49 protein-coding genes (2 of these 49 only partly in view) are annotated in these 57,671 nt (G+C 42.4%); 22 read left to right on the forward strand and 27 right to left on the reverse strand.

Annotated features, from left to right (window positions below):
• Together ACSBL2_RS01225 and ACSBL2_RS01230 are read left to right on the forward strand one after the other, a co-directional pair.
• Positions 1-574, forward strand: partial view of a sensor histidine kinase gene (locus ACSBL2_RS01225; protein WP_442589858.1) — the 3' portion only. Its footprint begins 455 nt before the window's first position; only the last 574 of its 1,029 coding nucleotides appear in the window; its start codon lies beyond the left edge, outside the window; its stop codon occupies positions 572-574.
• Positions 571-1,323, forward strand: coding sequence for a LytR/AlgR family response regulator transcription factor (locus ACSBL2_RS01230; protein WP_442589859.1), 753 nt, complete (start codon positions 571-573; stop codon positions 1,321-1,323). The genes ACSBL2_RS01225 and ACSBL2_RS01230 overlap by 4 nt, the downstream gene beginning before the upstream one ends.
• Before the next feature lie 104 nt (positions 1,324-1,427).
• Here ACSBL2_RS01230 and ACSBL2_RS01235 read toward each other — a convergent pair whose 3' ends face one another.
• The 3 genes from ACSBL2_RS01235 to ACSBL2_RS01245 all read right to left on the reverse strand — a co-directional run bounded on the left by ACSBL2_RS01235 (position 1,428) and on the right by ACSBL2_RS01245 (position 5,342).
• Positions 1,428-2,180, reverse strand: coding sequence for a lysophospholipid acyltransferase family protein (locus tag ACSBL2_RS01235; protein WP_442589860.1), 753 nt, complete (start codon positions 2,178-2,180; stop codon positions 1,428-1,430).
• A 7-nt stretch (positions 2,181-2,187) separates the two neighbouring features.
• Complete coding sequence (locus ACSBL2_RS01240; RefSeq protein WP_442589861.1) at positions 2,188-2,742, reverse strand: NUDIX domain-containing protein; 555 nt, start codon at positions 2,740-2,742, stop codon at positions 2,188-2,190.
• Positions 2,743-2,840: 98 nt separating this feature from the next.
• Positions 2,841-5,342: an outer membrane beta-barrel protein gene (locus tag ACSBL2_RS01245; RefSeq protein WP_442589862.1), complete on the reverse strand. Its 2,502-nt coding sequence runs from the start codon at positions 5,340-5,342 to the stop codon at positions 2,841-2,843.
• A gap of 101 nt (positions 5,343-5,443) precedes the next feature.
• On the opposite strand from ACSBL2_RS01245, the gene ACSBL2_RS01250 reads away from it, so the two are divergent.
• Positions 5,444-6,052 (forward strand): thioredoxin family protein, encoded by a 609-nt coding sequence (locus ACSBL2_RS01250; RefSeq protein WP_442589863.1) that lies wholly within the window; start codon positions 5,444-5,446, stop codon positions 6,050-6,052.
• Positions 6,053-6,087: 35 nt separating this feature from the next.
• Here the strand turns inward: ACSBL2_RS01250 and ACSBL2_RS01255 are convergent, their stop codons facing one another.
• The 5 genes from ACSBL2_RS01255 to dcd all read right to left on the reverse strand — a co-directional run bounded on the left by ACSBL2_RS01255 (position 6,088) and on the right by dcd (position 11,446).
• Positions 6,088-6,369, reverse strand: a complete 282-nt coding sequence (locus ACSBL2_RS01255) for an ATP-dependent Clp protease adaptor ClpS (protein WP_442589864.1) — start codon at positions 6,367-6,369, stop codon at positions 6,088-6,090.
• A gap of 68 nt (positions 6,370-6,437) precedes the next feature.
• Positions 6,438-7,313 (reverse strand): SDR family oxidoreductase, encoded by an 876-nt coding sequence (locus ACSBL2_RS01260; RefSeq protein WP_442589865.1) that lies wholly within the window; start codon positions 7,311-7,313, stop codon positions 6,438-6,440.
• A 2-nt stretch (positions 7,314-7,315) separates the two neighbouring features.
• On the reverse strand, positions 7,316-8,077 hold the full coding sequence (locus ACSBL2_RS01265; protein WP_442589866.1) for an enoyl-CoA hydratase/isomerase family protein: 762 nt from the start codon (positions 8,075-8,077) through the stop codon (positions 7,316-7,318).
• A gap of 27 nt (positions 8,078-8,104) precedes the next feature.
• Positions 8,105-10,837, reverse strand: coding sequence for a TonB-dependent receptor plug domain-containing protein (locus tag ACSBL2_RS01270; protein WP_442589867.1), 2,733 nt, complete (start codon positions 10,835-10,837; stop codon positions 8,105-8,107).
• A gap of 72 nt (positions 10,838-10,909) precedes the next feature.
• A complete protein-coding gene (gene dcd / locus ACSBL2_RS01275; protein WP_442589868.1) occupies positions 10,910-11,446 on the reverse strand; it encodes a dCTP deaminase in 537 nt (178 codons plus the stop codon).
• Between the two features lie 65 nt (positions 11,447-11,511).
• On the opposite strand from dcd, the gene ACSBL2_RS01280 reads away from it, so the two are divergent.
• The 5 genes from ACSBL2_RS01280 to ACSBL2_RS01300 all read left to right on the forward strand — a co-directional run bounded on the left by ACSBL2_RS01280 (position 11,512) and on the right by ACSBL2_RS01300 (position 14,579).
• Positions 11,512-12,159 (forward strand): 4'-phosphopantetheinyl transferase family protein, encoded by a 648-nt coding sequence (locus ACSBL2_RS01280; RefSeq protein WP_442589869.1) that lies wholly within the window; start codon positions 11,512-11,514, stop codon positions 12,157-12,159.
• 29 nt (positions 12,160-12,188) lie between these two features.
• Complete coding sequence (gene lipB / locus ACSBL2_RS01285; RefSeq protein WP_442589870.1) at positions 12,189-12,884, forward strand: lipoyl(octanoyl) transferase LipB; 696 nt, start codon at positions 12,189-12,191, stop codon at positions 12,882-12,884.
• Between the two features lie 86 nt (positions 12,885-12,970).
• Positions 12,971-13,432, forward strand: a complete 462-nt coding sequence (locus tag ACSBL2_RS01290; RefSeq protein WP_442589871.1) for a DUF5684 domain-containing protein — start codon at positions 12,971-12,973, stop codon at positions 13,430-13,432.
• A gap of 7 nt (positions 13,433-13,439) precedes the next feature.
• Positions 13,440-13,790, forward strand: a complete 351-nt coding sequence (locus tag ACSBL2_RS01295) for a DUF2752 domain-containing protein (protein ID WP_442589872.1) — start codon at positions 13,440-13,442, stop codon at positions 13,788-13,790.
• Between the two features lie 105 nt (positions 13,791-13,895).
• A complete protein-coding gene (locus ACSBL2_RS01300) occupies positions 13,896-14,579 on the forward strand; it encodes an SGNH/GDSL hydrolase family protein (RefSeq protein ID WP_442589873.1) in 684 nt (227 codons plus the stop codon).
• Here ACSBL2_RS01300 and ACSBL2_RS01305 read toward each other — a convergent pair.
• The 11 genes from ACSBL2_RS01305 to miaB all read right to left on the reverse strand — a co-directional run bounded on the left by ACSBL2_RS01305 (position 14,576) and on the right by miaB (position 31,002).
• A complete protein-coding gene (locus tag ACSBL2_RS01305) occupies positions 14,576-16,003 on the reverse strand; it encodes an L-serine ammonia-lyase (RefSeq protein ID WP_442589874.1) in 1,428 nt (475 codons plus the stop codon). The two genes, ACSBL2_RS01300 and ACSBL2_RS01305, sit on opposite strands and share 4 nt — an antisense overlap.
• Before the next feature lie 43 nt (positions 16,004-16,046).
• Positions 16,047-16,727, reverse strand: a complete 681-nt coding sequence (locus ACSBL2_RS01310; protein ID WP_442589875.1) for an MgtC/SapB family protein — start codon at positions 16,725-16,727, stop codon at positions 16,047-16,049.
• A 101-nt stretch (positions 16,728-16,828) separates the two neighbouring features.
• A complete protein-coding gene (locus ACSBL2_RS01315) occupies positions 16,829-17,857 on the reverse strand; it encodes a PorP/SprF family type IX secretion system membrane protein (protein ID WP_442589876.1) in 1,029 nt (342 codons plus the stop codon).
• Between the two features lie 7 nt (positions 17,858-17,864).
• Positions 17,865-23,804: a PKD domain-containing protein gene (locus ACSBL2_RS01320; protein ID WP_442589877.1), complete on the reverse strand. Its 5,940-nt coding sequence runs from the start codon at positions 23,802-23,804 to the stop codon at positions 17,865-17,867.
• A 141-nt stretch (positions 23,805-23,945) separates the two neighbouring features.
• Positions 23,946-25,586: a chaperonin GroEL gene (gene groL / locus ACSBL2_RS01325; protein ID WP_442589878.1), complete on the reverse strand. Its 1,641-nt coding sequence runs from the start codon at positions 25,584-25,586 to the stop codon at positions 23,946-23,948.
• Between the two features lie 53 nt (positions 25,587-25,639).
• Positions 25,640-25,933, reverse strand: a complete 294-nt coding sequence (gene groES / locus ACSBL2_RS01330) for a co-chaperone GroES (protein WP_442589879.1) — start codon at positions 25,931-25,933, stop codon at positions 25,640-25,642.
• A 223-nt stretch (positions 25,934-26,156) separates the two neighbouring features.
• Positions 26,157-26,510: a preprotein translocase subunit SecG gene (gene secG / locus ACSBL2_RS01335; protein ID WP_442589880.1), complete on the reverse strand. Its 354-nt coding sequence runs from the start codon at positions 26,508-26,510 to the stop codon at positions 26,157-26,159.
• A 14-nt stretch (positions 26,511-26,524) separates the two neighbouring features.
• The gene (locus ACSBL2_RS01340) at positions 26,525-27,676 is read right to left on the reverse strand and encodes a hypothetical protein (protein WP_442589881.1); all 1,152 of its coding nucleotides are present in this window, start codon (positions 27,674-27,676) and stop codon (positions 26,525-26,527) included.
• A gap of 52 nt (positions 27,677-27,728) precedes the next feature.
• Positions 27,729-28,244: an LptE family protein gene (locus ACSBL2_RS01345; RefSeq protein WP_442589882.1), complete on the reverse strand. Its 516-nt coding sequence runs from the start codon at positions 28,242-28,244 to the stop codon at positions 27,729-27,731.
• A 2-nt stretch (positions 28,245-28,246) separates the two neighbouring features.
• Positions 28,247-29,479: a sigma-54 interaction domain-containing protein gene (locus ACSBL2_RS01350; protein WP_442589883.1), complete on the reverse strand. Its 1,233-nt coding sequence runs from the start codon at positions 29,477-29,479 to the stop codon at positions 28,247-28,249.
• 89 nt (positions 29,480-29,568) lie between these two features.
• Positions 29,569-31,002: a tRNA (N6-isopentenyl adenosine(37)-C2)-methylthiotransferase MiaB gene (gene miaB / locus ACSBL2_RS01355; RefSeq protein WP_442589884.1), complete on the reverse strand. Its 1,434-nt coding sequence runs from the start codon at positions 31,000-31,002 to the stop codon at positions 29,569-29,571.
• A gap of 269 nt (positions 31,003-31,271) precedes the next feature.
• On the opposite strand from miaB, the gene ACSBL2_RS01360 reads away from it, so the two are divergent.
• Positions 31,272-33,077 (forward strand): hypothetical protein, encoded by a 1,806-nt coding sequence (locus ACSBL2_RS01360; protein ID WP_442589885.1) that lies wholly within the window; start codon positions 31,272-31,274, stop codon positions 33,075-33,077.
• 112 nt (positions 33,078-33,189) lie between these two features.
• Positions 33,190-34,998, forward strand: coding sequence for a hypothetical protein (locus ACSBL2_RS01365; RefSeq protein ID WP_442589886.1), 1,809 nt, complete (start codon positions 33,190-33,192; stop codon positions 34,996-34,998).
• A 394-nt stretch (positions 34,999-35,392) separates the two neighbouring features.
• Here ACSBL2_RS01365 and ACSBL2_RS01370 read toward each other — a convergent pair whose 3' ends face one another.
• The 4 genes from ACSBL2_RS01370 to ACSBL2_RS01385 all read right to left on the reverse strand — a co-directional run bounded on the left by ACSBL2_RS01370 (position 35,393) and on the right by ACSBL2_RS01385 (position 39,874).
• Entirely contained in the window at positions 35,393-36,460 is a 1,068-nt protein-coding gene (locus ACSBL2_RS01370) for a branched-chain amino acid aminotransferase (protein ID WP_442589887.1), read from the reverse strand.
• Between the two features lie 189 nt (positions 36,461-36,649).
• Complete coding sequence (locus ACSBL2_RS01375) at positions 36,650-37,603, reverse strand: tryptophan 2,3-dioxygenase family protein (RefSeq protein ID WP_442589888.1); 954 nt, start codon at positions 37,601-37,603, stop codon at positions 36,650-36,652.
• Complete coding sequence (locus ACSBL2_RS01380; protein WP_442589889.1) at positions 37,603-38,901, reverse strand: HAD-IB family phosphatase; 1,299 nt, start codon at positions 38,899-38,901, stop codon at positions 37,603-37,605. Before ACSBL2_RS01380 ends, ACSBL2_RS01375 begins: the two co-directional genes overlap by 1 nt.
• A gap of 1 nt (position 38,902) precedes the next feature.
• Positions 38,903-39,874: an NAD-dependent epimerase/dehydratase family protein gene (locus tag ACSBL2_RS01385; protein ID WP_442589890.1), complete on the reverse strand. Its 972-nt coding sequence runs from the start codon at positions 39,872-39,874 to the stop codon at positions 38,903-38,905.
• Positions 39,875-39,947: 73 nt separating this feature from the next.
• On the opposite strand from ACSBL2_RS01385, the gene ACSBL2_RS01390 reads away from it, so the two are divergent.
• The 3 genes from ACSBL2_RS01390 (at position 39,948) to ACSBL2_RS01400 (ending at position 43,264) form a co-directional block, all read left to right on the forward strand.
• Positions 39,948-41,132 (forward strand): formimidoylglutamase, encoded by a 1,185-nt coding sequence (locus tag ACSBL2_RS01390; RefSeq protein ID WP_442589891.1) that lies wholly within the window; start codon positions 39,948-39,950, stop codon positions 41,130-41,132.
• A 59-nt stretch (positions 41,133-41,191) separates the two neighbouring features.
• Entirely contained in the window at positions 41,192-42,097 is a 906-nt protein-coding gene (locus ACSBL2_RS01395; RefSeq protein ID WP_442589892.1) for a hypothetical protein, read from the forward strand.
• 294 nt (positions 42,098-42,391) lie between these two features.
• The gene (locus ACSBL2_RS01400) at positions 42,392-43,264 is read left to right on the forward strand and encodes an ROK family protein (protein WP_442589893.1); all 873 of its coding nucleotides are present in this window, start codon (positions 42,392-42,394) and stop codon (positions 43,262-43,264) included.
• A gap of 73 nt (positions 43,265-43,337) precedes the next feature.
• Here ACSBL2_RS01400 and ACSBL2_RS01405 read toward each other — a convergent pair whose 3' ends face one another.
• The 3 genes from ACSBL2_RS01405 to ACSBL2_RS01415 form a co-directional block, all read right to left on the reverse strand.
• The gene (locus tag ACSBL2_RS01405) at positions 43,338-44,000 is read right to left on the reverse strand and encodes a DUF6266 family protein (RefSeq protein WP_442589894.1); all 663 of its coding nucleotides are present in this window, start codon (positions 43,998-44,000) and stop codon (positions 43,338-43,340) included.
• Between the two features lie 2 nt (positions 44,001-44,002).
• The gene (locus ACSBL2_RS01410) at positions 44,003-44,644 is read right to left on the reverse strand and encodes a DUF6266 family protein (RefSeq protein ID WP_442589895.1); all 642 of its coding nucleotides are present in this window, start codon (positions 44,642-44,644) and stop codon (positions 44,003-44,005) included.
• Between the two features lie 774 nt (positions 44,645-45,418).
• Complete coding sequence (locus ACSBL2_RS01415) at positions 45,419-45,703, reverse strand: SymE family type I addiction module toxin (protein WP_442589896.1); 285 nt, start codon at positions 45,701-45,703, stop codon at positions 45,419-45,421.
• 318 nt (positions 45,704-46,021) lie between these two features.
• Here ACSBL2_RS01415 and ACSBL2_RS01420 point away from each other — a divergent pair, with 318 nt between their 5' ends.
• From ACSBL2_RS01420 to ACSBL2_RS01455, 8 genes are all read left to right on the forward strand, one after another.
• Positions 46,022-46,255, forward strand: coding sequence for a hypothetical protein (locus ACSBL2_RS01420; protein ID WP_442589897.1), 234 nt, complete (start codon positions 46,022-46,024; stop codon positions 46,253-46,255).
• 139 nt (positions 46,256-46,394) lie between these two features.
• Positions 46,395-47,513 (forward strand): Fic family protein, encoded by a 1,119-nt coding sequence (locus ACSBL2_RS01425; protein ID WP_442589898.1) that lies wholly within the window; start codon positions 46,395-46,397, stop codon positions 47,511-47,513.
• 188 nt (positions 47,514-47,701) lie between these two features.
• The gene (locus tag ACSBL2_RS01430; RefSeq protein WP_442589899.1) at positions 47,702-48,001 is read left to right on the forward strand and encodes a hypothetical protein; all 300 of its coding nucleotides are present in this window, start codon (positions 47,702-47,704) and stop codon (positions 47,999-48,001) included.
• 5 nt (positions 48,002-48,006) lie between these two features.
• Positions 48,007-48,612, forward strand: coding sequence for a DUF4304 domain-containing protein (locus ACSBL2_RS01435; protein ID WP_442589900.1), 606 nt, complete (start codon positions 48,007-48,009; stop codon positions 48,610-48,612).
• Positions 48,613-49,785: 1,173 nt separating this feature from the next.
• Positions 49,786-50,811, forward strand: a complete 1,026-nt coding sequence (locus ACSBL2_RS01440) for a hypothetical protein (protein ID WP_442589901.1) — start codon at positions 49,786-49,788, stop codon at positions 50,809-50,811.
• Positions 50,812-51,480: 669 nt separating this feature from the next.
• The gene (locus ACSBL2_RS01445; protein WP_442589902.1) at positions 51,481-51,960 is read left to right on the forward strand and encodes a hypothetical protein; all 480 of its coding nucleotides are present in this window, start codon (positions 51,481-51,483) and stop codon (positions 51,958-51,960) included.
• A 443-nt stretch (positions 51,961-52,403) separates the two neighbouring features.
• Positions 52,404-52,826 carry a hypothetical protein gene (locus ACSBL2_RS01450; RefSeq protein ID WP_442589903.1) on the forward strand — a complete coding sequence of 141 codons (423 nt, stop codon included), beginning with the start codon at positions 52,404-52,406 and terminating at the stop codon, positions 52,824-52,826.
• 147 nt (positions 52,827-52,973) lie between these two features.
• A complete protein-coding gene (locus ACSBL2_RS01455; protein WP_442589904.1) occupies positions 52,974-53,513 on the forward strand; it encodes a hypothetical protein in 540 nt (179 codons plus the stop codon).
• A gap of 1,223 nt (positions 53,514-54,736) precedes the next feature.
• On the opposite strand, the gene purD is transcribed toward ACSBL2_RS01455, so the two are convergent.
• The gene (gene purD, locus ACSBL2_RS01460) at positions 54,737-56,008 is read right to left on the reverse strand and encodes a phosphoribosylamine--glycine ligase (protein ID WP_442589905.1); all 1,272 of its coding nucleotides are present in this window, start codon (positions 56,006-56,008) and stop codon (positions 54,737-54,739) included.
• 382 nt (positions 56,009-56,390) lie between these two features.
• On the opposite strand from purD, the gene secA reads away from it, so the two are divergent.
• Positions 56,391-57,671 carry the beginning of a preprotein translocase subunit SecA gene (gene secA / locus ACSBL2_RS01465; RefSeq protein ID WP_442589906.1) on the forward strand. 2,031 nt of this gene lie beyond the right edge of the window, so the window shows 1,281 of its 3,312 coding nt (coding positions 1-1,281); it begins with the start codon at positions 56,391-56,393; its stop codon lies off the right edge, out of view.

Here is a 57,671-nt window from a genome sequence, read left to right on the forward strand (position 1 = left end):
GGAGAAGAAAGATATGGAACTTCAGTTTCTGAAATCACAACTCAATCCACACTTCCTGTTCAATTCCCTAAACAATATCTATTCCCTGGCCTATCAGAAATCCGACAAAACGGCCGATGCAGTATTGAAGCTGTCGGATATCATGCGTTATATGATTTATGAGAGTAATGACAGCTGGGTATCGTTAAGCAAGGAAATAGAGTACCTGAAGAGTTATATTGAGCTGCAAAAGTTGAGGTTTAAGAATGGCGCATCAGTAGAAATGACGTTGAATGGTGAAATTGATGATCAGCAGATTATTCCGCTGATCCTGATAGCATTTGTGGAAAATGCCTTTAAACATGGAATAGCGAATGATCCGGAAGACCCGATCAGAATAAATATCATTGCCAATCAAAAGATTCTGCACTTCAGTATTACCAATAAAAAAAGCAATGCCAATAAAGATAATGTAGGTGGCGTAGGCTTAAACAATGTAGAACGGAGATTACAGTTACTTTATCCTGACAGGTATAAATTAAATATTGTAAATTCGGCTACCCACTACACCAGTGAATTAATGCTTGATATATGATGAAATTAAAATGTATTGCGGTAGACGATGAGCCTTTAGCGCTCGATATCATAGAGGACTATATCTCCAAGGTCCCCTTCCTGGAATTGGTGAAACGGACAGAAAATGCAATTGAAGGACTTCAAATGGTGCAGGCTGGTGGAATAGACCTGGTTTTCCTTGATATTCAGATGCCCGATTTAACAGGTATCCAGTTTCTTAAAATCGCCAATAATAAAGCCAGCTATATATTGACAACCGCTTACTCCCAATATGCGCTGGAAAGCTATGACCTCAATGTATCCGATTACCTGCTTAAACCTATCGCATTCGACCGCTTTTATAAAGCCGTAGAGAAGGTACATAACCTCCACAAGAAGAATGCTGAGGTAGTAGCCCCGGTAGCTCCTGCCCCGGTTGTACCTCCATCGGCTCCGGTTATACAGCCTGTTCAGGATTTTATCTTTGTGAAGACGGAACATAAGATCCAGAAAATTGAGCTGGATGATATTCTTTATATTGAAGGATTGAAAGATTATATCTCCATCTTTACCAAAGCAGAGCGGGTGATTACCCTGCAGAATATGAAAAAGATGGAAGAGACACTTCCTTCAGCTCAGTTTATCAGGGTACATAAGTCATATATCATTGCCCTGGATAAAATTGAGAGTATTGAAAGGAGCAGGATTACCATCTGTGGAAAGATCATCCCGATTGGAGATACCTACCGTGATGAGTTTTTCAAAAGGATTGAGAACAATAATATTTAGGGCCATTACCGGCTGCTGAGTTTCCTGATAATGAATAACTCAGCAGTTCTATCTTCTTCAGATTGAAGAGGAAAGAGGCAAAATAAGAAGTATGATTATTTGCGCTATGAAGTAATCTTAGGCGGCTGCTTTAAGAAAGTCCTGATCACATGCTCAGCCTCATTGGTCAGTTCCTCGGCATTTTTTTCTGCTGAGGATAAAGGCGGAAGTACCGTCCACTTCAGCTGTTCTCCCGTACTTAAGGGAAAACCTCCATATTGCACTGTTTTCCATGAGTTTTCTATGGCTATCGGGACAATAAGGGCATGAGGTACTGCTTTGAGTAAGGTTGCGATTCCACCTACCTGAAAAGGCTTCATTTGTCCGTCTTTTGCACGGGTACCTTCTGCGAAGATCATGGCCGACCAGTTGTTTTCTTTCATCCTGCGTCCCAGCTTGATGATTTCTGCCACGGCCTGTTTGCTGTCTTTGCGGTTGATATTTGCTCCGCCCCCGTATTTCAGGTTGAATGAAATGGAAGGTATACCTTTAGTCAGCTCAATTTTTGAAATGAACTTCACATGATATTTTCTTAAAAACCAGATGATCGCCGGAATATCGTACATACTCTGGTGATTGGCTACAAAAATGATCGGCTGATTTAAAGGCAGTTGCTGTTCATTGATGAAAGTGGTTGAATTGCCGGAAAAAATCTGGCAGTAGGTTAAAAAGAAGTTCAATAGATCTACCGATTTCTTATGTGCTTTATACCCGAAAAACCGGTAGCACCCCCATTGTACAGGTTGAAAAATAATCAGTGTCAGAAAAAAGAAAAAGTAAAATAAGGGAGTAAAAATATATCCCAGAAATTTGTTCATACTATTTTTATAATTTGCCTTCGAGTATCAATAGTTTGGTTTTTAACAGTGCCGCTACACTCATGCTGTCGGTGATGGTTCCATTGATGACCATTTCATAAGCCTCATCGAAATGAACTTTACGCAATACCAGCTGCTCGGTTTCTTCAGGTTCGGCAATACCCATGGTTAATCCCCTTGCAATGTAGATGATGGCCAGTTCATCGCTTACAGAATTGGAGAGGTGCATCCGCTGTATTTCCATCCATTCTGTCGCAACCAGCCCTGTTTCTTCCAGCAATTCGCGTTTTGCACCTGCTACCGGGGGCAGGTCAAAAGACCCTCCACCCTCAGGGATCTCCCAGCTGTATGCCTTCAGGGGAAAGCGGTATTGGCCAACCAGCCAGGTGTTCAGGTCATCGTCTAATGGCAATACACCAATCGCATAGTTTTTGAAATGAACTTCTCCATAAATACCTGGTCCACCAGATGGATTAATAACCTGATGTTCGGTCAGTTTTATCCAGTTGTTTTCGTATATCTGCTGACTTTCTACGGTAATCCACGGATTTGTCTCTTCCATGGTGCAAGATACAAATTTTTGAGCGCAGCAGAATAAGGAGTGTAACAAAAACGGCCACCAGGAAGGCGGCCGATAATCAAATGGAAATGATGGCAGTTTTAGAATGAACCTTCATCAGGTTTCATCTCCTGCTGATCAGGTTTTTTGCTCTTCTTCATGAAGGTGGTCTGTCCGAAACGGTAAGAGAAAGTAAGGTTTGCTACCGGACCATATCTTCTTCTCTGGAATTCTGTTTTGGTGTTGTTATCCTCAAATTCCATACTCCACATCCGGGTGTTGAATACATCCCTTACGTTAAAGCTTAAGGATGCTTTTTTACCAGGAAAGTCATATTTGGCTCCCGCATCTGCATTCCAGTTTGCATTTCTTTTGCCCTGTGCCATCACTTCATCAGATTCATACTCTGCCTTCACCTGTAAAGTAATGCTGTAAGGAAGGACAAAGTTGTTCGTTAAATTGGCATTCCAGCTGAAACCGGAGTTTCCATCGATGTCATATGCAGGGGCAGCTGCAATATCACTGTGGTATACATTCACATTGGCGGTGAAGTTCCAGGCTTTGATGACATCAACCTTACTGATAAATTCAAATCCGCTGGAGATATCCCTGGATAGATTTTGGGGAGTGGTGATAATCACTCCGGTTACGGGATCAGCAGCAGATCTTACCCTTTGAATCAGGTCATTGGTACGACGCATATAAGCAGTCGACAGTAAAGTTACTTTTGGCCATAATTTGCTGTAACTCATCTCAAAGGAGTGTACGTCTTCAGGAAGCAGGTTTGGATTACCACGACGCCAGTTCAATAGATCGGAATAGTCTGTAAATGGATTGGTATCCCAGGGTCTCGGCCTGTTTACCCTTCTGGAGTAACTCACCTGCAATTGCTGCTCCCCTTTAAACTTCTGCGTCAGGTAGATGCTGGGATATAAACGTGCATAGGAAATCTTGCCTGGTGTATAAGTTACATTTCCTGTGCCGTCAAAACCGCCGGAGTTGGTATTTAACAAAGCGTCTTCTCCTCTCAGTCCAATCTGGTAACCAAAGTTCTTATACTGGTTCTGATAGTTCAGGTATAAAGCATGAACCTGATCTTTACTGTTGAACAGATTAGATAATGCATAATCTTCATCGTAATTACCCGTACTGCTGTTCAATTCCAGTGCCTGGGTATGATTATCTGAATAACGGATCTGGCTGCGGTATCCGGTCTCAATTTTACCCGCTTTGCCCATTGGCAAGACATAATCGGCCTGAATGTTATAGTTGCTGTTGTTACCGTTATTGATATTTCTCTGTAATTCATTCTGGGCAGAAACAGGCACGCCTGCATTACTGTAAACGAGGGTGTTGTATTCCTGGAAATTGTCGTTGTCTCCTGTGGAATAGCCAAAATTGAAAGTTAATTCTTCCCCTTGGGTCTGGAACTTATGGCTGTAATCGAAATTCAGGTCGTAACTGTTTCCGGAGCCCAGGTTACTGTTGTTCCTCGTGCTGAATTCCTGCGGATCTCTTTGAGATCCATATTTGTAAATCATGGCCCGGTCGCTATTGCTCTGGTTTCTGCTGTTGAAACCTCCTGAAAGACTTAAAATATCTTTTGGTGTAAGGTAATAATCGATCCCTGCTTTTGCATTATGGCTTTTATCCAACCCCGTGGAACTCATTGTCTGATCTGCAAATTTGAGGTCGGTTAGCGGATTGGGTTTTTTATAGGTGATGTTATTGAATCCACCTCCGGGACGGTTCCCATGGCGGTAACCATAATTGCCGTAGATATTAATTTTATTGTTCTGGAAGCTTAAGCTGGTATTCCCGTTGTAACTGTCCCTGTTCCCTGCGGTCAGGGCAACGTTGCCATTTAAACCCAGTTTCTTATTTCTTTTCAATACGATATTGATAATCCCGGATTGTCCTTCAGCATCATATTTTGCAGAAGGGTTCGTGATGACTTCCACGGTTTCGATGGAACTAGCCGGAATGGACTGCAGTATCTGCGCGATGTCACCACCCGCAATTAAAGAAGGTTTCCCATCGATCAATACCCTAACCCCGGTTGATCCCCTTAAGCTTACATTTCCATCTACATCGGTCTGTATGGAAGGTACATTTTGTAAAAGGTCGGATGCAGATCCCCCTTCCGACACAAGGCTCTGATCTACCGAGAATACTTTTTTGTCAATCCCCAGCTGCATGGTACTTTTAGCTGCGGTGATCGTGACTTCGCTCAGTACATTTCCACTGGCAGTTTTCATTTTGATAGTGCCCAGGTTAACGACCGACTGGCTTTTATTGATGGCTACCTCATTTCTCACCATGGTCTGGTAACCTACATAACTGATTTTAATGGTGAATACTCCCTCAGGAATATTATTGATCAACAGGTCCCCATTGAGGTCTGTCTGTCCTGTTTTTATTATGGCTTTGCTGGTTTTATCGATAAGTACAGCAGAGGCGAAAGGAACTGTTTCATTCGTTTGCACATCTACTACTTTTCCCGTAAGTTTGCCGGTGCTTGTTGTCTGTGTATATCCCTGTCCTACAGTTGTTATACCAATTGCGAGTGTTAAAAATATGAATTTGTAAAAATACCTGTTCATCTGGAATTTTATGTGGTTTGTGTGTGTTTGTTTAGAGAGGGACAAAGAAACGACAGGGAAGTTTAAAAAACAGGGCGTAACTATTTTATTACAGCTAAAAAATGATCAATTACAGTAATATTTTTGTGAATGAGGGATTATCTTATTCTGCTTACAGGAATTTAGTCAGTTCATTGCTTGAAAATCACCAAACCACAGGGGAAGATCACAGTGAAGCGATGTTACATTACAGCAAAATGAATGTACAGCGAATGAACAGGGTGGATAAAACAGTATCACTCAATGAAGAGCTGGTACAAACCCTGGATTCAGTAAAAAAGAAGTACCGTTTACTGGTAATTTCTGAAGGATGGTGCGGTGATGCGGCACAACTTCTTCCCTTGTTTCAGAAGATTGTCGATCTGGCACCTGAGTTATTCGACCTGAGGGTAGTCCTGAGAGATCACAATTTACCACTGATCGATGCACACCTCACCAATGGTGGTCGTGCCATTCCCAAATTGCTGGTTATTGATGAAGAGGGTGGACTGGTTACGGAATGGGGACCAAGACCGGATGTATTGCAACAGTTACTGAATGTCTGGAAGACAGAAAATTCGGATATGTTTGTTCTTGCTGAAATGTTACACCATTGGTATGCAAAAGACAAGACGCAGACTACCCAGAAAGAACTGGTCTCTGTATTTAAAAATCTGGAACAGCTGGTATAAAATGACCAGCTCCTTTTAAGGCGATAAGAGCAGAATTACTCTACAGTAACGGTTAAACCTTCCTGTTGCAGGATTTTCCGGTATACTTCCATCTCCGTAAAAGAACCTTCCAATACAGCACATTTACCTTTGTTATGCACCTCCCAGGCAATTCTTTCTGCCTGACTATCGGTATAATCCAGGTATTTAGTCATACAATAGATCACATGATCGAAAGTATTTACATCATCATTCCATAAAATGAGCCGGTGAGAGGTTTTAAGAGAGGTTAAAATCTCTTCCAGTGTAAAAGTTTCTTCTTTTGTTTCTGTTGACATGATACAAAAATAAGCTAATTTCAAAACATAGACACAATAAAAACAAATTTGGATGAAAAGAACGCTGCTTAACTTCCTTTAGCTGATCTTGTCAGTTGTTCAAAGGCATCCCACATCTCCTCCGGGATGGCTTCCAGTCCATTAAATTGTCCGGCACCCTGTAACCATTCACCTCCATCAATGGTAATGACTTCTCCATTGATATAACCGGAAAAATCACTCACCAGAAATGCCGCAAGGTTGGCCAGTTCCTGATGGTCGCCAACACGCTTCAGAGGTACACGGTTTTTAAAATCGAATTTTTCTGCAAGGTCACCGGGAAGTAAACGCTCCCATGCGCCTTTTGTCGGGAAAGGTCCCGGGGCAATCGCATTGGTACGGATTCCATATTTTCCCCATTCTGCAGCGAGAGACCTGGTCATGGCCAGCACACCACCCTTGGCGCATGCCGAAGGGACTACATAGGCAGAACCGGTAAAGGCGTAGGTGGTGACGATATTGACAATGCTTGCCGCTTGTTTTTCTTTTATCCAGTGTTTGCCGAAAGCCAGAGTACAGTTGACAGATCCCTTCAATACAATATCTATAATCGATGAAAAGGCATTGGCCGATAAACGTTCCGTAGGGGCAATGAAGTTTCCCGCTGCATTATTGAGCAGGCTGTCCACACGGCCGAAGGTTTCCAATGTCCGGGATAGCACGTTTTCTACCTGCTCATACTCCCGTACATCACAGGCAACAGCAAGTACGCTTCCTCCCGTTTCTGCCTCCATCTCAGTTGCCGTTTGTTGTAGTATATCCTGCTTACGGCTGGTGATGACTAAATTGGCACCCAGCTTCAAAAAGTAGGTACCCATCGCTTTTCCTAAACCAGTACCACCTCCGGTAATTACAATGGTCCTGCCTTTTAGGGCATCGTCTCTTAACATGGGTTCGTTAAACATGGTTATTTCTTTTGAAGGTTATCGATCAGCATTTTCAGAATCTGGCGTGTGGAGGGCGACCACCATTGGGCAAGGACAATTTCCAGTGTCTCTTCCTGGTTGGCGGCAGTCGCTTCAATGAGTTTTTTCCTGATATTCAATTTGCTCTGCTGCCAGGTGTTGGGCTCCATGGTCATGTATTTTCGTATGCGGCGCTCTGCAGCAGTCATGATGCTTTCGGGGTTGACCAGCTCATCCACAAGTCCCACAGCCAGGGCTTCGTCCGGAGTAAATAGTTTCCCCTCCAGCAGACTTCTGCTGGCTGCTGCCTGACCGATCCAGAAAGCGTACAGATGGAAAATACTGTCGGGCACAATAATGCCTACAGGTACTTCATTCAGTCCGATGATAAAATTGCCTGTGGCCATTACCCTGCTGTCGCAAGCCAGGGCAATCACGCATCCACCGGCTGGAGCATGCCCATTGATGGCTGCAACCAATGGCTTTTTAAAAGCCACAAGTTTCGCGGTAAAGTCAAGGAACAGCGTCCAGAAAGACCTGATCTGTTCCGCATCATAACTGTATAGTTCTATCAGGTCCAGTCCTGCAGAAAAGAAAGGCTCCCTGCCCGCGATGATGACTCCGCCGATGTTGTCGTCATTGGAGATATTGTATATCATATCGCCCAGCTCTGTAATCATTTCCCTGTTGAGTGCATTGGATTTCGCACGGTTAAGGGTAATCAGAGCCAGGCGGTCTTTTATCGTTACATTAATGGTATTCATATCTTTTGTTTTACGCTGTGGGCATAATTATTTTACTTCATAGGTATAAACTTTCCGGGCCAGGTGGCCAGCAGAATTTATCCCTTCTATAACAACTCTGTATTTCCCGGGTTCGTCTGTATTGTAAAAATTAAATTTTCCTGTGCCGTTAATGTCTGTCGGTACATGTGGAGTCCAGAATACAGTGGATCTGTTATCCAGTCCCGGGCTCGTATTTTCGGGAGTGTATTTAGGTGAATAAAATTCCCTGGCAGCATAATAACCCTTGGGAACATAAGTAACAATCCCTGGAGAATACCTGGAATAGCTCATGTCGCCGCCGCCCCTTTTTGTGGTAATGATAAGGACCCCGCCACTTCCCCTGCTGCCATAGATCGCCGTGTTATTGATGTTCTTTAAGACTTCAATGGTCTCTACATCCACTGGTTGGATGCTGCTGAGAAAATCTGCTTCAATATTCATCCCGTCCAGAATAATCTGCATGGGTGTATTGCCATTCCGCATAAGATAGGGGATATCATTTTTAAAGATCAGTCCGGCTACCCTGCCCTGTAAACACTGTACAATATTGAAACAGGTGCCCAAATCTTTTGAGGTCATCACAAAATCTGCATGCCCCGCACCATTCAGGTTGGAGGAATTCTTTGCAGGATTCTTTTGTTGTACAATCTTCACCTCATCCAGGACAAAGGTACGCTGGAGCAATCCCCGTCTGGTCAGCTCATCGAAGTAACCCTCGCTCTTCCTGATATATTGCTGGATCGACTCATTCACATTGACTTCCACATCACCGGTGTTTTTATTTTTGGTAATGACCTGTCCCGGCACCACATCCACATTGATCTCTACGTATTTTTTATTTTTCGCATTCCGTGCCTGCACAATAAACTTGGTGCTGTCGCCAAATACCAATTTATCGAACGTAAAGCGACCCTTATCGTCTGTCAGTGTATCAATCATGAATAATCCGCCTGATGTGGAAACCAGAGATACCCTACCTTTTGCTACCGGCTTACCGCCCAAAGTAGTAATGGTGCCGCTCACCTGAAGATCCTTTTCCGGGGCAAAAGATGGTGCTTTTGATGGCTGGGGGGCACCTGTAAAATCTTTCCATAGGAACCTGCTCCAGCCCTGGGTGAGCATCAGGCAGTCCAGGTCTTCACTGGTTTTTCTGTCCTGGCTGAGGAAGTAGTCATTTGGTTTTTCTACATAACCTTTCAGGTCTGAAGTCAGCAGCAAAGAAGTCAGGATATTGCTTTCATTGCGCTCATCAGGTGCAATTACAGCAGTATTGGTAACGGCAATGGAGAAACTTCCTTGTGTAGGCTTCCCGCCATCCTTCGCGGAAAACTCCAGTTCCATATGCCCTCTTTTTCCATAGCCGGATTTTAAATTCCTGAAGTCAAGATCAATGCGTTCCGCCTTGTTCTGGTTAAAGACCAGTCGTTCCGCCACAGGAAGGTTTGCGGTATCAAATAAAGTCAGGTGGATGATTCCTGATGGCAGGTCTTTCTTAGGAATAGAGATCAGGCTTACCTGTTTGGCTGCGCTTGATCTGGTGACTGCGAGAATGGTATTGTCATGCTGAACAACCAGTTTGATTTCTCCCTTGTTCAGTAAAGTTTCACTTGTATATAGTTTTACAATGATCTTGCTGGTATCTGAAGCGTCTGCATGAATGACATGTCCCGAAGGAAGCGCCGCAGGTAATGGTATTTTCTGTACCGCACCGTCTTTTAGCGTGATGATACTGGTATAGGTCTTTCCGGGCTGGGGATTAACAACAAAAAATCCCATTCCCTTTGGGTTTGTCCTGAAATTAAATACTTCATTCCCATTGTTGTCTACTACTGTTCCTGAGACTTCCTCTCCAAGTCCCCTGCTGTTCACCGCTTTGATCCCCACTCTCGAAGGCAGGTTTTCTACCAGGTTTCCTCCTTCGGGAAACAACTGTACCGCTAATGCTGCGGAAGGACTTTGTAAGGGGATATTCTTTACGACGACCTGTTTATTGGGAAGAGTAATCGTGGCTGTAATTTTATCTGGTGATGGAGCTTTTTCTATCGTTTTGCTGTCATTAGCTTTGTTGTCCGTTACTTTGTTTTCATATGATAAGCTGATCTCTCCCATCTCATTGGTCATACCTTTTCCACGCGCCACGATTTTATCTTTAATGCTCACCACATAGGTTACGTTCTGTTTCGGATAGGGATTACCCTGTTTATTGTTAAACCTGATGACAGCATCAATATATTCTTTATCGTTTCTCAGACTCGTGCTGTAACTGGTGCTGGTAAAGACTTTATTGGCCCAGGCATTTCCGATTTTTATCGTTTTATCATAAAAGTAATCCGGACCGGCATTCCGCATCCATTGGGTATAGGCACGGACCCTATAATTCCCTTCCTGCAGGGTATCCGGCAGTTTGAAGTCACCCCAGCCAATTCCGGAAACCACCGGGAGTTTAATCTGCCTTCTTAAAGAATCGTTTTCATCAATCAGCTCCACAATAAGGGCACTGCTGATCAGGGAAGGCTGATGGGTACTGTTGTCTATAATGTAGGCTTTAAACCAGATATCATCTCCGATTGCATAATACGGCTTATCGAAATGCAGGTGAACCTTTTCCTGCGGATGTTCATCGCTGTAGGCACTGAACTTCTTCAGGAGGGCATCAAAGGGATCGTCCTGCATGCGGAACGCAAAAAAAGCAATCGATACAATGAACAGAAAAGATATTTTCAGGCACTTAGCTTTCATAACAGGCAGATAAAAATAAAGCCTCAATATAAGGATATTGAGGCTTAAAAGCTATAGTTATTAAGCTAGCGTTTAAAACTTATTCTTCCACATCATGCTCTCCACAGGTTTGGTCGTTTTATTGCTGTATTTGGCATCATTCTTCGCATTGTATAGGGTTTCAATACTCCCTTCCACAACGAAGTAAATCAGCTGGCCTATAGGCATGCCTGCATAAATCCTTACCGGCTGTGTACTGGAAATTTCCAGCGTCCAGGTGTTACAGAAACCTACATCACCTTTTCCCGCAGTCGCATGAATATCAATACCCAGGCGGCCTGTGCTCGACTTTCCTTCCAGGAATGGGACATGTGCATGGGTTTCGGTATACTCCAGTGTAACTCCCAGGTAAAGCGTATTCGGCTGTAACACGAAACCATCTTTTGGGATTTCGAAGTGCTGTATTTTGTTGTGTGCCTTGGCGTCCAATACCCTGTCGGTATACGTTGCCAGGTATTTACCCAGATGAACATCATAGGAATTTGTGCCTAAACACTCCGGTCTGAAGGGCTCAATAATTATAGTGCCCTTGTCAATTTCTTCTAGAATGCGCTTATCGGAAAGTATCATTTGTAAAGTCTTTCGGCGAAATTATGATTAATTTAAGATACTTTTGCATTGATTTTTTAAATAGGATGCCAGTAATCTATAATAAAGACATTGACGATACTACCGTTCTTGCCGTATGGAAAATCGGGGAGACTGAGGAAGAACTGCTTTCCGCACTGCAACTGAAGCAGCACGAACTTGATTTTGTCGCCTCCCTGAATAAAGGAAAACGCCTGCTGCAATGGTTAAGTACACGTGTCTTGCTGCGCCATTTGCTCAATACCGATGAATATATTGACTGTAGAATGGATGTACACGGGAAACCCTATCTCGTGAATTTTGATTACCATATTTCCCTTAGCCATACTTATGATTATGCTTCAGTGATGATCAGTAAAGACAGGCACAGGAGTGTAGGGGTGGATATTGAACAGATTAAAACAAAGATTGCACTTGTCCAGCAGAAGTTCCTTTCTCCTGAAGAACTGGCATTGTCAGGCCTGAAAGACAATATTCAGGCACTGTATGCCTGCTGGTGTGTGAAGGAAGCTGTCTATAAATGGTATGGAAAAAAGGGACTGGAATTTAAGGCACATATCCGTATTCAGCCATTTGTCCTGCAGGATGAAGGCGTGATGACAACGGTGGTGGAATTGCCTGAAGGGCTGAAAACGCTGACTGTACATTATTTTAATACTATCCAGGGATACATGCTGGGTTATGTGGTGGCTTAATTGAACAAAGGCTCAAAAATAATAAAGAGATGAATAAGAAGGTGAAATTTGTAGACTGGGGACTGTTGGATTATCAGGAAGCCTGGGCGCAGCAGGAGGTTATTTTTAACAGTACCATTGCTGTTAAAACCGCTAACCGTACCAATGGCACTACGGAAGAAACGCCGAACTATCTGGTTTTTTGTGAACATCCGCATGTATATACCCTGGGCAAAAGCGGACATCCGGAAAACCTGCTGCTGGATGAGCAGGGACTGGAAGAGAAACATGCCACCTATTATAAGATTAACCGCGGTGGTGATATTACCTACCATGGTCCGGGACAGCTGGTGGGGTATCCCATTCTGGATCTGGATAATTTCTTTACCGATATTCATTTATTCCTGCGGACGCTGGAGGAAGCCGTCATTCTGACCTTACAGGATTATGGGATTCCTGCCGGCAGGTATCCGGGCTTTACCGGGGTATGGCTGGATGCTGACAATGAAAAAGCAAGAAAAATATGTGCCATGGGCGTAAGGTGCAGCCGCTGGGTAACCATGCATGGTTTTGCGTTTAATGTAAATGCTAATCTGGAGTATTTTGGTCATATAGTCCCTTGTGGTATAGATGATAAAGATGTGACTTCGATGCAGCGTGAACTGGGTTATGAAGTAAACATCAACGAGGTGAAGGAAATTCTTAAAAAGCATATCGCTAATCTTTTCCATATGGAATTGTTTTAGTGTTCAAACAGGGAAATAAGCTGTTTAATTTGTTAATCATTTTTGAGTTTTTATTTTTATCTTAACCGAAACTAAAAAACTATATTATGGATTACAATTCTTCAGCTTATAGTCCTTTTGCGGCTATTGGCGTTTTTGGAGCTTCAACTTCCTTTGTCCTCCTGGTCTTAACTGTTGTGGGGCTTTGGAAAATGTTTGAAAAGGCCGGCAAACCGGGTTGGGCAGCAATTATTCCGGTTTATAACCTGATTGTGTTGCTGGAGATTACAGGCAAACCGATGATCTGGATCATTTGGTTAATTATTCCCTGCACTTCCCCAATATTCGCCATCTGGTTAGTCAACCTGAATATGAAAAGTTTCGGAAAATCTGTCGCCTATACCATCGGCGCTATTTTCCTTCCTTTTATCATCTATCCGATTATTGGTCTTGGTGATAGTGTATACCTTGGCCCTTCAGCCGCTGAGGCAAAGAAAGGTTTTGGCGCTAACAACGGATTTGGTTCGAATAACCCCTTCAACCAGCCGCCAACCACCCCAAATGTTTAATACCTGAATGTATAAGCCTCATCTGCTGTTCGCTTTCTCTGGTTTTCTGGAGAAGGCGAACGCTTATCTTTTACCCTGTCCGCTAAAATACCTGACCGGTTATGATTGCCCCGGCTGTGGCTTTCAGCGATCTTTCCTGGCCCTGCTCAAAGGGAATTTTCAGCATAGTTTTCATTTATATCCCCCAACGGTACCCATTCTGCTCACCATTGTATTCAGTATCGCCGCAAACTATTTCTGGGGATCAGGGAACCATAAAAGTAGGCTGCTGATTAAAATCCTGTTCATGGTTACCGGTACCTTCATTCTTGTCAGCTATGGCTGCAAAATGCTGATGCCACACCTGCATCATGCCTAAACATCCATCCCTGCATTCCTCACGTAAATTGTTTGCATGAGGAATACGGCCATACTTGTTTTGTTGATATCTTTACTCGCCTGCAAAAAAGGCAATACTACGGGAATGGACCATACAGACACACAAAATAAAGATACACTCCATACGCGAAAACAGGAGACACGGACTTATCTTGCCCTGGGAGATTCCTATACCATTGGTGAGGCGGTGGCACAAAACCAGTCTTTCCCTTATCAGCTTGCTGAAAAGTTTAATGCTGCTAACTTGAAGACAGCAGGGGTAGACCTGAAAATAGGCATACCGGAAATTATTGCCAGAACAGGTTGGACCACCGGTGAGCTGCAATCGGCCATACAATCGGCATCCATTACCTCTACCTACGATATCGTCACCCTGCTGATTGGTGTCAACAACCAATACAGAGGGGGGAATATAGACACTTACCGGAAAGAATTCCGTCACTTGCTTGAAAGCGCCCTTGCTTTTGCAGGTGGACATAAAAACCACGTATTCGTGATCTCTATACCCGATTGGGGAGCAACAAGCTTCGGCCAAAATAGTGGACGGGGACCTGAAAATATAGGCAGGGAAATAGATGCCTTTAATGCGGTGAATAAAGATGAAACCGGGAAAATGGAGATCAGCTATACCGATATTACCCCAGGTTCAAGGGATGCCAAAATTGATGCCTCCCTGGTTGCAACAGATGGACTGCACCCTTCAGGAAAAATGTATGGCAATTGGGTAACACAGCTTTTACCTGCAGTGGTAAAAGCTGCAGAGAACTAACATTCCGGCAGACTGATGGGGATATTTGTCGCCAGTCCACCATCTGATGTCTCTTTGTATTTGGAGTTCATGTCCAGTGCAGTTTCCCACATGGTGTTAACTACGGCACCAAGGCTCACCTTCGCTTTATCAGGATTGCTTTGTAAAGCCAGCTGACTGGCAGTAATGGCCTTGATCGCACCCATGGTATTCCTTTCAATACATGGAATCTGTACCAGTCCCCCAATAGGGTCGCAGGTTAAGCCCAGATGGTGTTCCATGGCAATCTCTGCCGCCATCATCACCTGGCGCTGTGAACCGCCCAAACATTCGGTCAGCGCCGCTGCAGCCATTGCAGAGGATACGCCTATTTCAGCCTGGCAGCCGCCCATGGCAGCAGAAATGGTGGCTCCCTTTTTAAAGATACTTCCTATTTCAGAAGCACAGGCTACAAACTGGATGATCTTCTCTTCCTGGAAGCCATCACAGAAAGCAATATAATATTGGAGTACTGCCGGGATCACCCCTGCAGCACCATTGGTTGGCGCGGTAACCACGCGTCCAAAAGATGCATTTTCTTCATTCACGGCCAGGGCAAAACAACTTACCCAGTCTAAGGTATAGTTGAAACTATTGCCTCCCTCACGTATTGCAGCAATCCATGAAGTATAGTCTGTATAAGGCCTGTTGCCGATTAATCTTTTATTCAGTGCGGCTGCACGACGGCCAACATTCAGTCCGCCCGGTAAAAATCCACCCGTATGGCAGCCACGGAAAGTACATTCTTCCATCACTTTAAAGTGTTTCAGAATCCCTTTTTTTGTTTCGGCCTCAGTACGCCAGGCAAGTTCATTCTCCATGACTACTTCCGATACCTTCAGGCCTGTAGTCAAACACCAGTGTAATAAATCACCGGCAACTTCTACAGGGAAGGGTAAGTCTACCTGCTCTTTGTCATTGCCCGATTCACCTTCCTTAACCACAAAACCACCACCCACAGAGTAGTAGGTCTCAGAAAAAGCTTTTCCTGAACGCAAAAATGCCTGGAAAGTAACCGCATTGGGGTGGAAGGGGAGACTTTCATTATAGAGAAACACGAGATCTTCACTGTAGTTGAAATCGATATTATTGAGTCCTCCAATTAACAGTTGCTGGTCATTTTTGATGGCTAGAATCGTGGAATCAATCGCATTGACGTCGAAGGTAACGGGATCTGCACCTGTCATCCCCAGCAGGATGGCAATATCAGTACCGTGACCCACACCGGTTTTAGCCAGAGAGCCATAAAGGAGGATTTTGATCTGTTCCACTTCATGGAGGATCCCCTTTGCTGATAAAGCATCAGTAAACTGCTGTGCAGCCCTCCATGGACCTAAAGTGTGAGAGCTGGAAGGGCCAATGCCAATTTTAAAAATATCAAATACGGAGATCTGTTCTCTATGCATAATTACACAAAGCTAAATAGTTTAAGCTGAATATAAAGGGGGCTTAGAAATGAAATTCAAGAATTTTTTCGTCGGCTAACATCTGCTCCACAAATTTCTTGTGTTTTTTGGGGTGGCCCACCGCAATCCATGTTCCGCTGATGTTCCCATTCGCCATTTCCTGTTTCCCGCGGTGAAGTTTTAGTCCCGAAGTTTTGATGTATTCCTCGTAGTGGTCAAGTCCCTCTTTTTCATATTTTTTGACAATCTTATATTCCCTTGTGGCAGACATCCTTTCTGCCAGTTCTTCCAGGTAAGGGAAGAAGATTAAAGCGGAGAGTACCACGATGGTTACCCCAACCGCCTGCACGTAATATCCGCCGCCAATAGCCATGCCTATTGCTGCAACAATCCAGATCACACAGGCTGTAGTCAGTCCCTTGATCCTGTTTTCTTCCCTGAAGATGACTCCTGCACCAAGAAATCCTATGCCTGTAACTATATTGGAGGCAATCCTGTCCTGACTGGTTGGCCCTACTTTGATGGAAAGGATAGTGAACAGTGTAGCACCGAGACCTATCATGATCATGGTTTTTAAACCCGCCTGTTTAGCCCTCAGTTCACGCTCCACACCAATCAGGCCGCACAAGAGAATGGTCAGGAGAAATTTATTGATCTCACTCTGTGTAATGAGGTGACTGGTTTCTGTAAGTTCAATCCTATTTATTTCTATCCAGTTCAGCATATTTATCAAAAGAATAAAGGTAATAAATTCCGCTTCTCTACCTGGTCAATACGAAAAAAACAGGGAATAATCTTTTCAAACAAGCAGCACTGCTGAATAATTTAATAAAAGTCGTAGCAGCGCAGCCCGTTAAATTTATTGTAGTTCTCGCTGTTGGGGAAGTATTTCTCATAACCCACACTCGCCTCAGTCGTACCATTGGTGTTGGTATAATTCAGCTTTGAAGTTGTGGCGTCATGACTTAAGCCAAGGCGCAACTTTTCGCCATTCCTGCGGTCAGAGAAAATATCGAAGATCACAGATACCACAATGGCATCCGGACCGCCTTCGCCTGCAGTGCGGTACCATAAGCCTGCATTCAAGCCTTTATATTTATACTGCATGCCTGCACTCATGGAAGAGCTGCCTCCCTGTTTATAATAAACCACAGAAGGAATCAGAAAAGAACCTTCATCCTGTCCGTAAACATAACTCCTTGTCAAAGCCAACCTGTAACTTGCATTTCCTGTAATACGCATCGGCAGCTTTGCCTGGGCACCACTAAAGGATTCATCGGGTTCATTGAGGTGATGACCGGCAATACCTGCCATAAAATTACGGTATACCAGGTTGATCCCTGCAGCAGGGTCAAAGTAGAATTTGTTCGACTGACTGGGAAGTTGTGCATTACTGATGGTGCCGGGATTATAGCCCAGCTGACTGTCGATCTGATCTGAGAAGACGAGTTTACCCCAGTTGATTTGCCTGTTGGTGAAACCGGCCTGTACACCGAATGACAAAACGAAGTCATCGCTACCTACACTGTAGGAATAAGAAGCCGCCATATTGTTCTTCACCAGGAAGGCTGTTCCCTCAGAACTGCGGTTAAACTGCAGGCCTACACCACCGGCAAACCTGGGTACATTTAAATCTACCGAGGCATTGATATACGATAGGTTTCCACTGAGGGCAGTCCACTGGTTCCTGTAAATCATATTCATCCTGATATCCCCTTCAAACTGTCCTGTTAATGAAGGATTAAGGTAAAGCGGGGCATTAAAAAATTGTGAATAAATATGGTCCTGTGCCGCTGCGGTAATTGAACCGGCAGATAATAATAGTGCTATAAAGTATCCTGATAATAATCTCATTCCTGTGTTAACGTATTAAATGAATAGCTCCTGTTTTTTTCGGGGCAGAGGAGTCGTAAGTCATCCCTTTCCACGCTGAGCCATTGATAAACTCAACATCAATTTTCCAGAAGTAAACTCCCTGCGGCTGTAGAACGCCCTTGTGTGTGCCATCCCATCCTTCAGCAGGTCTTCCTTCTTCCAGTTTTGTAGTCTCCCATAAGGTTTGTCCCCATTTGTTGAAAATACTCATTCTCCAGCTTTTTATGCCAGATCCTTTTGCTTTAAATTCCCTGAGCTCAAGATAGTCGCTTCCCGGCATAAATGAATTTGCCACAAAGAGGTGCCCCGGAACACCAACAATACTCACATTTTTAAATGTCGTACTTGAGCATCCCTGGTCGTTGGTTACCTTTAAGGTAACCACATATTTTCCTGTATCTAAATAAGAATGCGAAGGGTTCGGAAGGGTTGAAGTGTTACCATCACCAAAGCTCCATTCCCATTTTGTAGGGTTGTTTGTACTCTCATCTTCAAACCTGAAGGTATAAGATGGAATAGAAATTACCGTCGACGGCGCCACGTTGAATCTTGCTACCGGCGGGGTTATGATATGAATATACTGATTCATGACGGTTGTTCGCGTACATCCCAGTGCATTGGTAGCAGTTAAACTTACCGTGTAATATTCCTGCGTTCCGGTATAGATATGTCTGGGTTCAAATTCCGTGGAATTCGGACTGCCGTCGCCAAAGTCCCACACATAGTTCACTGCATCAGTGCCGGCATTGGTAAACTGAACCGGCAGGTCTGCGCAGCCCACTCTTACATCTGCACTGAAGGATACTTCCGGTTGTGCGAGTACCGTAATGATTTCTGTGGTTGTCGTATCCGAACAGCCATTGGATGCGGTTAAGGTAACGATAAAAGTACCAGGCTTGGTAAAGGTGTGCTGTACGGTTTCCGGAGCTGTCTTGGTGAACACTTTCGATGTACCATCGGCGAAATCATACTCAAATGAATTTGCCCCTTTTGAATTGTTGTAGAAGTTCACGGTAAATGGTGCACATCCTTCTTTCTCATTCCCATTCACCACCAGTTCCGGCAGAATGGTATTAGGAGAAACGCGGATCTTATATAATGCCGGTTCGGATCTTCCGCAATCATTTTCCGCAATCATGGTCACCACATAATCTCTCGCCACATTCGTGGTGAATTTATGTGTTACAGTTGATTTGTCTGTTTTGATCAGCGTCGGTGTACCGTCATCAAAATTATAGTAATAAGTATTGGTCTCTCCCGGAGAGGTATTGCTGAACGTTACCGTCATAGGTGAACAGCCTGAAGTACTGCTTGGCGAGAAGACGGCTATCGGCTTGGCTTTTACAAGTACTGTTGAAGTTACAGAGTCAATGCCACAGCTGGTTCTGCTGATTAGTGTTACCGTATAGGTCGTGTCTTTTCCCGTAGGATCCGGTAAAAAGGTCACTGCATCCGGCATGGTTTGGTTGGAATTCTGCCCATTTCCAAATTTCCATTGGAATGTACCCAAAGTAAGGGAAGAGGAGGTATTCACGAAACTCACCAACAGTGGACCACAGCCTTCCTGGGTACTTTGCGTAAAAGAAGGGGAAACATCCTGTGCCGTACTGAAGGCATGGCTGAATTCCGCAGAAGTACAGCCCAGACTGCTGGTGGTGACCAGTTTAATAATCACAGATTCATTGCTGTTCGTAATGGTATATCCGGGGAAGGTCGTTCCCGTACCAATCTGTACTTCATTAGCGAACCAGGTGTAGGTTGCATTGCGGTCAGGATAAAGTGTAGCCTGTATGTCTTGTGCAGTGATGGCGAAAGGAATGCAGCTTTTGTCCGTTGTAAAGGTATACATCGCTGCTGCATTCGGATACACGGTAATTTGTACAGGCGCACTGATGTTTTGTGCTGCCCCGTTACAAGTCCTGGTGCTCACCAGACGTCTGTACCAGGTCGTCGCAGTTAAGGCCTGGGGCGCATAGTTCAGTGATACGGCACCACTGATATTGGTCCATACGGTACCATCTGGACTGGATTGCCATTGGTAGTTGAAGTTGCCGTCAGATCCCAGAGGAAGACTTCCTGTCAGTGCTGCCGGTATTAAACCCGTACATATTTCCTGTGCTGCCGAGATGGTATTATTGGTAATTGGTGGCTGTGCAGTGATGCGGATGAGATTACTTGCCATTGTACAGGCTCCACTTACCACTGTCCTGCGGAAAGTCAGGGTTTCTGTTAAGGAAAGGCTAAGGTCTTTATCAGTCTGGCCTGCAATAACAGTGAAAGTAGTCCCGTCTGTGCTGCTTTCCCATACATAGGTATAGCTTCCTGTGCCTCCTGTTGGTGTACTGCCGGTAAGGGTCACGGTTTGTCCATTACACACCACTGTAGCCGTGCTGCTGATGGTATTGGTGAGGGGCAGTAAATTGTTGACTTTGACTTCATCAAATGTTGGTCCGCAGGTGGCTGTTCCAGTGATGGTCCATCTGAATACATATTCCGATCCTGCCACCAATGCCGTAACGGTTGTTGCCGGATTTGCCGGATTTGTAATCCTTGCATTCGGATTTCCGGAGATCAATGTCCATCTTCCTGTTTCACCGGCAGCCAGTGCATTTCCCTGCAGGCTTGCGCTCAGTTCATTACACAGGGTCTGGTCGTCACCTGCGGCTGCAACTGTTGTTGCCGGGGTTACGGTAATCAGTGTGCTGTTTGTTTCTTTAATATCACAGCCTCCATTTTTTACGATGGCTTTGTAGGCTGTGTTTTGTGTTAAATTCAGGTAAGTAAGCGTATTCGTGGTATTGCCCTCCACATTCACCCAGGTAATGCCGCCATCGGTAGAACTTTGCCATCCTTCAATATTCCCTACATTTCCTGTCAGGGTGATTACCCCTTCATTGTTGCCTGCACAAACAATTGTAGCACCGGCAGTCGTTCCTGCAACGGTAGGCGTATTCACGGTAATGGTTACTTCATCGGCAGAGGGCGCGCAGGCGCCCGGAGCAGTGATTGTCCACCTGAAGGTATATACCTGTCCCGGAACCAATCCGTTTACACTTGTTTTGGGATTGCGATTGTCTGTAAAGGTGACCCCGCTCTGTCCCGAACGCAGTGTCCATACGCCGGTACCCACAATGGCTTCATTTCCATTTAAGGTGTAGTTGCTGAGTTCGCAGATGCTTTCATCATTACCAGCCAGGGCAGTGGTTACCGCAGGACTTACCCGTATCGTTACGGTTTTCGGATTACCGGGACAGCCACTCGCAGCAACCGGGGTAATGGTATAGGTCACGCTTCCTTCTGCAGTAGTGGTATTCAGCAGGAGGTCGTTGATGGTTACTGTTGCTGCTGCAGTTGTCTGTTGGGTGTTGCCTGTGATGCCGGCAGTAGCGGTGCTTGTCCAGGTATAGGTCGTACCCGGAAGGTTTGAGCCCAAGGTAATCGCAATTGCGGTATTTGTACATACCAGTGATTGTGCTGCGGTAGCAGTCAGTACAGGTCGCGGGGTAACTGTTACGGTATGGGTGAAAGGAATACCTTCGCAGCCATTACTCATCGGAACGATCGTATATACGACTACTGCATTTGCAGTCGCGTTATTATTGACCAGTACCTGGTTGATGTTTCCTGTTCCGGAAGCTGCAAATGCAGCGGCATTGCCATCAGCATTGGTGGCAGTCCATCGGAAAGTACTGAGCGGCACACTGGAGACAGGTTCGAAAACTGCTGTCTGATTAGAACATATGGCCTGTTCCGTATTGCTGCCTGTATTTCGTGGATATATGGTTAACTGGAGGCTGTTGGCTACTGTTGCACAATCTCCGGCAAGACCGGTAATCAATCGTAAAGTTACTGTTGCCAATCCTGCAGCACGTTCTTCGGCTGTGGGGGTATAGGTGGTAATGAGGTTATTGGCATTCGAAAATGTTCCTGTACCTATCCATTCCACACGTTCGTAATTGCCATTGGTAACTACGCCGGTAAGATTAGCTATTTCGTCATAACAAAGGGTGTTTGATGCTGCGGTAGGTGTAGGGACCGGTGATGGGGTAAAGGTGAGCAATTGTGTTTTAGTTACCGTATTGCAATTGTTGGTATGCACTACGGTAACAGTATAGGTAGCAAAATCGTTGAATCTGATGGTTGGATATTTCGTATTCGCAGTGCTGGGTGAAACAAAGTCATAGCCCCCCCCACTCACCGTCCAGGTGTACGTACCGGCAAGTTCTGCCATGGTACCTGTAAAAGTTGTTTTGGTGAAAGTGCTGTTTGGACCGAAGGTAAATTCGCCATAGGCACAGCGTTTGACATCAGGTGATAATTCTGCGGTGGGCTGGCCATTCACGATGATGGTTTGTTCCGCAGTGGTAACTTCCTGACAGGAAAGCGTTGAAACGGATAATTTAACTTTGTATATTCCTGGTGTGGTAAATCTGAAGGTAGGATTTTTACTTGTTGCTGAAGTTCCTCCGTCATAAGTTACTTGTGCCGGACCGCTCAGCGTCCACCTGTAATTCACTGTTGGATCACAGGATACATCGATCACTGAAGTATTGACCGGTGTAACTACTCCCGGTGCACAGGTGGTGAGTGGGTTTGATGGCAATGTAAATGAAGGTTTTGGAGGTGCCTGTATACAAATGGTCCTGATCACAGGATCTGCCTGACACACCCCTCCGCTTATAGATTCCAGGCGGATCTCATACGTTCCAGGAGCAGTAAAGGTACGTTCGAAATTCGTTGATTTAGGGACATCGGCCAGGATAAGCTGTCCATTTACAAACCAGTTGAACCTAACAGTATTGTCAACACAATCACGGGCGGTATCATCCTGATTTTGTCCCAGTACTGAAGTATTGACAAATGTAATGAGTTCATTCTGGCAACCTAAAGCAGGACCGGTAAATTTGTTTTCTGTTACGGTCACTACCCTTGCTGTGGCAGAGAGCGGCTGGCCTGCATTGTCGCCGCAAAAAGGACTGACGGTGTTGATGTTGATCCCGAAAACATTATATTTCCCATTTGCATTTCTTCCGCAGGAAGATTGGGTATAGGTATGTGTGATATTGTCCCTCTGTCTTAGTTCGCAGATGGTATAAACGGATTCCGAATCATCCCCCCAGGTGATTTTATAGGTATTTCCAGGAAAGTTTCTCTGGATCCCGCCAATATTTCGGGTATCTACCCCATAACTGAATTCCCCCAGAGGCAAACAGACCACGCCGCTTCCTGTGGTGGAGAATGCTGTATTCACCGGATTGTTGACAATAAAATACGCTTTTGTTCCTTTTGTCCCATCTGGCATGGTCACTTTTACCAGCACGGTATAATGTGCTGCCCCGGGCCTGAAAGATTTTATATTTGTATCGAAGGTAATATCTGTTACCGGTTCTGAGGTAACAGGGATTGTGCTAAGCATTTCATTCGTTATCTTAGCAGTCACTTTACCGCCTGAACTGGACTGGTTGGTCAGGTTGACAGGTACATCCCTGTAAGAACAATAGCCGAATATCTCCGGGTTGCTGGTATTGATAGGAGGTGCACTGATCTTGGCCGTCACTGCAGCTCCGGCCCTGATTTCAAAAGGATTTGAATCTGAAGAGGTCAGTGCAGGTGCGGTCGACTTAATCCTTAACCGGTATCCGACGCCTGGGGTGATATTTCCCGGAATCTCCCCATTTACGAAAGTAGAGTAAAACCCTTCATAAGATCCGATGATGGTTTCCGCCCCGGAGGAGGAGACGAGATACAGCGTAAAACGGTTCCCAATTTGTAAACAAGTGGTATTTCCGGTGCTAAAAGTTGCAGCTATTGTCGAACCTGGGGTATACGGACCTGCATCAACTGTTCCAACGGTAATTTGAGCCCTGGAACTGAAGGATAAAAAGAGTAGTGCGGAGACGAAAATAGTGTGTAAAAAATTCCTCATATTGTAGCGTTAGCTAAACATAGGAAAGAGTATTATATAATACAAATATTCATGAAAAGATAATATAGGAATTTCGAGTAAAATAAAAAAACCCGCTAGTGATAGCGGGTTTTTAATTAGCTGTTAAGCAGGGGGCTAAGACTACATCATGCCGCCCATACCGCCGCCGCCCATAGGAGGCATGCCAGCACCAGCTGTATTGTCATCAGGATCATCTGCTAAAACGCATTCTGTTGTCAACAACATTGCAGCGATAGAAGCAGCATTTTCAAGTGCTACACGGCTTACTTTAGTCGGGTCAATTACACCTGCACCGATTAAGTTTTCATACACGTCAGTACGTGCATTGTAACCGAAGTCAGCTTTACCTTCTTTAACTTTTTGTACAACGATAGAACCTTCAATACCTGCATTTTCACAGATTTGACGCAAAGGCTCTTCAACTGCACGTTTCACGATAGCGATACCTGTAGTTTCATCTTCATTGGCACCTTTCAGGCCGTCCAATGCCTCAATAGCACGAATGAAAGCCACACCACCACCAGCAACGATACCTTCTTCTACTGCAGCACGTGTTGCATGTAAAGCATCATCAACACGGTCTTTTTTCTCTTTCATTTCCACTTCAGAAGCTGCACCTACATAAAGAACTGCAACACCGCCAGCCAATTTAGCTAAACGCTCCTGTAATTTTTCTTTATCATAATCAGATGTAGTTGTTTCAATCTGAGCTTTGATCTGGTTGACGCGTGCTTTAATATCTTCTGACTGGCCAGCACCGTTGATCACAGTTGTATTGTCTTTGTCAACAATAACTTTTTCAGCAGTACCTAAATAGGTTAAGTCAGCATTTTCTAATTTGTAACCTCTTTCTTCAGAAATCACAGTACCACCAGTTAAGATGGCAATGTCTTCCAGCATAGCTTTTCTACGGTCACCAAATCCTGGAGCTTTAACCGCAACAACTTTGAGTGAACCACGGATTTTATTTACAACTAAAGTGGCTAAAGCCTCACCATCTAAATCTTCAGCGATAATCAATAATGGTTTACCAGTCTGAACTTGTTTTTCAAGGATCGGTAACAATTCTTTCATGTTACTGATTTTCTTGTCGTAGATTAAAATGTAAGGGTTTTCTAATTCCGCTTCCATTTTATCTGCATTGGTCACGAAGTATGGAGATAAATAACCACGGTCGAATTGCATACCTTCCACTGTTTTTACTTCAGTTTCCGTACCTTTTGCTTCTTCAACAGTAATTACACCATCTTTACCAACTTTACCCATTGCTTCAGCAATCAGTGAACCGATCACTTCATCATTGTTTGCTGAGATAGAAGCTACCTGTTTGATTTTGTTGTTATCCTCACCAACAGTTTGAGACTGTGATTTCAGGTTCGCAACGATAGCAGTAACCGCTTTGTCGATACCACGTTTTAAATCCATTGGATTTGCACCGGCAGCAACATTTTTAATACCAGCAGTAACAATTGCCTGTGCCAGAACGGTAGCCGTAGTTGTTCCGTCACCTGCGATATCTGCAGTTTTCGAAGCTACTTCTTTAACCATCTGAGCACCCATATTTTCGATAGGGTCTTTTAATTCAATTTCTTTTGCTACAGTCACACCATCTTTAGTAATTGCAGGTGAACCGAATTTTTTGTCTATAATAACATTACGTCCTTTAGGACCTAAAGTTACTTTTACCGCATTAGCCAAAATGTCAACACCTCTTTTCAGGGCGTCGCGGGCTTCTACATTGTATTTTACTTGTTTTGCCATTTTAATAAATGTTGGATTTTAATTATTTTGTGGGATTTGCTGATTTTCAGCGATTAAAGAACTGCGTAAAGATCAGATTCGCGCATAATCAGATACTCTTTCCCTTCATAGGTAATTTCAGTACCACCGTATTTGCCGTATAACACTACATCGCCAACTTTAACGCTTAATGGGATAAGGCTACCAGTAGATTCAGCATATTTGCCTGGTCCAACTGCAACAACTGTTCCTTGTTGAGGTTTTTCTTTAGCTGTGTCCGGGATATAGATACCCGAAGCCGTTTTCTCTTCAGCAGGAGCAGCTTCAACAACTACTCTATCTGCAATGGGTTTAATGTTTAAAGCCATAAATAATATTATTTTTAATTTTAAGGTTAAATATAAATATATGTTTAACGCTTAGGGTGTATCAGTTTCTATGCCAAGGGCCTTTTGCTTGACAAATTTACACAGGCTTGTCAGCTAATAGATTATGGAGTGTTTTTTTAATGTCAGACTGGCAGGGCATAAACAAGAAGCCCGCTAAGATGTTCATCCTAGCGGGCTTCATTGATACCGGAGTATCGTAATGTTATTTTTTAGTGGTATCAACTGTTACCGGTGCTGGTGTGGTAGCCGGTGCCGTTGAACCTCCGATAGGAGATGGTGCTACTGTATTGTCCAGTTGTTTCTGGATTTTTGAATCGCCGCCTGAAGCAGAAACTCCGCCTGTTTTAGCAATGGTCGTTACCGCTAAAGAGATAATTACCACAACGGTCAAAAGTACCCAGGTGCCTTTTTCTAAAACATCTCCTGTACGTTGTACGCCGAACATGTTGCTGCCAGATCCACCTGTTGCCAAGCCACCGCCTTTAGGGTTCTGTATCAATACAAACAGCCCTAGTGCAACACAAATAATGATCAATAAAATAATTAAAAAAAGCATAGTATGTTAAAGGATTAAATTTTCTTTTCTATAGATTGGATAAGGTCGGCAAAGTAACGGCTTTTTTCTGGAAACTTCAAACTTAATTTTTGATAAGTGTCTATCGCCTTGTCATAAAGCATCTGTTCGATGTATATATTAGCCAGTGTTTCTGATACCAGGTCATTCTGGTCTTCCGCACTTTTCTTGGCCTTGTTTTCATTGTCGATCTGCTCCGCATTGGGAGGCGTAATCTGTGGATCTTTCCTGATGAAGTTATCAATGATCTCAATATCCCTGGTAACGGGCTTTTTCTGCTGTATGGCTTCGTCCAGCAGGGGCTCGCTTTCTGTCAGGTGGTCCTGCACATGGAAGATGTGCTCTACATATTGCTGCTGCAACTCATGGACACCTGATTTTTTCTCCACAGCATAGGGCTGAAAGATGGACTGGTGCTCTTTACGTGTTTTGGCCAGCCACCATAAAAAGGTATAGGGCAACTTTTCGTCGTTGTAATTGCTGACCTGACTGTTATCGGGTAGGGGAGGGATTCCGGACTGATTTGTTGCCGGCTGCATATCCAGGGCATCTTTATGCTCTTCAGTAGCAGCAGTATTGCTGTCCGCAGCTGTGCTGGAATGCTCCAGGTTATTGTTTCCCGGGCTTTCGATGGCGCCCTCTGTATCGAAATTCTGCTCAAAGGCAAAGAAATCAGTTGAAGCAATGCTTTCAAACATAAAATCATCATCCAGTGATGGCTGGCGGTAAATCGTCTCCTGGCCTTCAATTTCCGGTGCCGGCGTTTGTCCATCCGTATTCCTGAAAGGACGGTACATGGAAAGGTCTACCTCAGCAATTTCTTCAAAAGTCTCCTGTTCATCGGCCAGCGGTGTTTCTTTAATGATTTCCGTTGCCTGTCCAATGATATTGAAATCAGCTGTTTTCGCTGTTGTACTGAAAAGGAAGTCGTGGAGGAGCTTTCCGTTGGTATATAAAGCTGCTTTTGCAAGTGCATGATTACCCTCTGCCTGTTGCTTACTGATTTTAGCCATCAGTAAATGCAAAGGCTGATAATAAGGGTATTCCTCCAACAACTCTTTTAACAGCGCTATATCCGGTTGGCAAACCAGATGCGGCTCCGCAAGAAATCCTGCAAGTTGTTGTTTAATATCTTTTTCCACCTCCACGTTGCTAAGTTAATAATTGAAATTCAAGAGTAGCTCATTGTTTACAGATTTTCTACCACTGTGCGAAGGCCTTGTTGAAGATATCTTCTGTCAGCTGCCCATTAATCTGGTTGATAAAACCCTGCTGTGCTGTATTTAAATTTGTTGAACCCAGGTTGAAATCATAATAACGTTCAAAAGATTCTTCAAAACTTTGTTTCGTGTTTAGATTACTGGTGTATTTTACACTTACCCTGATCGTCAGGCGCGTACCCCCGGCAACCGGTCGGTCGTTACCTCCCTGGGTTGCAATCGGTTTAATGTCATATCCGGTAATCCGTCCTTCAAACACGGCATCTGCAGCATTTTGGGTAATGGTTAATCTTGTCTGGTTGCGGATCCTGGTTTTTAAGGCCTCAGTAAGGTCCTGACTTAAGGTAGGGATCACGGTAGGCGCATTGTTTTCGAAAAGCTCTACACTTACCGTTTTCATTTCTGCAGGTATAGAAGCACCATTGAGTGCTACTGTACAGGAATTAAATAAGGCCACCAGTGGAATGAACAACAATAACAGACAGATCTTTTTCATGATTAATTCAAATTCAGTTCTTTAATTTTTCTATAGAGCGTACGTTCAGAAATTCCGAGTTCCTGGGCGGCAAATTTACGTTTTCCTTTATGTTTCTTCAGCGCTTTTTTAATCAGGTCAGATTCTTTGTCAATCAGTGACAGCGACTCCTCTACTTCTTCAGCCTCATGCGTATAGTTGTAGTCAACCGGGGTACTTGGCGAAGGTTTCTTGATGGTCAGTGTGGCATCATGGTTTACGGTCTGGTCTATCTCCTGGTAAAGCTGGTTGATATAATGCGGGTTTTCCGCCATGATATGAGAGGTATTGCCCCCGCTCTGGATAATCTCAGCCACCAGCTTTTTCAGGTCCATCATGTCTTTCCTCATGTCAAAAAGCACCTTGTAAAGGATGTCCCTTTCAGAAAAGTCTTCCTTAGCTCCATTGATGGCCATGGGAAGGTTATTTCCTCCGCCTTCATTGGGAATATAATTCAACAGCGCATTGGCGGAAACATTGCGTTCCTTTTCCAGTACGCAGATCTGTTCGGCGATATTTTTCAGCTGCCTGACATTTCCCGGCCAGCTGTAATTGCTGAGCATCTGTATCGCATCCGGTTCCAGGTGGATTCCCGGACTGCGGTATTTATCACTGAAATCTGCCGAAAACTTCCGGAACAGCAGGAAAATATCTTCCTTACGTTCATGTAAGGCCGGAATACGCAGGGGTACCGTATTCAGGCGGTAGTATAAATCCTCACGGAACTTGCCATTCTTAACCCTGTTGTACACATCTACGTTTGTCGCGGCAACGATACGTACATCGGTTTTCTGTACTTTCGATGAACCTACCCGCAGGTATTCACCGCTTTCCAGAATCCTTAGCAGACGGGCCTGTGTACCCAGGGGCAATTCAGCAACCTCATCAAGGAAAATGGTTCCGCCATTGGCTACTTCAAAATAACCTTTACGGGCTTCATGCGCACCGGTGAAGGAACCTTTCTCATGCCCGAATAATTCGGAGTCAATTGTCCCCTCAGGGATTGCCCCGCAGTTGACGGCAATGAAGGCACCGTGTTTGCGTGCACTCATCTGGTGGATAATATGGGAGAACACTTCCTTACCACTTCCGCTTTCACCGGTAATCAGTACCGACATGTCTGTCGGTGCAACTTGTCGGGCGATATCTATGGCGCGGTTAAGCAAGGGAGAGCTGCCAATAATTCCAAATCGGTTTTTAATATCTTGTACGTCCAAAATAATCTCTTTTAAGTTTTTGGTCTGTTTATCTCTAATTGTTTTGGCCTGTCAAACAGATGCAGCCATCGCTGGACAGGGTGGTCTGCCTAATCTATAATTCTTCCCAGCAGCGTAGCTGAAGTACAACGTTCAATCACCACATTTACATATTGTCCGGGAGCAACATTCTCTACTGCCGGAAATACAATCATGGCATTCTGGTCATTCCTGCCGCAAAGGTCTTTGTCAGATTTTTTAGAAAAACCTTCCACCAGGATCCTTACTTTTTTGCCGACCGATTGCTGCAGTCTTTTGTAAGAGGTTTCCTGTTGTTTTAACAGGATTTCCTGCAAACGTCGCTTTTTAACGTCTTCGGGAATATCATCTTCAAGTTTTCTGGCTGCCAGTGTTCCCGGGCGCTCAGAATAGCTGAAACAGAAAGCAAAATCATAACCTACATAATCCATCATGTTCAACGTTTCCTGGTGTTCTTCTTCTGTTTCAGAACAGAAACCAGCAATGATATCCGTAGAAATGGCACAGTCGGGAATAATATTCCTGATGGCATCGATCCTGTTCATATACCATTCACGGGTATAGGTCCGGTTCATCAGGTCCAGTACCCTGCTGCTGCCAGATTGTACCGGAAGGTGGATGTTGTTACAGATGTTATCATGTTTCTGAATGGTATGCAATACTTCATCAGTAATATCCTTTGGATGGGAAGTAGAGAAGCGCACACGTAACTCCGGACTAATCAGGGCTACTTTTTCCAATAACTGGGCAAAGTTCACCATGGTCTCGGCAGCTTCTTCTGCTTCTGCAGCACCTTTCCATTTGTAGGAATCTACATTCTGTCCGAGTAAGGTTACTTCTTTATAACCACGGTCGTGCAGGTCCTGTGCTTCCGCCAATATAGACTGCGGATCGCGGCTGCGTTCGCGGCCACGGGTAAAAGGCACTACGCAGAAGGAACACATGTTGTCACATCCGCGCATGATCGATATAAATGCAGTGATACCATTTCCGTTTAAACGTACAGGACTGATATCGGCATAGGTTTCTTCCCTTGAAAGCAATACGTTGATGGCTTTCTGCCCCTCGCCAACCTGTTCAATCAGTGTGGGCAGGTCGCGGTAAGCATCCGGTCCAACCACCATGTCGACCAGTTTTTCCTCTTCCAGGAACTTGGATTTCAAGCGCTCAGCCATACAGCCCAGTACGCCTACAATAAGTTTCGGGTTCCTGCGTTTTTCTACACCGAACTGCGACAGGCGGTTACGTACGCGCTGTTCCGCATTCTCACGGATAGAGCAGGTATTGATAAATATAGCATCCGCTTCCTGATAATTACCTGTAGTTTCAAAACCCTGGTCGAGTAAAATTGATGCAACAATTTCACTATCAGCAAAGTTCATCTGACACCCGTAACTTTCGATGTATAGCTTTCTTGCATTCATCGTTTTTGGTGCATCAATGATCAGGGCTTCACCCTGGCGCTCTTCATCGTGTTTCTTGTCTGCTAGCTGTAATTCAATCATAAAAAGGTCAACATTTATCGGATTACAAAATTACGCAATTTAATTTGTAAATGACAAAGTGGCAGGATTTAAAAATACCGCTTTAGCGGTAAATCTACTATAGTATGATAATTCCGGCGCCTAAAAACAGCTTTTTCCCACAGACTCCTGAAAACATTGTTCCCCCCATTGTTGTCTTATAGGAACACCATTATAAGTTTTCTGCCAGACAAATAAAGCAACATAAACTTGTGATAGCTGCGAAATAAGAGATTAAAAAGAGAATGGTTATGGTAGAGAAACAATCACATCGAAACAGGATATGGAAATGGGTGGCCGCAGTTGTTATCGTGCTAATCGCGGCAGTCGGGGGCATTGCCCTTTATTTTAGTGCCCAGTGGAAACCGATCCTGCGAAGCAAGATAAAAGAAGTGGTACAGAATGGTTCCAGGCAGTTGTATAGAGTAGACTTTAAAGATATCCATCTCAATATACTGACCGGAAGTGTTACGGTAGACAGTATTTCTCTTCAACCAGACACTGGGGTTTTTAATGCCTGGAAAAGAGCAGGGAATGCACCAACACATTTATTCTCGATCAGGCTTGCCAAACTGCAACTGCGGAATATCAGTGTGAGGGAGGTTTATTTCCACAAGAAAATTGAGATGAATGATATTATCCTGAAAAACCCTTCCATCAATATCATCTATAACAAAGTCAATAAAAAGCCAGATACCACGCAGGATAAACGCAGCCTGTATGAGCGGATTTCCAAGACGCTGAAATCGGTGCACATTAAAGGAATAAAAATAGAGGATGCTGATTTTGATTATATCAACGGAGCAAACGGACAGCTGCTGAATGCCGTAAAGAAGCTGAATGTCCATGTGAAGGACTTTCTGCTGGATGCCGGTGCTGCAGCGGATACCACAAGGTTTTACTATACCAAGGATGTCTCTTTTGAACTCGCTGGTTACAGTTCTTTATCAAAAAATAAGATGTATACCACAAAGGTAGATACCATCCGCGGATCTGCCAGGGGCAGGACGGTGGTGCTGAAAGGGCTTAAAATGATCCCCATGTATCCCGACCTGCAGTTCAGCAGGATGCTGAAGGTGCAGAAAGACCGTTATGACCTGGTATTTAAGCTGATCGAGTTTAGCGGCGTGGATTTCAAGGCGCTGAACAGCGACGGTATTCTCCATGCCGGTGCATTAAAAATTACTGATGCTGCGGCGAAGGTATTTATGAACAGGGAATTGCCGGGACAGGATATCGATAAAAGTGCCAACTTTCCTCATATGGCACTGCGCAGGTTACCCATACAAACCACTATCGATACCTTACTGTTAAAAAGGGTAAATGTAGCTTATACAGAATACAACCCGATTACACAAAAAAAGGGGACAGTCCATATTGATGCGCTGAACGGGAGAATCATGAATGTGACCAATGATTCCATTTCTATGGCCAAAGACCATTATGCCGTTGCTTACCTTAACGCGTATATGATCAAAGCGGCAAAACTAAACATCCGGATCAACTTCGACCTGATGGCAAAAAATGCCGCTTTTACCTTCAAGGGCAATATCGGAGGGATGGATATGGTAAAGCTGAATCCGCTGTCCAAAGCACTGGGACTAGTGGAAATTGAAGAAGGTACGATACAGAAAGTAGATTTCGAGGTGAAGGCAAATGCAGCCGGTTCTACAGGGATCATGCATATGTATTACCGCGGATTAAAGGTGGCCTTGCTGAAAGAGGGCGAGGAGGGTGCCCCGGTGAAGAAAAAAGGATTGCTGTCTTTCCTCGCGAATACCTTAATTGTGAAAGATGCAAATCCGGAGAAAGGGGAAGAATTGCGGACAGGGAAAATAAGCTTCGAGCGACCAAGAGGTGCTTCGTTCTTTAACCTGTTATGGAAGAGTGTTTTTGTAGGGATGCGGGAGACCGTAGGCCTCGGTATCGTACCGATGAAGAGTCCGGAGAAAAGCCGGAAAGTGATTGTCGATAAGATGAAAGAACGTAAGGAAAAACGGGAAGAACGCAGGGAGGAGAGAGCAAAGCGGAAAGCGAAGGAAAAAGGAAAAAATTGAGGGGGCCTACCAGGAACACTGGGGCGGAGCGCCTATCAGAAAATGAGCCATATTATTTTTTCTGTGATTTATAAATAACGTATATTGGAAAATAAAAAATACACAGTGGGGAATGAATGAACGATCGCGAAGGATATTTACTGTGTTTAAATGGACTGCGGGAATAGCCGTGCTGTTGTTTCTGGCTGCTGATGCTGCCTCCTGGTATTTTGGTAAAAAGCTAAGGCCGGTGATTACCAGCGAACTGAAAGACCTAGTGCTGAATTCTACAGACAGTCTGTATACGATCGAGTTCAGTACGGTAAATACCAATTTCCTGTTTGGCAATGCCTCCATTCTCGATGTGAAGATTATTCCCGATACCAACATCTTCAATAAACTGGTAAAGCTGAAGCGTGCACCCAATAATATCTATCAGGTGAGCCTCAAAAAACTGACGATCCGCAATTTTCACCCTTACCGCTGCTTCAGCGAAAAGAAAATCAATATCAATGAACTGCTGTTTGACCACCCCAGTGTGGTGATGATCAACCGTCAGTTTGCCTTTAATGAGAACAAGCCTGCAAGGCCGCTGAAGTCGCCTTACGCCTATATTTCCAGGTTTTTGAAGGAGGTGAGTGTCCGCAATATCTATTTGCGGGATATCAGCTTTAAATATGTCAATAGAAATGTGCCTGTGCCGGAAACAGATTCACTGGAACGGCTGAACATCACACTAAAGGACTGGCTGATTGATGCCCATTCCGCTACGGATACGAGCAGGATTTATCTGTTAAAAGATGTCCTGATTGACCTGAATGATTATCAGTTCGCTACACCCGATAGTCTCTACCGTCTCCATGTCAACGAATTTTCTTTCAGGGCGTCCACCGGACAGATGAATGTGAAGAAATTCATATTGGAGCCGCGTTATGATGAAATGGAGTTCGGTCATGTGGCTGGTTATGCAAAGGACCGGTTTAGTATCCAGATGAGCGATATCAGTCTTGATGGTATTGATCTTCCGCTATATGTGAAGAAACAGCAGCTGCTGGCCAGGGAGATGAATATTGCCAATGGATTTGTCTCTGTTTTTAACAACAATGAGCTGAAACCAAAGGGAACAGAGCGGATGGATAAATTTCCGCATCAGTTGCTGCAGGCACTGAAAGGAAAGCTCACTGTAGAAAAACTGAACCTGAGTAATATTGACCTGAGTTATGCCGAGTTTGACCGTGACAGCAAGCAGAAAGGCAAAATTACCTTTGAAAATACCTCAGGAACTATTTTAAATGTGACCAATGAGGAAAAGGCAAAGCTAAAAAATCATTTTATGCTGGCGAATTTAAACACCGATATGATGGGACAGGGAAAGCTGATGGTTAATTTCAGGTTTGACCTGACCGCACAGAATGGCGGTTTCTCCTATAGCGGTCAGCTGACAAATATGGATGGTGCTGTACTGAACAGGATTACCAAGCCTTTGGGTATGGTACAGGTGAGAAGCGGCGAGGTGAAAAAGCTGACATTCGATATTGAAGCCGACAATGTAAGTGCCAGGGGGAAAATGAACTTTGCCTATCATAATCTGTCAGTAGGCCTGCTGAAGAAAGTAGAAGGGAAGAGAAGACTGGTTAAACAGGGCCTGATTTCCATGCTGGCCAATGCACTGGTTATTCATCCCGATAATCCGGACGACAAGGGCAAGTTCATCACCGCCCCGATTTATTACCAGAGAGACCCTAAAAATTCATTCTTTAGTTTTGTATGGAAGACCATGTTCCAGGGCATTAAATATACAGTGGGGCTGACACCGGAAAAAGAAGCAGAGATCCAGGCACAGATAGATAAGTTTGAGCAAATGAAATCTGACAGGGATGAACGTCGTGATGCCCGTCAGAAAAGAAAATCCTCAGTCCGCAAACCGCAAACTGAGGATTAGTAAATCTTAATCTTGTAAAATTTTTACTTTTATAAAAAGGATCTTGGAATGCAAAGTCAAAAATTAAAATTATTTACAATATTGGTTTTTTTCGGCGATCATCGCCGAAAAGTACAAAAGTAAGTATATGCCTATGTTTAGAAGATCTCTATAGCTACTTCTATACTATCAGATAAAGCAGCAATCTGCAAAACTCTCTATTATAGCAGAGGATGGAATGATGCCACTCGGCTCGGGTTCAAAGAGGAAAGACGAATATTAGAAAGAATGGAGTTATACCATATGTGGCCTAAGCCTTGCGTCTACAACACAATACCCCTTTGATTTTTAAATCAAAGGGGTATTGTGTTGTAAGACCGGAAGAAAATTTTCTGAAATACTTGAATAACTATTCTTATATCGTCCAGTTCCAGCCGAATTCATCAGCCGTAACACCGTAGCGGATATCATTTAATTTCTTGGCGATACCAATCGATACTGTACGTGTAGCAGGGTCAGTTAGTGTATACCCCTTACCTTCATAGCTGATTTCGCTGATTTGTGTAACGGTTGCAGCTGTACCTACGGCAAAAGCCTCAGTCAGCGTTCCATTCTCTATATTGTCCAGAACTTCCTGAATCAGGATTCTTCTCTCTTCTACTTCAATACCCATACTCTTGGCCAGCTGGATAATCGTGTCCCTGGTCACCCCGTCAAGGATGGTTTCACGAACTTCAGGAGTAACGATCTTTCCGTTGATCACGAACATCAGGTTCGCGGCACCAGACTCTTCCACATAAGTATTTGTTTTGGAATCCGTCCATATCAGCTGGTCAAAACCTTCTGCCTGTGCCTCTAATGCAGGCAGCATAGAGCCTGAATAGTTACCACCTGTTTTAGCGGCACCCACACCACCATCAGCCGCACGCGTATAGCGTGTTTCGATTTTAACTTTCAGTGGTTTGCTGTAATATGGGGCACTTGGACTGGTCAATACGACAAACTTATATGTTTCAGAAGGTCTTACCCCTAAGAACGGGTCTGTCGCAAACATGGCTGGTCTGATGTACAAAGAATAGTTTTCTGCATCAGGCACCCATGCTTTATCAATATCAATTAAAGCAGCAATACCCTGCATAAAAACATCTTCAGGAATGGTAGCCATCGCCATACGGACAGCAGATTTGTTGAAACGTGCAAAGTTTTTATCGGCACGGAATACACTTACGCTACCATCAACCTGCTTATAGGCTTTCATTCCCTCAAAAATTGTCTGCCCGTAATGTAAAGCAGAAATTGCAGGGCTCATTGCAATTGGCCCGTAAGGCAGGATCTGAAAGTTCTTCCATTCACCATCCTCAAAATCGGCCGTAAACATATGATCAGTAAATACTTTTCCGAAAGGTACATTCGAAAAGTCTGTTTCAGCTAATCTGGAGTGATCAGCTTTAGTGGTTTTTATAGTTAAAGCATCTATTACCATGTCATTTATAATTAGTTGAACATTCCCTGCAGCGAAGCAGCTGCAAAAATGTTCGGTGTTGATCCCGTGTTATTCTTCTGATTTGGTTTTATCCGCCTGAAATGCAGCCGGATCGGTGATCCTGCAAGTATTGGCGTTACCGATCCAAAATTAGCAAAAAGGAAATCTTAAACCAACTTATTTATATTCTTATAGGGTTTTGAGTACATTGATTACCCATGCTTTACCCCATTCTTCCAGTTGGGTCTCTGTCCACAAAAAGGGATAAAAGATTCTCTTCTGGAAACGCGGAGGCAGGTATTTCTGCCAATTGGTTCCACCGGTAGCGGCAATATCCACAGGGTCACGTTCCAGGTACCTCACTGCCGATTTATAATGTGACAAGGGCCATTCCACGTTGACAAACAAGTCCAGTTTCCTCAGTTCTTCAGCCAATGCTGTTACATCTTCACCCGCATGCAACAGCTTATGGTACAGCGCCGAAAAATTCGTATGCTCACGTTCTTTACTCAACTGCAAAAACTGGGCAGCATATTTCTGGATAAACTGCTTCAGGGTGAGGGTTTGTTTTCCGGTAGCCAGCTCTGTAGCGCCGAACTTCCAGTAGATATGTTCGAACTTCTCTTCAATAGAGGCATTCGCCAGCTCTTCCCTTTTACTTTTGTCGACCAGCCTCGAAAAATCCGTCGCACTGATCTCAATCATCCGGTATTGTCCCGACTGGAATCCACTTGCCGGCAGGAGCGACATCCGGAACTTCAGGAACTGCTCTTTCTCCATTCCATTCACCATCACCTCAAAAGAGCTGGTCAGCGCTGTAAAATAGGCATTGATCCGTTTTACCCTGTCGATGAAAAACTTCACCGTTAAGGCTGGGTGTTCGGCAATCTGTTTGCACTCGTGCAGCGAGAGCTTGAAATACAGCTCTGTAATCTGGTGGTACATGATGAAAATCTCCTCATCCGGAAAAGGTGTTTTCGGACTCTGCAGACTCAACAGGGTATCGAGGTGGATATAATCCCAGTAGGTTAAGAAATCAGCATACAGCAAGCCGTCCAGATAAGCAGCCATATCCTGCCCCATGGCCGCATACTTATCCTGTAGCTTATCCAGCTTATCTTTTATTTCCGGTGTCAGTTCCATTAGTAAAGCACTCTGAATTTTATGGTTTGTTCAATTTTCTTTAATGATTTAAACACATCCTTATCATACTCCGCATTGATATCGGTAATGGCATAACCTATCGTTGGGTTGGTCATCAGAAACTGGCCCACAATATTGATATTGTGCTTGGCAAAAACAGTATTGATCTGTGCCATAATTCCGGGTACGTTATGGTGGACGTGGATGAGTCTGTGCGACTTATCAATCCTTGGCAACTGCAGGTTCGGGAAGTTATGGCTCAGGTAAGTAGCACCGGTATTCATGAAATCTATCATTCTTTTGGGAATGAAATTGATGTTTCTCGGGTTGTTCTTCGGATCTTCAAAAATAACAATGCCCATCTCCGTACATTTCGCTACATCAATACGGTTTTTAGGATTTCCGAGATAGCCTATCGTTTTCAGTTTCACGGCCAGCTTCAGTTTCTCCGGATCCATCTTTTCCCCGTCTGCCATCAACACCATATGGACATCCTTCACATACTTCTCTTCAAATTCTGCCTTATGGCGGATAGAGAAACCGTCTTTTTTAAGCAGGGCAATACTGCTCTTGTCCACTTCACCGATAATGAGGCAAAGGATCCTGTTTTTAGGATAAGAAATTGCTCTCGGCAGGTTATTCACATACAGGAACTCATCGAAACTTGGCGTCACATGGTCGGCCTTGCTGACAATACTTTCCCTGGAGATATTCTCGGTAAAAGCGAAGAACTTCTTGATCATGCCACTCTCGCGCAGCTGATAGTCGGAATATCCGTCACCAATACCATACAGGTCCCCTTCAAGGTTCAGGTGTTTCATCAGCTTTACCTTACCGCCTTCTTCACTCAGTGGATTGGCATGGTCGTAATCTATAATCTTTCCGTCGCCGGTGGTGACGAAGGTATTCGCATAAATATTTTCTTTTTTGATATGATACTGACTCACCACTGGTGTAATGAATTCCTTAAATCCACCGGAAACGATCAGGATCTGGTCAGCATGTTTTTTAAAAAATGCTGCATTGCGGGAAAAAGAACTGGAAACTTTCTTCTTCAGGTGTTTGATCAGTTGTTTAAGGTGGTCTTCAGATGCTTCCAGTAACCTGACGCGCTGTGCCAGACTTTCGCTGAACGACAGCTTCCCTTCCATGGCCAGGTTGGTAAGATCCTCAATCTTCTGAAAAATGGCTTCTTTATCCGGGTGTTTACTCAGGGAAATGCGTGCCAGTTCGTCCAGGGCTTCAACCTGGGTAAAGGTACTATCGAAATCAATAATGTAAATATTTTTCTGCTGCATCTTAACTGTTTTTTAAACCTGCGCATGTTTCTTCAATGCTTTTTTGCAGGGGCTTAAAGGTGATATCTATAGTATTTCTGATTTTATCGTTGCTATAATAGTTTGTACTGGTGCTGCTTCTTGCGGTATCGCTGTTCAGTGAAGAAGAGCGGCCGGTAAAAAAGGAGAGCATAGACATGGCACGCCAGGCCAATCCCAACATCCAGGGTTTAGCTTCCCTATGCGGAGCTTTCACACCGAAACCCTGGGCAATCTCCGTAAAAAACTGTTTAAAATGGTAATTTTCTGCAGATATTGTAAAGCGTTGTTCACTGACCCCACTTTCCATCAGGGCAATCATGCTTTTGGCCACATCTTCCACATCGACAATGCCCGTGGCTCCTCTCGTATAATAGGACAATCCGTCTTTGATCTTTTTGAAGATAGCTCCGCTTCCGGTATAACCGGCACGGGCACCAATAATCACTGAAGGATTCACGATCACTGCATCCAGACCTTCTGCAATACCGCGCCAGACTTCCATCTCCCCTTCATATTTGGAAATCGCATAGGCATGGTCGTTCGAGTCGTATTCCCAATAATCATCTTCGGTAATCTGTTGTTTTCCTTTTTTAGGCTCACCCAATGCGGCAATAGAACTCACGTGTACCAGTCGTGCGTGGTGTTCTATACAAAGGTTCACAATATTGCTGGTTCCTTCAATATTGATCCTCAACAGGGCGGCTTTATCTTTTGGCTTGAATGACACCAGTGCTGCGCAATGGTAAACCTGGGTTACCCCTTCGAAAACATCATCCAGTGCTGCAGGTTCATTGATGTCTGCGATAACCCATTCAATCAACGTATTGTCTTTCAACAAGGCAGGGATAACTGAATTTTGCCGTCGCAGCGCACGTATTGTTTTTCCCTGTTGTGTTAACTTAGTGACCAGTTCTGATCCTAAAAATCCTGTGGCACCGGTTACTAAAATCATTTCATTTTTTTTACGATGTTCATCAATATGTGGTCTCAAAAATAGATATTTGACAGCATACATTATATTAATTATGTCCTTATCCGATTTTTTCTCTCCATTAACGCCAGAAAAGTTCAGTCCGAAACCCGGTTTTTACACCAGTCAGATGGGAATGAAGACCACTTTTTTCAGTGATGAATTTCCTGATCTGGACGGGAATGTATATGACATCGCCATATTTGGTGTACTGGATGACCGTGCTGCGGTGAATAATAACGGATGTGCACTGGGGCCTGATTATTTCCGGGAACAGTTTTATCTCCTGAATGAAGGTGCTTTCGACAGCAGGGTCGTTGATCTGGGAAATATCAGGGCAGGGGCAGAGATTTCGGATACGTATGTTGCCCTCAAGACAGTCGTTGCTGAGCTGATCAGGAAAAATATTGTACCCGTGGTGATCGGGGGGGGACAGGATCTCACCTATGCGCAATATATGGCTTATGAAGCTCTGGAGCAAAAGGTAGACCTGGTTGTTGTTGACAATAAGTTCGATCTGGATGAGGGAAATGAAGCGGGGATTGAGGCACGTTCGGATACTTACCTGAATAAGATCTTTCTGCACCAGCCAAATTACCTGTTTAACTTTAGTAATGTTGGGTATCAGACCTATTTTGTAAATCAGGATAGCCTGAAGGTGATGAATAAACTGTATTTCGATGTGCACCGCCTCGGAGAGTTTTTAACGGATATCGCTGCTGTGGAACCTGTGATGCGGAATGGCAATATGGTTAGCTTTGATCTATCTGCAATCCGTTCCTCTGATGCGCGGGGAAATGGGAATGCCGGGCCAAATGGTTTTTACGGAGAACAGGCCTGCAAGATTGCCCATTATGCGGGATTAAACGATAAATTGACCTCTATTGGCTTTTATGAATTTAATCCTGTTTTTGACAAGGGAAGCCAGACGGCAATGCTGCTGGCACAGATGGTATGGTATTTTATAGATGGTTTTTATAACCGCAAGAAAGATTTTCCACTGAACCCGAAGTCGCAGTACCTGATTTACCGGGCGAGTATCAATGACGGTACGGGAGAGATGCTTTTTGTGAAAAGCAAGAAATCTGACCGCTGGTGGATGCAGGTGCCTTATCCTTCAGGAGTATCAAAAAATGAGCGCTTTCACCTGGTGCCCTGCAGGTATGAAGATTATACCATGGCGGTAAACGGGGAGATGCCGGATTTATGGTGGCGTACCTACCAGAAGTTGTTGTCATAGGCATAGGTTTTCTTCATATTTATTACCACTTCTTGCTGGAACCTCAGTAGTTTCTGCGAATGATTAAGAGAGAAGATCGTTTGTGGAAGTCTGTCATTTGGGCTCTACCTGTAGAATTTATATCCTATGCCCATCCGGAGGCGCATAAAATATTAGATCTAAATCGACAACCTGAATTCCTGGACAAAGAACTTGAGCAGGTGTATTCTCCAGATCATGAACAATTTTCCACTGTAGTGGCAGATCATCTGATTAAGGTCTACACACTTAAGGGAAATGGAGATTATATATTATTACATATAGAGGTTCAGCAAAAATACAGTATTAATGTCGGTGAACGAATGTTTACCTATGCCTATCGTGTATACGATAAATTTCGTAAGCCAATTACGGCATGGTTGATCTTAACAGAATCAACCCAGAAGATCAGGCCTGATTTTTTTGAGCTTGATTTTATGGGCACCCAGATCAAATACAAGTTTAATGCATTGAAAATTTCCGACGCCCGGGATGATAAATTATTAGCCGATAGTAATCCATTCGCTTTAGTCATCATGACGGCTAAAATCTGGGTTGCTGGCAGATTAATTAAAGAAACTTTAAAACGTGACCAATATTTGTTTCCCAGAAAAATTAAACTCATCGAGTTATTGTTATCAAGGAATTTAGAAGCTGTTAAACACAATGAGCTTTTAAATTTTATTAATTATACCATTCGTTTGGAAAATAAAGAGATTAGAACTAAGTTTGATAATGAATTATTAAAATTAACCACGGAAAGTGTTATGATGACAGTTACAGAAACTATACTAAGTTTTTATAAAGAAGATGGGGTTTTGGAAGAGAAGTATAGAGTCGTAAAAGAGATGAAAAAGCTCAACATGCCTCTATCTCTGATCTCGAAAGTAACAAAGCTTTCCATCAGGCAGATTAAGAAAGCATCCGATTTATCGAAGAAGAATTAGGTGCTATTTTCTTATTCATTTGGCATTTAAAAATACTTCAGAATAAGCAGAAATCATTTATATTTGATTAGCAATTCAGGTTGCTGCTGCGGTTTCAGGAATCGTGTAGATGTTTCATTGATAACATGATATTTTCCCCATGATGAATCAATTTTAGAATTCCGTTGAAGACAAATAGTATGTTAAGTATAAGAATGCCAAATATAACCTGATGAAACCTGCATAAGCGTTTAATGCTTACAAAAAATAATGCTTCTGCAAGCTTCATCACCTTAAAAAAGACAATATTCACTGATGAAAGATATAGTTTTAGGAATAGATATCGGTGGGTCCCATATTACCACCGCGCTGATGAATGTCAAAGAAAATGTGGAGCTGGACCATTCCAGGTTCCGTTCTCGTGTCCGTTCAAACAGCACCATAGAAAATATCATTGAAGATTGGAGTAAAACCATCAAAGACACCCTAAATACGTACTCAGGAACCGTAACTGAGGCTTATGTTGCCATGCCGGGCCCCTTGAATTACAGGAAAGGCATTTGCCTGATCCAGAATCAGAACAAGTACGGCGCTTTATATGGGCAAAATCTTAAGAAGCTACTTTCGGCATCAATTGGTATTAAAGCTTCCAGTATTCACTTCATGAATGATGCAGCATGCTTCCTAAAAGGGGAAGTGTATAACGGCAGCGTGGGCAGCAATGATGAAGTCATCGGGCTGACCATAGGTACAGGGCTGGGCACAGCATTCTCCAAAAATGGGCTGATGCAGGATGCCAATTTCTGGAAGATTCCTTTTAAGGATGGAATTGCTGAGGATTACATTTCTACCCGCTGGTTTATCAAGCGTTATTTCGAGTTGTCGGGCAAGACCATCAAGGATGTGAAAGATTTGGTAGAGAACCATTCTTCTGCACCTGAATTTAAAACGGTGTTTGAAGAATTCAGTCTGAACCTTGCTTCATTTATGTACTTGTTCATCCGGAAGAAGATGCCTGTTTCTGCTGTTATTGGCGGTAACATTTCTTATGCAAGCGATTATTTCCTGAATGATACCAGAAAGCACCTCGCCGGAATGATGGGGTACAGTTTACCGGTAAGGAAGTCGACGCTGGGTGAGAAGGCCATTATCATGGGTGCCGTACCAAGGACAGAGGACAAAGAATAAATTAAAGCTGAACAACCTGATGAATTACAGTGAACTGCAGTCTTACTATAATCCAGCAGATTGTTCAGGGGCACTAGGGTTTCACAATTACAGACCCCAGGAATTCAGTTTCTGAGACCAGCTTTTTATCTGCTGAAGCCATAAACAGGTAACAGAAGACTTCTTGTCCGATTTCATCATTGAACTTGGTGATGCTGAAGCTAAGCTCACTTCTTTGGGTGCAATTAATCCGTGTTTGGAAATAATCACGCTCCCTGTTATAACAGACCACTACAATGGTATCATCCAGCTGGGTACATTTTTTAGGGAAAGGATTGAGTTCCCAGGTAAAAGTAATCTTTCTCCCTTCCTCAGCTTTTACGGTGGGGTTCCATGCACATTGCGTAGACCGTATCGGTTTACTGAACCTGACTTTGGCCAGGTCAATATAGAAATCTTCCTCCTCTTTCACTATGCCGTTGAGTAGAATATCTGAGCATGCCATGTTTACGGGGCTCATGCCCGAATTTCCAAAATCCTGAAAACCTAAATTCACAATATCTTTCAGGGGCTGCAAAAAATCGGTAATTGTTCTGAAGATATCATTTTGTCTGGCCTGTTGCGGAGAGGTTTTCTTGTGCTTTCTTTTTTCTGGCCGGGATCTTATGGTAGTCAGATTTCTCCATTTGCTGATAACAACTGTTCCCACTGCACCGGAAATTTCTCCAAGTATATCTCTATTTATGATCCTTCCCATAATTACCAGCTAAATTTTCCAAGATAGACACTGTTACTGATATTTTTCCTGTCATCCGTAAGGAATGAAATGTAGACCTCTGCATCCTCACCTTTCTTTATTCCCCTGAGATTCAGCAGGTCTTTTCCAACATGCCGGGCTGCCCCCCCAGTCACATAGACCGCATCTTTCGATTTGGGGAAATAGGCGAGCAGCATCACCTGGTCGGAATGGTGGGTGGCATGCGGGATCTCTGTGGTATCCCAGCTGAACGCCAGTCCAGCATCCGTAATGCTTGCTTTTGCAACCGGGATAGGTAATGTGCCTTTGCTGACCAGTATTTTGGAGAAATCGATGCTGCGGTCTGGGTATTCTCCCTTAAAAGCATTTTTCCTCATACATTTGACCATTGCATTGTAGGGATTCAGCCCGAGTTTTTTAGCTTCCAGTTCATACCCGACACTAACGAACCCATTGATAGGAGCCATAAATTTGGCGAAAAGACCAGTGTCATTTTCATTCGCTTGCTGTCCAGGCGTGGCTGGCTTGCTTCTTTTTTTGTTTTTTCTTTTGACTACCGTTGTTCCGTTGGGCTGCGGACTATACGTCCATCCATCGATGGTACCCGACAGGTCCAGTAAAGGACCGCTTCTGATGACTGCCATTGTATATTTATTTAAAGGTTAATAATTCAATATTCTTAGAAGTTAATGACGCTTAAATCGAACCTCACAATGGGCTATACAACGATTGGTTTTTCGGTTCAGCGGAATATAGCTTCCAATGATGGATTGTAATTCATTGATATAAAGGTAGAAGTGAAATAAGTTATTTGCAAATTTTTACAACACAAATATTTACTTAAAATTACAGTATTTTGTTTAATTGTTAATTATCGCTTGATTTCGATTTTTTGTATGGCTTGTTTTCTTTATTTCAGTACGACCACTGGTTGGATGAAGAAGCTGTCAAATATTATTTTGCTTCGGGTTTACACTTGCTTTTATTCGTAGCATGTATACCCCAAATAGGCTCCAACTAATCCCTAACTAGACCTCAAGTAGACCCATATAGTATATTTGGAGGCTAGTTAGGGACTAGTTACTGTCTACTTGGGGTATACATGGTACGGACGAGACTCGGTTTAGACCAGGCGAAGGATAAGGTAAAAGCAGAACTATTACCGGGTCTTGGTCGGACACGGTCCATTCTGCAGTCTTTCGATAAATAAGGGTTGGTTTAAAAGTTATGTTGTGATCATGATCGCTGCGCGGCTAGGGGGTTGGATAAGTTTGGGCTATTCTTTATTTGCAATATGCGCAATGAATGCAGCATTTGTTAGATTCAGATCGGAAGTGGCGGAAGGAAGTCATGCAGGTTAAAAGTACCTGAACATTAATTGTTCGGATACTTTTAAATTGAGCTGTACGAACAGCTCCTTATTTTCGCTGGAAGTTAATAATCAGCTGTTTTGGTTTTACAGTAATCAGTACGTCACCACCATGTTCGAAGCCGGCATTACGTAGCCATTCTCCTTGTAAGCGTATGGAAGGCTCATGCCCGTCGCCGTTTTGTTTCCATTTGTTGCATATTTTTAGCCTGCGCATGCCATCTGGAAGTTTTGGCTGTGGTGGTTCGCATGCACCACATTTGCATGTTTTGTTAGGTTGTAGTTCTTGGATCATTTTCGACCTCTTTGGATCAGGGACAATTGTTTTTTTCATAAAATTTGTTTGAATCGTCCCAACATTGACTGCAGAATAAAGATAAGAAAAACAGTTGTGTTAGTTGAAATTATTAAAAAATTAAAGGCGGTGGGGACGCTGCCTCTGCCAAATCTATCGTATAAACCACCCTCTTTTAAAACTTACAAAATGTCGGTTCTAGATAAGCTAAATCTTTCTATAGGCCATCTTTGGGAAATTTTCTTTTATAGTTTCAGTAGTTGTTTTTTAGGTGTTCTTTGGTAGTGAATATGTTTTAGGTGGTGGAGATAAAGTAGTCATTTTTATATATTCGTATAAGGTTTTAAAATTTCAAGTATGGAATCAATAGTAAATCTCCTTTTGAAGAATATGGGTAATATGCTTGAATTGGGACGCCAAAGGGCATTTGAATTAGGCAATCCTTTCTATGCGCAGTTTAAGGAAGATGGCGAATATTGGAGAAAAGAATTACCTAATGGTGAGAAGTATGTGGTTTCAATGGAAATTATATACGGTGAGCACAATAAGCCGGTTGATGTGAAGGATACCGTAATCAAAAAACTGCGCTAATGAATGAACATTTAAGATTCCCTATTAGAAAAATTTATGCAGAGATTAGTGTGTTCAATCTCCGCATAAAACGCGTAGTTTACATTGGTGTTGCGGAGAATAATAGGTATATTAGATGCATAATATGCGGAGATTAGATATGTACATTCATCAATTACCTCAATGGCCAAAGTTCATTTGGGACGAAAATACCCTTTTAACCTTATTGGGTAAGGTAAGACATCTTCAAGGAAGGCTACTCGGAAAGATGGAAGGGATAGGATTTGATTTACGAAATGAAGCTTCCCTTCAAACTTTGACAGATGATGTTTTGAAATCCAGTGAAATTGAAGGAGAGATCCTCAATCCAGATCAGGTTCGGTCTTCTATTGCCAGAAGATTGGGAATGGACGTCGCTGGTCTTATCCCTTCAGATCGAAATGTCGACGGTGTCGTTGAAATGATACTTGATGCTACTCAACGGTATGGAAATGAACTAAGTGAAGACCGCTTATTCGGATGGCATTCAGCATTGTTTCCTACAGGCCGCAGCGGCATGTATAAAATCGTTGTCGGCAATTGGCGCAACAATGATAAAAATGACCCGATGCAAGTGGTATCAGGGGCAATGGGGAAAGAGAAAGTACATTATCAAGCCCCTGATTCCGATAGGCTATCTGCAGAGATGACGACTTTTTTAGAATGGTTTAATGCCTTCAATGATATTGATCCGGTGTTGAAAGCTGGGATAGCTCATCTGTGGTTTGTAACCATCCACCCCTTTGATGATGGTAATGGGCGTATCGCACGGGCAATCACAGATATGCAATTGGCAAGAGCTGATGCCAGTACAAAACGGTTCTATAGCATGTCGGCACAAATTCGCCTGGAGCGGAGTAAATATTACGAGATATTAGAAAGCACACAAAAAGAGACAATTGACATAACAGCGTGGCTTTACTGGTTTCTGGATTGTTTTGGTCGCGCCTTATCAGCGACAGACCAGACCTTAGCCAAGGTTTTATTTAAGGCCAGGTTTTGGGAGTATTTAAATAAAGCTACTTTGAATGATCGGCAGAAGCTAATGTTGAATAAATTGCTTGATGATTTTGAGGGCAAACTCAATTCTTCAAAATGGGCAAAAATTGCTAAATGCTCCCAAGATACAGCCGGGCGGGATATTCAGGCATTACTTGATCAACATATTTTAATTAAAGAAGAAGCAGGGGGCAGAAGCACAAGCTACATTTTAAATCAACAATTGGGTGAAAATGAATAATGGTTATAAGTATCTTTTGTTTTTGGACCATACTATAAATGGGCAAGGAAATGTTATTGCAAATAACAAATGGTAAAAACGATAGTGATTTAATTATCTGGCAGAGTAGCGCTTAACTGTTTTTTGAATCCTTAGTTATTGGAGCCCTCTTATCTGAGAGGCTGGTTTAGCTGTAAATTCTTTTCGCGGTGACGGTGGGAGCAAAATCCTTAGTTCAAGTAAACAGAGAGGCCGGTAATTTGTGTAGAGTTCAGATAGCTGATGCATTGATGGTAGAAGGACGAGTTGTTTACACAAAAGTTTATAAGCGGATGCCATTTGGTAAGCGTTTTATGGATATTGATGTTTGGCATAATGAGGTTAATCTCGGAGAGATTGAAACTAAGGTAGGCGGCTCTCGTTACCTGTCATTACAAAAACTAAAAGATGGCTGGCTTGGTGTTAGTGATTATCCTCTACAATTAGTAAGAAAACCTGTAGATTGGTAAATAATATGGATTTATTTAAAGACGTTATTAAAAAATTAACTCCCTTGTTGAAGCAAATGGGGTTTAATAAAAAAAGTAATACTTTTTACATAGGGTCAGATAGAAATTATGGAATTGTAAACTTTCAGAAAAGCCGGGATAGTACAGCTACTATGATAAAATTTACAGTCAATTTTGGCATTTACTCTAATGTCTTAGGGAGATTAGAATATGATTATGATGATGTAGCAAAACCGAAGGTTGAACAATGCCATTGGCAAACAAGAATTGGGAGTTTTATGGTGGGTAATCCTGATCATTGGTGGATCGTTGATACGTCACAAAGTTTGAGTGCTATTGCTTCAAACGTAATAGAAATTATTCAAAGCGGTATCATACCTGAGATCAATAAACGTTTGTCTGACGAGGGGTTAATAGAGTGTTGGATGAATGGAAGTTTTGCTGGTACTACAGAATTTGGCAGATTTAAGTATCTAACCACACTTTTGAAGACTAAAGGTGAAATTGACACCTTGAATCAGGTGGTGGAAACATTTATGCAGCAATCATTAGGAAGACCAAATGGTAGCAAAGCTTTAGAGCATCTAAAGAATATAAATTATAGTAAATGAGATAAAACTACAGCCTGCGTTGGATTGGGAGGGGATTCTTGGGAAAGAATTGCCAATGGTTATACTACGGTAAGGCTACGCTGAAACCAACGCTTGCGAGCCAGCCGAACGGTGTGTTGTAATCGGCAAATAAGAATGTAAAAACGGTAATAATTCTTACACCGTTCTTTAGAAGTAGCAGGTGAAGTTGCTTCTCCAAATACAGTTTTCATGTTTTCTGGTTCGTGGCTTTCTCCTATGAAGTTGATCGCCTGGAAATGGTAAAGTAATTGGCCAAGCAGCGCTGTTACGATCATTTCATCATCAAGCTGTTTACTCCAATCAATAGGTTTTTTATTGGTTGAGTTACATTTCAGGATAATTTAACGAAGTCATTATAAATAAGATGTACGCATTGATAATTTGTTGCAATTTGCTCCAGAACCATTCGTACACAGGTACTTGCGCTTGGCTCATGATAATGGAGAGGCTAACTGGTGATCAGGATGGTTCCGGAACAGTGATGCGCCCTTGTGGTTAAGTAGCTTTGGTGGCGATCAAAACTTGGTTTACATATTTTATAATTTTGATGGAAGAGAAGTTTCTATGGCTTGTGTCTTTCAATGACTTTGGAAATTATGATGTTTTAATGTGAGAATATGATAACTATTACTTGTTTGTGGTTTTTTTGTCGTAAGAATGATGTTTTATTTAAAATACATTGATTCTAAAGGGCTATTTTATATCAAAATCTCAATTTATCATAGGCTGTGAGCTTTAATTGTGAATTGCTTTTGTTTTCCTGTTTCTGATGCGTGTTTATTTGTGTAATAAATAATATATTTGACTATATTTTACTTTTGTATTTATGGAATAGATTTCTATTTTTTTTGTTTAATCATAATGTTTTGTTAATATATTTTTAATATGAGAGAAGTGTTGAAGTTCTGAACGATAGCTTTGTCTGCTCAGGTTATATATAAACATATATCGTGGATTTTATAGTCGCACATTGATTTAACACTCAAAATGGAGACTAAAAATATGAATCACTTTTAATTACAATTTGCCTTCACGTAACTTATTGTATGTGTATAGATTCAATTTCTCCTTGAATTATAAGCCCGTTAGGTGGGTTTGATTTTTACGGAGTTGGTCATTACCGACAATATTTTTATTTATAAATGTACCACTATGAGAAAATACGTTGTATTAGCATTCCTGTTTATGAGCTCCCAAATGAGTTATAGTCAGTGGACTGTTACTGGTGATGATATCAAGACAAGCAATGCCGGTAATGTATTTATTGGTTCTATTCCTTCCGCTACGCTTAACCCTAAATTGGGTGTTCATCAGTCATCTGTCTTGGGAACCGTAGCTGGGAGTTCTACATTGTTGCGCGCTTATAGCGGCAGTACCACTAATACCTTTCAGAATAATCTTTGGTTGTTAAGAAATGCTGAAGGCGCGAGCTGGTTAACGGCAAGATTGCATGATGGGATATCAATAGACGTATCTTACAGGACTCCGCAAACCAATACAAGGACCTGGTGGGAAAGGGATCCTTACAATGATATTCAATCATGGGGAAATATAGCTCAGAATTACTTTACTATAAATAAGGGAAAAGTAGGAGTCGGCACTGCCAGTCCTTCACAAAAACTGGATGTCGCCGGGAATCTGTATTTGAGAAATATGACAAATGAGACTGGTGCTGGTAGTTCAATTTCCCTTTCCTCTTACGATCTTACGCATTTAGGGCCAAAAATATATAGTTATCTGGATATGGCTTCCGGCACAGCATCACGATCCAGATTAATTTTAAGCTCTTATGCTAACGGTTACCAGAATGAGTTGGTTTTGAATGGTGGCAATGTGGGTATTGGTACGATGACACCAGGAGAGAAACTTTCAGTGAATGGTGCGATAAGATCCCACATGGTTACTGTAGAGACTAAAAACTGGCCAGATTATGTATTTGAAAAAGACTATAAAAAGCGCTCCTTGTCTGAAGTGGAACAGTTTGTGGCTAAGCATAAACATTTGCCAGATATGCCTTCAGCTAAAGATATTACTGCACATGGACAGAATTTAGGAGAGGTAAACAAATTACTCGTAAAAAAAGTAGAAGAGTTGACTCTGTATCTTATTGAATTGAATAAACAGCTTCTTAAGCAGCAGCAATTAATTGAGCATTTGGCGGAGCGTGAAAAGTATTAATTGACTTATTTATTGTGGCTATTGTGTGGCTTAATGAAACGGTTACTAGAGATCATGACGAAGCCATCCTGGGAAAAATTTACTTCATGTGGGGATGGGATTGTATACTTCCAAGCAACGAAAACTTATATTAAATGGTGGCATAAATCTTACAGTTTATGTTTTGCCTCGAGTAAAAATATATTTACATGTGGAAAGGTCAGTCCTGGTAGGGAATGATGTTATTGAAAAGGATTTAAAATCTGATACTTTAATATATATGAATAAATCTATAAGTCTAAAATATAGGTTTTGTGAGATTGAATTGGATAGTATAAAAACGGATTGACTTTATATCAGTATGTTTTCAAAAATAAGCAAGCTGAGGAAGTGCTCTTTTTTAAATATAAAAAGTATTCGCCACTTCAAATACAACCCATTATTACTCGTAAAATCAACTTTGAAATGGCCTAAGAACCATCGGCAGATACTACTCGTTACTTCGTAAATTTGGAAAGATCATTAATTATCAATGTCTATGATGACTGGGGATGGATATTTACTGTACTGATAGAGATTTTTGAATAGTCAGACGTAGAGCCTGTATCAAGGAAAGACTATATTGAACGTCATAAAGAAAATGGTGATTTAAGTAGGTTCGAAAGAAGAAGAAAGAATAAAAACTGGAATATGAAATATCCAATAAACACAAAAAATTTTGAGCTAAATTTAGAATATTATGCTGAAGTACTAAGCATGCAAAAGGAAGCAGACCGTTATATATCTGATTTTAGTTGGTGCATATCAGTTGTCAATTCATCTCTCTATTTAAATTTGGGTGAAAAATTATGTATTTTTCTGTATGAAATAGATCCTGCAAAGAATGCCGATAATTTTGTCTGGCTCATAGTCGGAGATCTTCCAAGTATGTATTTAGATGTGTATGGGCCGAAAACAACTATTCATGTTCTGGAGGACTATGTTTCCTTATCTAAGGATTGGATCTCGAATGTAGAGTCAGGACTGTCTGTTGATGAATGTTATCCATTTGACGCTGATCCCACAATGGAAATGGCTGACCTTTTAAAGAGACGAGTTGCTATAATTGAAAACTCTATTATTCCTAATGTTGATGAGATAAAACTTCCATCACCGTTGTATGAACTATAATTGCATCATATTTTTAGGGAATGTTTTATCGGTCTTGCATAAGCAATCTACTTTTGTTTCTGGTATAAATTGGTTTTTGATTAATAACTATAATTCACTTGATATTTCTTCTAGACCCTGTGGTTATACTGCCAAAGAAGCATTAGTAGTTGCACGAGCAATTTTTTTTATACCACAGGTAACATTGCGAAATGTATTAAGGCATGTGCCGGTTTTAATGACGCCATAACATCATATGAATAATAACAAATCAAGACAGGTTTTTTTTATAAGAATTTTTTTTATTGCAATACTGGGGGGCTTTTTATCCGGGGTTGTCTATTACCATATCTTCAATCTCTAAAGGAGTCAGATCTGACTGAGGAATAGATACAGGTTTAAAAAGAATGGGACGGTTGATAAGAATTTGAAATTTTTATAAATTATAACAATAATAGACTTTAATGATACTTTTACGGAATTTTGATTTTGCTACAAAATACTTTGATTATGAATCGAACACCGAAATAAATGAGATCTCTTACCCGAAAATAAACGGTTGGTACAAGTTTGTTAATGGACTACTGACTGCTTTATTAGTAATGGATGAAAACCTTTATTTTTTGTTTGGAGAAGACAAATTTTTAATAATGGATTCTCATAGCATGTTGCTTAAGGAGGTAAGTGAGGTTGAGCAGGTATGTACTCTTATGAATAGAAATGATATGTTGGTTGGATTTCCGTATTTAAAATCTGATTCTAAACTAAACATTTCACCTTTTGAATATATAGATGATGAAGATATTGAATGGGAAAAGTTTATGATGAATATTATAAATGATCGAGAAAGAAAAAAAAGCTTTGTGGCGAATCTAAATGAATATTGACATTTTCGTTAAATCGCACTATTAAACTTTTGAAATTAAGGGGGATGTAAACGTCATGAATTCTTCCTTATTATAGCAATTAGTCTGGCCTGCCAATAAAGGTGCATAAAAGATTAACCGGTGTACATTAGGAAAAGCAATCAAAAAATGAATAAAGAAGTAGCAACAAACGGAAACCTGTCGATATTGTCTGTGAGTAGTTTTGACATCTACCACAAGCCAGAAGATCGCGCAAGATTAAAGGCGATTTTTGGGAAATTGTTTTCAGTCGGTGATGAGTTATTTTTCTTTTTTCGGAGAGAAGAGGATTTGACGGAAGATTCAGAATTGATAATATTGAGGGAGAAAATTTTTAAGCGGTTTGAGGATGATGGCAAATTTCAGTATCTGATAAAAATAGATCAAAGGAGATTCGATGCTATTGCGATGATCCGTTATGATGAAACAACTCCAGATTTTATGATAGATTTATGGAAGTATTTCTTTGCATGTGATTTTTTCAGACCTACCAATGACCTTACTTTTGAGGAGTTTGAAGATTATTTACAAATAACTGGAGTAGAGGATAGGAATGGTTTACGACAGCTGTGGGATAAATTATGTGATTTTATCTGTATTAAGGGGTATGATGGTGAGCGTTTGATCATTAGTTATTATTCAGAATTGGAATTGATTGATCAGATCTAGTGTAACGTAAATAACATGGAGACAAATTGACCCGTAATTGATAATTATTGAAATAAATCTTAGCAAATCTTTAGGGGAAACTAAGAGAAAACCAGCGTCTGATAAAACAAACTGGGATGGACAATTACTCCCATAATATATCCAGTTTTGGATAATAGCAATTGTTGCTATTATTGTTGGGATAGTATTTCTATTGAAATCTTTTTTGTAAAATAATTTTATGGATTTTAACACAATATTCGGATTAATTTCATCTCTTTTATTGGTATTTGTCGGCATCATGCTTAGGTTCTCAAATCATGAAAACTGGCGCTCTTATAGTAAATACTGGATATGGTTCGTACTAATAGGATCACTATTGTTTGCTTTTAAAGTTTATAAATACTTAGCATAGCTTGTGAGATATTTTTCTTAGTGTCAAACTGTATAGTGAGAGTAAATGAAATCCTAATCTTTACAGTTGGACTGTAAAAGAATAAACATTGCTCTGGGTATACAGTCAAGAGTGGAAGCATCTGCACTGACTGAAACTGCAACATCAGTAATAAGGGTTTTACAAGGGAAAAGGACATCTCTGAAAAGTGGGGATAAACTTGATGTTAGGGGAATGTCTAAAGATCCACAAGTAAATACATTTCTTAATAAGCTATACGAATCGGGCTTTAAGGGACGTTAAAATTTTACTAAAAATGATGAAACTATTAAATGTTATAAAGTGGGGTTGTGCTATATTGATTTTCATTAATTTGTTAATTTGGGCACTTTACAATGCCAGTGGACATCGAGTGCCGGTTGAAACAAATATGTTTTTTAGGAATATTTTTTTTTGTCTTTTACTTGTTCTTACAGTAACGATTGCCACTAGGTTCTATTTAAATAAGAAGAGCACTAGATCATAAAGTTATGAGGTGAATAGTTGGTATTTATGTTGTGGAAATTACTGCAAAAGTGGCAAGAGCGTCTTTAGATATTTTAGCAAATTGAGATATATGTTAATATATAATACTCCCCAATCAATATTAGGTCGATGATTTAAGGTGGGAATAATTAGCCAAGGTGGTCTAGGGATATTCGATGAATTATGAATATTTTAAGAAATATTAAAGATAATTTTAGAGGTAATGTATGATTGGTTTAAATTTAGACCTAAGGAAGACAATTATGCATAGACACTAGTTTGTTCATCGGGAAAAATAAGCGTTCCCAATGAACAAACTTTAATATTACATCAGGTCAAATCCGATATCTTCCCTGAAATATTTTCCATCGAAATAAATCCTTGCCGCATCAGCTGTAGCCGACTGTAACGCTTCAAACATATTGTCCTGCACACTGGTTACTGCCAGTACACGGCCGCCATTGCTTTTAATCACACCACTTTCCTGTGTTGTTCCGGCATGGAAAGCCAAGGATTTACGGATGTTCTCAATCCCTGTAATTGCCTTGCCTTTTTCATAATCGCCGGGATAACCACCCGCTACGATCATTACTGTAGCCGCACTCTTAGGGTTGATCACCAGCTCTATGTCTTTCAAACGTTTTTGTGAAGTCGCCACAAAAAGTTCAACAAGATCGTTCTCCACCCTTGGGATGACACTTTCCGTCTCCGGATCACCCATGCGGCAGTTGTATTCAATGATCATCGGTTTATCGCCTACTTTGAACAAGCCAAAGAAAATGAAACCGGTATAGTCAATATTGTCTTTCTTTAAGCCATTAATGGTAGGGATGATAATCGTATCCTCCACTTCCTTCAGGAATTTCTCATCGGCAAAAGGAACCGGGGAAACAGAGCCCATACCACCGGTATTCAGTCCGCTGTCACCTTGCCCGATTTTCTTATAATCTTTCGCTTCCGGCAGGATGACGTAATGATCACCATCAGTCAATACAAAAACGGATAGCTCAATGCCTGTCAGGTATTCTTCAATAACCACCAGGGATCCCGCAGTACCAAATTTACCGCCCAGCATCAGCTGCAGTTCCGATTGTGCATCTGCTGTGGTTTCGCAGATCAAGACACCTTTTCCTGCGGCTAAACCATCTGCTTTTAAAACAACCGGCAGACTGTGGTTCTCCAGGTAGGCTAAACCTTCCTGTAAAGTTTCGTTGGTAAACGATTTTGAACCTGGGGTTGGAATGCCATGGCGTGCCATAAATTCTTTAGAAAAATCCTTGCTGCCTTCCAGGATAGCACCCTCTTTTTTAGGGCCAATCACCGGAATGTGCGCCAGCTGCTCATCTTCCACAAAAAAGTCATGAATACCTCTTACCAATGGTTCTTCCGGACCAACCACCACCATATTGATGTCTTCTGCCAATGCGAATTTTTTGATGGCCTCAAAATCATTCGGATTTAGATTTACATTTTTACCATACGCAGCGGTTCCGCCGTTACCAGGTGCGATAAATAGTTTTGAGCATTGTTCAGACTGGCTCATTTTCCAGGCAAAAGCACTTTCTCTTCCACCAGAACCTAATAATAAGATATTCATATGGGCAAAGATAACCGCTTTGCCTAAATTTTATAGTTTATTAGTTTCATTTTGTGCATAAAGCGTGTTTGCTGCCTCCTGTATGTGCATTATCCAGTCCCTGTGTCCAAATAAGATAGGTGATTTCTACCGGAAGGGCACAGCTGGTTTGTGGCATGCCCATTAATCCTGCAAAATTGTAGCCCATATGGTCAGCATCAGGTTGGGATTACAGGATAATGACAATTTGTACCATTCCACTTAAATAAAACCTCCCGTCCTGAACAAAGTACAGGATATTTTGTATTTTTATCCGCTTCAACTGTCATTATGGCTTACCCGGTAATATGGCTTGGTTGTTGTAAAATCATGATTTTTAAATATATAAACACAAATAGAAACAATGCTGGGATTTTTAACCAAGGTGTTTGGAAGCAAGTCAGAAAGAGATATTAAGGCGATCCAACCACTTGTTATTAAAATAAATGAGGAGTACGCTAAACTTTCGGCTTTAAGCAATGACGAATTGCGTAATAAAACGGTGTACTTTAAAGATGTAATTGCTAAATCTTTAGCAGATATAGATGGTAGAATCGGGGGACTAAAAACTGATGCTGAAAGCCAGGAATTGTCTTTGCCTGAGAAAACCGCTATTTACGATCAGATTGATGTCTTAACAAAAGAAAGAGATAAAGAACTTGAAGTTGTCTTAATGGAAATTCTTCCTGCTGCTTTTGCGGTAGTAAAGGAAACTTCCCGCCGTTTTACGGAAAATGCACAACTTGAAGTGACGGCTTCGGAATATGACAGGAATTATGCGGCACGCCGTAATAATGTTCAGATTTCGGGCGATAAAGCATTGTGGGCGAATACATGGGATGCCGCAGGTACACAGGTAGTGTGGAACATGGTGCATTATGATGTGCAGCTGATTGGTGGTATCGTTTTGCATAACGGTAAAATCGCAGAGATGGCTACAGGTGAGGGTAAAACGCTGGTAAGTACATTGCCTGCCTACCTGAATGCTTTGGCTGGTCAGGGGGTACACATTGTTACCGTGAATGATTACCTGGCACGTCGTGATGCGGAATGGAACGGTCCATTGTTCGAATTCCATGGCTTAAGGGTAGATTGTATAGATAAACATGAGCCGAACTCCCAGGAACGCAGAAATGCTTACCTGGCAGATATCACTTATGGTACAAATAATGAATTTGGTTTCGATTACCTGCGTGACAATATGTCGCAGGAACCTGGACAATTGGTGCAGCGTAAGCTTCACTTCGCAATGGTGGATGAGGTCGATTCGGTATTGATTGATGATGCCCGTACCCCATTGATTATCTCTGGTCCGGTGCCTTTCGGCGATCAGCATGAATTCCATGAGCTGAAACCACGTATTGAGCGTTTGGTGAATGCACAAAGGGAATATGTGACCAGAGCTTTAAATGAGGCCAAAAAAGCATTTAATGATGGCAAAACCGGAACAGAAGAAGGTGAAGGTGGTTTGGCATTGCTGAGAGCACACCGTGGTTTACCTAAGAATAAGGCACTGATCAAGTTCTTAAGTGACGGCGGTAACAGACAGGTGTTATTGAAAACTGAGAACCATTACATGGCAGACCAGTCTAAAAATATGCCGAAGGTAGATGCCGAGTTGTATTTCTATATCGATGAGAAAAAT

This window comes from Pedobacter sp. AW31-3R, from assembly GCF_052180285.1.
In the GTDB taxonomy this organism is placed as follows: domain Bacteria; phylum Bacteroidota; class Bacteroidia; order Sphingobacteriales; family Sphingobacteriaceae; genus Pedobacter.

What these genes read in the sequence shown, in the direction of transcription:
- ACSBL2_RS01230 (WP_442589859.1), top strand. Translation starts at nt 571, where the DNA reads ATGATGAAATTAAAATGTATTGCGGTAGACGATGAGCCTTTAGCGCTC.
- ACSBL2_RS01235 (WP_442589860.1), bottom strand. Translation starts at nt 2,180, where the DNA reads ATGAACAAATTTCTGGGATATATTTTTACTCCCTTATTTTACTTTTTC.
- ACSBL2_RS01240 (WP_442589861.1), bottom strand. Translation starts at nt 2,742, where the DNA reads ATGGAAGAGACAAATCCGTGGATTACCGTAGAAAGTCAGCAGATATAC.
- ACSBL2_RS01245 (WP_442589862.1), bottom strand. Translation starts at nt 5,342, where the DNA reads ATGAACAGGTATTTTTACAAATTCATATTTTTAACACTCGCAATTGGT.
- ACSBL2_RS01250 (WP_442589863.1), top strand. Translation starts at nt 5,444, where the DNA reads ATGATCAATTACAGTAATATTTTTGTGAATGAGGGATTATCTTATTCT.
- ACSBL2_RS01255 (WP_442589864.1), bottom strand. Translation starts at nt 6,369, where the DNA reads ATGTCAACAGAAACAAAAGAAGAAACTTTTACACTGGAAGAGATTTTA.
- ACSBL2_RS01260 (WP_442589865.1), bottom strand. Translation starts at nt 7,313, where the DNA reads ATGTTTAACGAACCCATGTTAAGAGACGATGCCCTAAAAGGCAGGACC.
- ACSBL2_RS01265 (WP_442589866.1), bottom strand. Translation starts at nt 8,077, where the DNA reads ATGAATACCATTAATGTAACGATAAAAGACCGCCTGGCTCTGATTACC.
- ACSBL2_RS01270 (WP_442589867.1), bottom strand. Translation starts at nt 10,837, where the DNA reads ATGAAAGCTAAGTGCCTGAAAATATCTTTTCTGTTCATTGTATCGATT.
- dcd (WP_442589868.1), bottom strand. Translation starts at nt 11,446, where the DNA reads ATGATACTTTCCGATAAGCGCATTCTAGAAGAAATTGACAAGGGCACT.
- ACSBL2_RS01280 (WP_442589869.1), top strand. Translation starts at nt 11,512, where the DNA reads ATGCCAGTAATCTATAATAAAGACATTGACGATACTACCGTTCTTGCC.
- lipB (WP_442589870.1), top strand. Translation starts at nt 12,189, where the DNA reads ATGAATAAGAAGGTGAAATTTGTAGACTGGGGACTGTTGGATTATCAG.
- ACSBL2_RS01290 (WP_442589871.1), top strand. Translation starts at nt 12,971, where the DNA reads ATGGATTACAATTCTTCAGCTTATAGTCCTTTTGCGGCTATTGGCGTT.
- ACSBL2_RS01295 (WP_442589872.1), top strand. Translation starts at nt 13,440, where the DNA reads ATGTATAAGCCTCATCTGCTGTTCGCTTTCTCTGGTTTTCTGGAGAAG.
- ACSBL2_RS01300 (WP_442589873.1), top strand. Translation starts at nt 13,896, where the DNA reads ATGGACCATACAGACACACAAAATAAAGATACACTCCATACGCGAAAA.
- ACSBL2_RS01305 (WP_442589874.1), bottom strand. Translation starts at nt 16,003, where the DNA reads ATGCATAGAGAACAGATCTCCGTATTTGATATTTTTAAAATTGGCATT.
- ACSBL2_RS01310 (WP_442589875.1), bottom strand. Translation starts at nt 16,727, where the DNA reads ATGCTGAACTGGATAGAAATAAATAGGATTGAACTTACAGAAACCAGT.
- ACSBL2_RS01315 (WP_442589876.1), bottom strand. Translation starts at nt 17,857, where the DNA reads ATGAGATTATTATCAGGATACTTTATAGCACTATTATTATCTGCCGGT.
- ACSBL2_RS01320 (WP_442589877.1), bottom strand. Translation starts at nt 23,804, where the DNA reads ATGAGGAATTTTTTACACACTATTTTCGTCTCCGCACTACTCTTTTTA.
- groL (WP_442589878.1), bottom strand. Translation starts at nt 25,586, where the DNA reads ATGGCAAAACAAGTAAAATACAATGTAGAAGCCCGCGACGCCCTGAAA.
- groES (WP_442589879.1), bottom strand. Translation starts at nt 25,933, where the DNA reads ATGGCTTTAAACATTAAACCCATTGCAGATAGAGTAGTTGTTGAAGCT.
- secG (WP_442589880.1), bottom strand. Translation starts at nt 26,510, where the DNA reads ATGCTTTTTTTAATTATTTTATTGATCATTATTTGTGTTGCACTAGGG.
- ACSBL2_RS01345 (WP_442589882.1), bottom strand. Translation starts at nt 28,244, where the DNA reads ATGAAAAAGATCTGTCTGTTATTGTTGTTCATTCCACTGGTGGCCTTA.
- miaB (WP_442589884.1), bottom strand. Translation starts at nt 31,002, where the DNA reads ATGATTGAATTACAGCTAGCAGACAAGAAACACGATGAAGAGCGCCAG.
- ACSBL2_RS01360 (WP_442589885.1), top strand. Translation starts at nt 31,272, where the DNA reads ATGGTAGAGAAACAATCACATCGAAACAGGATATGGAAATGGGTGGCC.
- ACSBL2_RS01365 (WP_442589886.1), top strand. Translation starts at nt 33,190, where the DNA reads ATGAATGAACGATCGCGAAGGATATTTACTGTGTTTAAATGGACTGCG.
- ACSBL2_RS01370 (WP_442589887.1), bottom strand. Translation starts at nt 36,460, where the DNA reads ATGGTAATAGATGCTTTAACTATAAAAACCACTAAAGCTGATCACTCC.
- ACSBL2_RS01375 (WP_442589888.1), bottom strand. Translation starts at nt 37,603, where the DNA reads ATGGAACTGACACCGGAAATAAAAGATAAGCTGGATAAGCTACAGGAT.
- ACSBL2_RS01380 (WP_442589889.1), bottom strand. Translation starts at nt 38,901, where the DNA reads ATGCAGCAGAAAAATATTTACATTATTGATTTCGATAGTACCTTTACC.
- ACSBL2_RS01385 (WP_442589890.1), bottom strand. Translation starts at nt 39,874, where the DNA reads ATGATTTTAGTAACCGGTGCCACAGGATTTTTAGGATCAGAACTGGTC.
- ACSBL2_RS01390 (WP_442589891.1), top strand. Translation starts at nt 39,948, where the DNA reads ATGTCCTTATCCGATTTTTTCTCTCCATTAACGCCAGAAAAGTTCAGT.
- ACSBL2_RS01395 (WP_442589892.1), top strand. Translation starts at nt 41,192, where the DNA reads ATGATTAAGAGAGAAGATCGTTTGTGGAAGTCTGTCATTTGGGCTCTA.
- ACSBL2_RS01400 (WP_442589893.1), top strand. Translation starts at nt 42,392, where the DNA reads ATGAAAGATATAGTTTTAGGAATAGATATCGGTGGGTCCCATATTACC.
- ACSBL2_RS01405 (WP_442589894.1), bottom strand. Translation starts at nt 44,000, where the DNA reads ATGGGAAGGATCATAAATAGAGATATACTTGGAGAAATTTCCGGTGCA.
- ACSBL2_RS01410 (WP_442589895.1), bottom strand. Translation starts at nt 44,644, where the DNA reads ATGGCAGTCATCAGAAGCGGTCCTTTACTGGACCTGTCGGGTACCATC.
- ACSBL2_RS01415 (WP_442589896.1), bottom strand. Translation starts at nt 45,703, where the DNA reads ATGAAAAAAACAATTGTCCCTGATCCAAAGAGGTCGAAAATGATCCAA.
- ACSBL2_RS01420 (WP_442589897.1), top strand. Translation starts at nt 46,022, where the DNA reads ATGGAATCAATAGTAAATCTCCTTTTGAAGAATATGGGTAATATGCTT.
- ACSBL2_RS01425 (WP_442589898.1), top strand. Translation starts at nt 46,395, where the DNA reads ATGTACATTCATCAATTACCTCAATGGCCAAAGTTCATTTGGGACGAA.
- ACSBL2_RS01435 (WP_442589900.1), top strand. Translation starts at nt 48,007, where the DNA reads ATGGATTTATTTAAAGACGTTATTAAAAAATTAACTCCCTTGTTGAAG.
- ACSBL2_RS01440 (WP_442589901.1), top strand. Translation starts at nt 49,786, where the DNA reads ATGAGAAAATACGTTGTATTAGCATTCCTGTTTATGAGCTCCCAAATG.
- ACSBL2_RS01445 (WP_442589902.1), top strand. Translation starts at nt 51,481, where the DNA reads ATGAAATATCCAATAAACACAAAAAATTTTGAGCTAAATTTAGAATAT.
- ACSBL2_RS01450 (WP_442589903.1), top strand. Translation starts at nt 52,404, where the DNA reads ATGATACTTTTACGGAATTTTGATTTTGCTACAAAATACTTTGATTAT.
- ACSBL2_RS01455 (WP_442589904.1), top strand. Translation starts at nt 52,974, where the DNA reads ATGAATAAAGAAGTAGCAACAAACGGAAACCTGTCGATATTGTCTGTG.
- purD (WP_442589905.1), bottom strand. Translation starts at nt 56,008, where the DNA reads ATGAATATCTTATTATTAGGTTCTGGTGGAAGAGAAAGTGCTTTTGCC.